At 36.6% G+C, this 57,671-nt stretch carries 48 protein-coding genes, 1 tRNA gene and 1 pseudogene (2 of these 50 cut by a window edge); 28 read left to right on the top strand and 22 right to left on the bottom strand.

The features are described from left to right. Window positions 1–253, bottom strand: the 5' end (the start) of a protein-coding gene (pdxA, locus tag AAC601_RS03025; RefSeq protein WP_303268131.1) for a 4-hydroxythreonine-4-phosphate dehydrogenase PdxA. The gene continues 758 nt to the left of window position 1, outside the view; only the first 253 of its 1,011 coding nucleotides appear in the window; the start codon lies at window positions 251–253; its stop codon lies beyond the left edge, outside the window. Between the two features lie 86 nt (window positions 254–339). Between pdxA and rsmA the strand changes: the two genes are divergently transcribed. The 6 genes from rsmA (at window position 340) to AAC601_RS02995 (ending at window position 5,419) form a co-directional block, all read left to right on the top strand. Then, on the top strand, window positions 340–1,122 hold the full coding sequence (gene rsmA / locus AAC601_RS03020; RefSeq protein ID WP_303268130.1) for a 16S rRNA (adenine(1518)-N(6)/adenine(1519)-N(6))-dimethyltransferase RsmA: 783 nt from the start codon (window positions 340–342) through the stop codon (window positions 1,120–1,122). Continuing rightward, window positions 1,109–2,485, top strand: coding sequence for a magnesium transporter (gene mgtE, locus AAC601_RS03015; RefSeq protein WP_340152443.1), 1,377 nt, complete (start codon window positions 1,109–1,111; stop codon window positions 2,483–2,485). Before rsmA ends, mgtE begins: the two co-directional genes overlap by 14 nt. A gap of 22 nt (window positions 2,486–2,507) precedes the next feature. Next, a complete protein-coding gene (locus tag AAC601_RS03010; RefSeq protein WP_303268128.1) occupies window positions 2,508–3,452 on the top strand; it encodes an NAD(P)-dependent oxidoreductase in 945 nt (314 codons plus the stop codon). 67 nt (window positions 3,453–3,519) lie between these two features. Continuing rightward, complete coding sequence (locus AAC601_RS03005; protein ID WP_303268127.1) at window positions 3,520–4,362, top strand: pentapeptide repeat-containing protein; 843 nt, start codon at window positions 3,520–3,522, stop codon at window positions 4,360–4,362. A gap of 131 nt (window positions 4,363–4,493) precedes the next feature. Continuing rightward, window positions 4,494–4,967 carry a transcription elongation factor GreA gene (gene greA, locus AAC601_RS03000; RefSeq protein WP_340152442.1) on the top strand — a complete coding sequence of 158 codons (474 nt, stop codon included), beginning with the start codon at window positions 4,494–4,496 and terminating at the stop codon, window positions 4,965–4,967. A 56-nt stretch (window positions 4,968–5,023) separates the two neighbouring features. Continuing rightward, window positions 5,024–5,419 carry an HIT family protein gene (locus tag AAC601_RS02995; RefSeq protein ID WP_340152441.1) on the top strand — a complete coding sequence of 132 codons (396 nt, stop codon included), beginning with the start codon at window positions 5,024–5,026 and terminating at the stop codon, window positions 5,417–5,419. Window positions 5,420–5,422: 3 nt separating this feature from the next. Here AAC601_RS02995 and AAC601_RS02990 read toward each other — a convergent pair whose 3' ends face one another. From AAC601_RS02990 to clpB, 3 genes are all read right to left on the bottom strand, one after another. Then, window positions 5,423–6,457, bottom strand: a complete 1,035-nt coding sequence (locus tag AAC601_RS02990; RefSeq protein ID WP_303268124.1) for a DUF4249 domain-containing protein — start codon at window positions 6,455–6,457, stop codon at window positions 5,423–5,425. Between the two features lies 1 nt (window position 6,458). Further along, window positions 6,459–8,816 carry a TonB-dependent receptor gene (locus AAC601_RS02985; protein WP_340152440.1) on the bottom strand — a complete coding sequence of 786 codons (2,358 nt, stop codon included), beginning with the start codon at window positions 8,814–8,816 and terminating at the stop codon, window positions 6,459–6,461. 264 nt (window positions 8,817–9,080) lie between these two features. Then, complete coding sequence (gene clpB, locus AAC601_RS02980) at window positions 9,081–11,705, bottom strand: ATP-dependent chaperone ClpB (protein WP_340152439.1); 2,625 nt, start codon at window positions 11,703–11,705, stop codon at window positions 9,081–9,083. Window positions 11,706–11,939: 234 nt separating this feature from the next. Between clpB and AAC601_RS02975 the strand changes: the two genes are divergently transcribed. Continuing rightward, complete coding sequence (locus AAC601_RS02975) at window positions 11,940–14,735, top strand: triple tyrosine motif-containing protein (protein ID WP_303268121.1); 2,796 nt, start codon at window positions 11,940–11,942, stop codon at window positions 14,733–14,735. Beyond that, window positions 14,722–15,144, top strand: coding sequence for a thioesterase family protein (locus AAC601_RS02970; protein ID WP_303268120.1), 423 nt, complete (start codon window positions 14,722–14,724; stop codon window positions 15,142–15,144). The genes AAC601_RS02975 and AAC601_RS02970 overlap by 14 nt, the downstream gene beginning before the upstream one ends. A gap of 12 nt (window positions 15,145–15,156) precedes the next feature. Here AAC601_RS02970 and AAC601_RS02965 read toward each other — a convergent pair whose 3' ends face one another. Beyond that, complete coding sequence (locus AAC601_RS02965) at window positions 15,157–20,304, bottom strand: PKD domain-containing protein (protein ID WP_340152438.1); 5,148 nt, start codon at window positions 20,302–20,304, stop codon at window positions 15,157–15,159. A 256-nt stretch (window positions 20,305–20,560) separates the two neighbouring features. On the opposite strand from AAC601_RS02965, the gene AAC601_RS02960 reads away from it, so the two are divergent. From AAC601_RS02960 to AAC601_RS02910, 11 genes and pseudogenes are all read left to right on the top strand, one after another. After that, window positions 20,561–21,604 (top strand): type IX secretion system membrane protein PorP/SprF, encoded by a 1,044-nt coding sequence (locus tag AAC601_RS02960; protein WP_303268118.1) that lies wholly within the window; start codon window positions 20,561–20,563, stop codon window positions 21,602–21,604. 8 nt (window positions 21,605–21,612) lie between these two features. Further along, the gene (locus AAC601_RS02955) at window positions 21,613–22,857 is read left to right on the top strand and encodes a M48 family metallopeptidase (RefSeq protein WP_303268117.1); all 1,245 of its coding nucleotides are present in this window, start codon (window positions 21,613–21,615) and stop codon (window positions 22,855–22,857) included. Between the two features lie 165 nt (window positions 22,858–23,022). Then, entirely contained in the window at window positions 23,023–25,335 is a 2,313-nt protein-coding gene (locus AAC601_RS02950; RefSeq protein WP_303268116.1) for an OmpA family protein, read from the top strand. Window positions 25,336–25,476: 141 nt separating this feature from the next. Then, window positions 25,477–27,066, top strand: a complete 1,590-nt coding sequence (locus AAC601_RS02945; RefSeq protein ID WP_303268115.1) for an acyl-CoA carboxylase subunit beta — start codon at window positions 25,477–25,479, stop codon at window positions 27,064–27,066. 119 nt (window positions 27,067–27,185) lie between these two features. Next, window positions 27,186–28,057, top strand: a pseudogene (locus tag AAC601_RS02940) (sterol desaturase family protein). A gap of 106 nt (window positions 28,058–28,163) precedes the next feature. Next, a tRNA-Ile gene (locus AAC601_RS02935) sits at window positions 28,164–28,237 on the top strand. Window positions 28,238–28,470: 233 nt separating this feature from the next. Next, window positions 28,471–29,724, top strand: a complete 1,254-nt coding sequence (locus AAC601_RS02930; protein ID WP_340152437.1) for a site-specific integrase — start codon at window positions 28,471–28,473, stop codon at window positions 29,722–29,724. Window positions 29,725–29,922: 198 nt separating this feature from the next. Then, window positions 29,923–31,134, top strand: coding sequence for a hypothetical protein (locus AAC601_RS02925; RefSeq protein ID WP_085517218.1), 1,212 nt, complete (start codon window positions 29,923–29,925; stop codon window positions 31,132–31,134). 138 nt (window positions 31,135–31,272) lie between these two features. Beyond that, window positions 31,273–31,542 carry a helix-turn-helix domain-containing protein gene (locus AAC601_RS02920; RefSeq protein WP_340152436.1) on the top strand — a complete coding sequence of 90 codons (270 nt, stop codon included), beginning with the start codon at window positions 31,273–31,275 and terminating at the stop codon, window positions 31,540–31,542. Beyond that, window positions 31,542–32,411, top strand: coding sequence for a hypothetical protein (locus tag AAC601_RS02915; RefSeq protein ID WP_340152435.1), 870 nt, complete (start codon window positions 31,542–31,544; stop codon window positions 32,409–32,411). The genes AAC601_RS02920 and AAC601_RS02915 overlap by 1 nt, the downstream gene beginning before the upstream one ends. A gap of 412 nt (window positions 32,412–32,823) precedes the next feature. Further along, complete coding sequence (locus AAC601_RS02910; RefSeq protein ID WP_340152434.1) at window positions 32,824–33,474, top strand: AAA family ATPase; 651 nt, start codon at window positions 32,824–32,826, stop codon at window positions 33,472–33,474. A 59-nt stretch (window positions 33,475–33,533) separates the two neighbouring features. Here the strand turns inward: AAC601_RS02910 and AAC601_RS02905 are convergent, their stop codons facing one another. From AAC601_RS02905 to AAC601_RS02875, 7 genes are all read right to left on the bottom strand, one after another. Further along, entirely contained in the window at window positions 33,534–33,917 is a 384-nt protein-coding gene (locus AAC601_RS02905) for a DUF3703 domain-containing protein (RefSeq protein ID WP_340152433.1), read from the bottom strand. A gap of 187 nt (window positions 33,918–34,104) precedes the next feature. Beyond that, complete coding sequence (locus AAC601_RS02900) at window positions 34,105–34,545, bottom strand: transcriptional repressor (RefSeq protein WP_013453354.1); 441 nt, start codon at window positions 34,543–34,545, stop codon at window positions 34,105–34,107. Then, the gene (locus AAC601_RS02895) at window positions 34,535–35,422 is read right to left on the bottom strand and encodes a cation diffusion facilitator family transporter (RefSeq protein WP_340152432.1); all 888 of its coding nucleotides are present in this window, start codon (window positions 35,420–35,422) and stop codon (window positions 34,535–34,537) included. The genes AAC601_RS02900 and AAC601_RS02895 overlap by 11 nt, the downstream gene beginning before the upstream one ends. Before the next feature lie 2 nt (window positions 35,423–35,424). Next, window positions 35,425–36,216: a cation transporter gene (locus AAC601_RS02890; protein ID WP_340152431.1), complete on the bottom strand. Its 792-nt coding sequence runs from the start codon at window positions 36,214–36,216 to the stop codon at window positions 35,425–35,427. A gap of 58 nt (window positions 36,217–36,274) precedes the next feature. After that, window positions 36,275–37,474 carry an efflux RND transporter periplasmic adaptor subunit gene (locus AAC601_RS02885; protein WP_340152430.1) on the bottom strand — a complete coding sequence of 400 codons (1,200 nt, stop codon included), beginning with the start codon at window positions 37,472–37,474 and terminating at the stop codon, window positions 36,275–36,277. Window positions 37,475–37,501: 27 nt separating this feature from the next. Next, window positions 37,502–41,908 carry a CusA/CzcA family heavy metal efflux RND transporter gene (locus AAC601_RS02880; RefSeq protein WP_340152429.1) on the bottom strand — a complete coding sequence of 1,469 codons (4,407 nt, stop codon included), beginning with the start codon at window positions 41,906–41,908 and terminating at the stop codon, window positions 37,502–37,504. Between the two features lie 296 nt (window positions 41,909–42,204). After that, window positions 42,205–42,552: a DUF6660 family protein gene (locus AAC601_RS02875; protein ID WP_340152428.1), complete on the bottom strand. Its 348-nt coding sequence runs from the start codon at window positions 42,550–42,552 to the stop codon at window positions 42,205–42,207. Window positions 42,553–43,041: 489 nt separating this feature from the next. On the opposite strand from AAC601_RS02875, the gene AAC601_RS02870 reads away from it, so the two are divergent. Beyond that, on the top strand, window positions 43,042–43,509 hold the full coding sequence (locus AAC601_RS02870) for a DUF1905 domain-containing protein (protein WP_340152427.1): 468 nt from the start codon (window positions 43,042–43,044) through the stop codon (window positions 43,507–43,509). Between the two features lie 62 nt (window positions 43,510–43,571). Here the strand turns inward: AAC601_RS02870 and AAC601_RS02865 are convergent, their stop codons facing one another. After that, window positions 43,572–44,255, bottom strand: a complete 684-nt coding sequence (locus tag AAC601_RS02865; protein ID WP_340152426.1) for a hypothetical protein — start codon at window positions 44,253–44,255, stop codon at window positions 43,572–43,574. Between the two features lie 258 nt (window positions 44,256–44,513). Between AAC601_RS02865 and AAC601_RS02860 the strand changes: the two genes are divergently transcribed. The 7 genes from AAC601_RS02860 to AAC601_RS02830 all read left to right on the top strand — a co-directional run bounded on the left by AAC601_RS02860 (window position 44,514) and on the right by AAC601_RS02830 (window position 49,792). Continuing rightward, window positions 44,514–44,675, top strand: coding sequence for a hypothetical protein (locus tag AAC601_RS02860; protein WP_176223776.1), 162 nt, complete (start codon window positions 44,514–44,516; stop codon window positions 44,673–44,675). Between the two features lie 2 nt (window positions 44,676–44,677). Beyond that, window positions 44,678–45,715 (top strand): virulence RhuM family protein, encoded by a 1,038-nt coding sequence (locus AAC601_RS02855; RefSeq protein ID WP_013453363.1) that lies wholly within the window; start codon window positions 44,678–44,680, stop codon window positions 45,713–45,715. 20 nt (window positions 45,716–45,735) lie between these two features. Continuing rightward, window positions 45,736–46,659 (top strand): hypothetical protein, encoded by a 924-nt coding sequence (locus AAC601_RS02850; RefSeq protein ID WP_340152425.1) that lies wholly within the window; start codon window positions 45,736–45,738, stop codon window positions 46,657–46,659. 542 nt (window positions 46,660–47,201) lie between these two features. Beyond that, window positions 47,202–47,579 (top strand): metalloregulator ArsR/SmtB family transcription factor, encoded by a 378-nt coding sequence (locus AAC601_RS02845; protein ID WP_041650451.1) that lies wholly within the window; start codon window positions 47,202–47,204, stop codon window positions 47,577–47,579. After that, a complete protein-coding gene (gene merTP / locus AAC601_RS02840; RefSeq protein WP_303270341.1) occupies window positions 47,576–48,208 on the top strand; it encodes a mercuric transport protein MerTP in 633 nt (210 codons plus the stop codon). Before AAC601_RS02845 ends, merTP begins: the two co-directional genes overlap by 4 nt. A gap of 2 nt (window positions 48,209–48,210) precedes the next feature. After that, the gene (locus AAC601_RS02835; protein WP_340152424.1) at window positions 48,211–49,557 is read left to right on the top strand and encodes an NAD(P)/FAD-dependent oxidoreductase; all 1,347 of its coding nucleotides are present in this window, start codon (window positions 48,211–48,213) and stop codon (window positions 49,555–49,557) included. 28 nt (window positions 49,558–49,585) lie between these two features. Then, complete coding sequence (locus AAC601_RS02830; RefSeq protein ID WP_340152423.1) at window positions 49,586–49,792, top strand: GDCCVxC domain-containing (seleno)protein; 207 nt, start codon at window positions 49,586–49,588, stop codon at window positions 49,790–49,792. A 215-nt stretch (window positions 49,793–50,007) separates the two neighbouring features. Here AAC601_RS02830 and AAC601_RS02825 read toward each other — a convergent pair whose 3' ends face one another. The 7 genes from AAC601_RS02825 to AAC601_RS02795 all read right to left on the bottom strand — a co-directional run bounded on the left by AAC601_RS02825 (window position 50,008) and on the right by AAC601_RS02795 (window position 55,687). Next, window positions 50,008–50,208: a hypothetical protein gene (locus AAC601_RS02825; RefSeq protein ID WP_085517249.1), complete on the bottom strand. Its 201-nt coding sequence runs from the start codon at window positions 50,206–50,208 to the stop codon at window positions 50,008–50,010. A 329-nt stretch (window positions 50,209–50,537) separates the two neighbouring features. Then, the gene (locus tag AAC601_RS02820) at window positions 50,538–50,756 is read right to left on the bottom strand and encodes a hypothetical protein (protein WP_340152422.1); all 219 of its coding nucleotides are present in this window, start codon (window positions 50,754–50,756) and stop codon (window positions 50,538–50,540) included. Between the two features lie 97 nt (window positions 50,757–50,853). Next, window positions 50,854–51,087, bottom strand: a complete 234-nt coding sequence (locus AAC601_RS02815; RefSeq protein ID WP_303270348.1) for a hypothetical protein — start codon at window positions 51,085–51,087, stop codon at window positions 50,854–50,856. Window positions 51,088–51,687: 600 nt separating this feature from the next. Next, window positions 51,688–52,947 (bottom strand): DUF418 domain-containing protein, encoded by a 1,260-nt coding sequence (locus tag AAC601_RS02810; RefSeq protein ID WP_340152421.1) that lies wholly within the window; start codon window positions 52,945–52,947, stop codon window positions 51,688–51,690. Between the two features lie 94 nt (window positions 52,948–53,041). After that, window positions 53,042–53,665 (bottom strand): flavodoxin, encoded by a 624-nt coding sequence (locus tag AAC601_RS02805; protein ID WP_340152420.1) that lies wholly within the window; start codon window positions 53,663–53,665, stop codon window positions 53,042–53,044. A 32-nt stretch (window positions 53,666–53,697) separates the two neighbouring features. Beyond that, window positions 53,698–54,549 (bottom strand): DUF4440 domain-containing protein, encoded by an 852-nt coding sequence (locus AAC601_RS02800; RefSeq protein WP_340152419.1) that lies wholly within the window; start codon window positions 54,547–54,549, stop codon window positions 53,698–53,700. Window positions 54,550–54,589: 40 nt separating this feature from the next. Continuing rightward, complete coding sequence (locus AAC601_RS02795) at window positions 54,590–55,687, bottom strand: alpha/beta fold hydrolase (RefSeq protein WP_340152418.1); 1,098 nt, start codon at window positions 55,685–55,687, stop codon at window positions 54,590–54,592. 236 nt (window positions 55,688–55,923) lie between these two features. Between AAC601_RS02795 and AAC601_RS02790 the strand changes: the two genes are divergently transcribed. After that, window positions 55,924–56,820: a helix-turn-helix domain-containing protein gene (locus tag AAC601_RS02790; protein ID WP_340152417.1), complete on the top strand. Its 897-nt coding sequence runs from the start codon at window positions 55,924–55,926 to the stop codon at window positions 56,818–56,820. Between the two features lie 31 nt (window positions 56,821–56,851). Here the strand turns inward: AAC601_RS02790 and AAC601_RS02785 are convergent, their stop codons facing one another. Further along, window positions 56,852–57,037 carry a hypothetical protein gene (locus AAC601_RS02785; protein WP_340152416.1) on the bottom strand — a complete coding sequence of 62 codons (186 nt, stop codon included), beginning with the start codon at window positions 57,035–57,037 and terminating at the stop codon, window positions 56,852–56,854. Beyond that, a protein-coding gene (locus AAC601_RS02780; protein WP_340152415.1) for a DUF5675 family protein crosses the window boundary here: on the bottom strand, window positions 57,021–57,671 show its 3' portion. 12 nt of this gene lie beyond the right edge of the window; the window shows 651 of its 663 coding nt (coding positions 13–663); its start codon lies beyond the right edge, outside the window — the gene reads right to left on this strand; its stop codon occupies window positions 57,021–57,023. The genes AAC601_RS02785 and AAC601_RS02780 overlap by 17 nt, the downstream gene beginning before the upstream one ends.

Genomic DNA, 57,671 nt, shown 5'->3' with positions numbered 1-57,671 from the left:
TTTCTTCCCACAAATTCAATACATTGAGCTTTTTATCGCTTAATTCCTCTAACTTCTTCAATTGAAAATAATTGAAATCGCGAATATTTAGTGCTTTTCTGTAGTACGATAAAATTTTCCCAGACCCATACACCACTGGTGTCAGCATTTTTATGATTCTATTGTCCTCCAAAGCTTTGATAATCACTTCAGGTGAAATGCTGTTTACATCTCCAATAGTAATGGCTATAGTTGGTTTATTGGTTTCTTCCATACCTTAAATACGAGCTTTACGCTGAATTGTAAAATAATTATGATTAAATTCTGTGCAATTTAGTTTTTTTTTATCTGCTTTGAAAAATGAAGGGAGTAAGAGCAAAAAAACATCTAGGACAACATTTCTTGAAGGACACTAATATTGCCAATAAAATTGTTGATAGCATGACCGGGCATAAACACTATAAACACCTTTTGGAAATTGGCCCGGGAACTGGCGTACTTAGTGATTTCTTAATTGAAAAAGCAAAGTATGAGCTGCTTTTTATGGATGTAGATCAAGAATCAATTGACTTTCTTCAAAACAAATATCCTGATCATAAAGAAAAAATCATTCAAGAAGACTTTTTGAGAATTGACCTAGGTCGATATTACAATGAACCCTTTGGGATCATTGGTAATTTCCCATATAACATTTCGTCTCAAATATTTTTTAAAGTATTGGAATACAGAAACCAAATACCTGAAGTGGTGGGGATGATTCAAAAAGAGGTGGCAGAAAGAATTGCTTCAAAAGAAGGAAATAAAACTTATGGGATTTTAAGTGTTTTACTTCAAGCTTATTATAAGGTAGAATATTTATTTTCTGTTCCACCCAATGTTTTCAATCCTCCTCCAAAAGTGACCTCTGCTGTTTTACGCCTTCGTAGGAATGAAACCAAAACATTGGCTTGCGATGAGAAGTTGTTTTTCAGGGTGGTTAAGCAAGGCTTTAACAACAGAAGAAAAACTTTGCGCAATGCTTTAAAAACTTTCGACTTATCAACTGAAATAAAGTCATTAGATTTGTTAGATAAACGAGCCGAGCAACTGACCGTTAATGATTTTGTAGAATTGACAAACCACATTGCCAATGGAAAATCTTGATCAACAAGAGCATATTGACCAATTTGAGTTATCTAAAGAATATTTGGAGAAATTGCAACTTGCCATTAATGAGCGAGATGAAAATTTCATCAAAAACACTTTAGAGGGAATAAATCCTGCAGATATCTCTACTATTTTACTCGAGTTCGATACTGAGGAATCTCGCTACATATTAGATGTATTGGAGAACGAAGTCAGTGCGGAAGTCATCAATGATTTGGACGAGGATGACCGTTCAAAATATTTGAAAGGATTTGATTCTGTTGAGATTGCCGCCATGCTAAACGAATTGGATTCGGATGATGCGGTGGATATCATCAATGAACTTCCTTTAAAAGATCGAGAAGAAGTTATTGCGTCCTTAGAAAATAAGGAAAAAGCAAAAAATATCCTGGATCTCTTGCGCTACGAAGAAGATGTAGCCGGAGGTTTGATGGCAAAGGAGCTGATTAAGGCCAACGTCAATTGGTCAATCAATCAGTGTATAGATGAAATCAGAAGGCAAGCAGAAAATGTAGAAAAAATCTACTCTGTTTATGTTGTCGATAACCAAAATGTATTGTTGGGTAGGGTATCACTGAAAAGGCTGATATTGGCAGATGCTGATCTTAAAGTAAAAGACCTTTATGACAGTGAAGTAATATCTGTAGAGACGTATATGGACGAGGTGGACGTAGCAGAAATCATGAGGAAATATGATTTGGATGCCGTTCCCGTTGTTAACGTGCAGGGAAAGTTGATGGGGAGAATCACAATTGATGATATTGTGGATGTAATCACAGAGTTAGCAGAAGAAGAAAGGCAGATGATGGCGGGTATTTCCGAAGATGTTGAGGAAGATGATAGTGTTTGGATGTTAACAAGAGCCCGACTACCGTGGCTTATAATAGGAATGTTTGGGGGTTTACTAGGTGCCCAATTCATTGGCGTTTTCGAAGACGACATATTGCTTGTTCCCGCAATGGCCTTTTTCATTCCCCTGATCACTGCTACTGGAGGAAATGTGGGCATACAATCCTCTTCAATTGTATTACAAAGTTTGGCAAGTAAATCAGTATTTGATGACTCCTTTCTGAAACGGATTGCCAAAGTGTTGGCTGTTGCAATTTTGAATGGAATCGTAATAGCGGGCATAGTAATGGGAATGAATTTGATTTTAGGACAGGATATTAAATTGGCAATAGTAGTTTCAATAGCTTTATTTACTGTGGTTCTACTAGCCTCTTTTATGGGTACCGTTACCCCCTTGGTTCTGGATAAATTAGGCATTAACCCTGCTTTGGCAGCAGGCCCCTTCATTACAACTGCCAATGATTTACTTGGCTTACTGGTTTATTTTTCAGTAGCTCATTTTCTGATCTAAATAAAGCTTAATAATATCATACATGAAAGTACTCATAATTGATGAAATGCATGAAAGCATAATCCCTTTGTTGAATGAAATCAAATTAGAGGTGGATTATATGCCAAAAATTGAAAGGCATGACATCATTTCAATCATAGGAAATTATGACGGCCTGATTGTGCGAAGTAAAACCCCGATTGATGAAGCCTTGCTAGGCAATGCCCAAAAGCTAAAATTTGTAGGTAGAGCAGGAGCAGGAGTGGATAATGTGGAAGTAGAAGCTTTAAAAAAAAGAAAAATTCAACTAATTAATGCTCCTGAGGGAAATAGAGATGCTTTAGCAGAACATGCCATAGGGATGATACTAACTCTATTCAATAAAATCAATATAGCAGATCAGGAGGTGCGTAACGGCATTTGGGATCGAGAAGGAAATCGTGGAGTAGAATTGATGGGTAAAACGATTGGGTTAATTGGATATGGAAATATGGGTGAAGCGTTTGCTAAGAGACTCAGTAGTTTTGGGTGTAAAATTTTAGCCTATGATTCTGAGAAAACAGGATTTTCAAATGAATATGTTAAGGAAGTAAATCTCGAAGAAATTTTTAAAGAAGCTCAGATCCTCAGTTTACACATTCCGATGAATCTCCAAAACAAGGGTTTAATAAATTATGAATTTCTTAACAAATTTAGCAATTTAGACTACCTCATTAATACATCAAGAGGGGAAGTTTTAGTCTTGAAAGACTTGTTAAAGCTATTAAAAGATGGGGAAATAAAAGGAGCGGCATTAGATGTACTAGAAAACGAAAAAATAAGATCACTAGCGTCCGAAGAACTATCCGTTTTTCAAGAAATTACACAACTAAAGCAAGTGCTATTTACTCCACATGTAGCTGGTTGGTCTTTTGAATCTTATGAAAAAATTAATAAAATTCTTTATCACAAAATTAAAAAACTAATCAGAAATATTGATAATTTATAGAAGAGGCTATTAAAAAATCACAAAATTGCTATAAATTGAAACAGATTTCACTTTAGGATTTCATCAAATGGGGAAAAGAGAGTTTAAGGAAAATATAGAAGAAAAAATCAAACAGATAACAGAGAAGCCACTTTTAACTTCTGTTATAGTTCTTGTAATTCTTACTATTTTAGTTTTAGGACTAAGCCTGCCTTATTATTTTGACAATTTTCGTGATTTTTTCAAGGAAGTGCTGGCTGAAGCACATGGTATGCTTTTCGATATTGCCATAATCGGTATCTTAATTTATTGGCTAAGAGAAAACGGAGAAAAGCAGCTGAGAATCAAAATGTATAAAGATGAAATCGATGATTTCCGTCAATGGGAATCAGAAGAAGCTGCCTTTAGAACAGTAGGAAATATCAAGAGACTTAATAGACATAAGATTACAGAGATTAACCTGGTGAACTGCCATTTGACAAAAACAAATATGAGTCATGTTGAATTAACTGGTTCAAATTTAAATTCCTCAAATTTCAGCCATGCTAATGCCATAGAATGTAACTTCTCTGCAACCCGAGCAAATCAAACAAATTTTGAAAATGCCAAAATGAACCAAGCTAATTTTGAAGGAGCTTTTGCAAGTGGAGCAAATTTTAAAGATGCCTTCTTAATCAAAGCAAACTTTAAAAACGCCTTCTTAATCAAATCTGATTTTTCAAATGCATATTTAATGGAAGCAGATTTAAGCAACTGCCATCTAACTGGTGCTGTTTTCGATGAAGCTAGCTTATATAAAGCAAATCTGAGAGGTGCTGAAGGCATTACAGTTGACCAACTGAAAAAAGTGAAGACCTTATATTTGGCTGAACTTGATGATGATATCAAAAGCGAAATACAAGAATCCTACCCAGAACTTTTAGGTAAATAGAACGTTAGGAAACAATCTTGTTTTCAATATTAAATTACATTATCTTTGTTTTAACATTTAGAAACAAGAAAGACGGCTCATGCAAAACTGTGCCGTTTTTTATTTTATAGAAAATTCAATTTTTAATAGCGATGAGTAAAGTATCATACTACACAGAAGAAGGTTTAAAAAAAATGAAGGAAGAGCTCCATCATTTAAAAACCGTGGAAAGGCCAAGAGCCTCTGCTGATATTGCAGAAGCTAGGGATAAAGGAGACTTAAGCGAGAATGCAGAATATGATGCAGCTAAGGAGGCCCAAGGATTACTAGAAATGAAAATTAATAAATTAGAAACCGTTGTGGCTAATGCTAGGGTCATAAAGGAATCTGATGTTGACACCTCCAAAGTTGGTTTATTGACAAAAGCCAAAATAAAGAATAAGAAAAATGGAATGGAAGTGACGTATACAATGGTTTCCGAAGAGGAAGCTAATCTAAAGGAAGGAAAAATTTCAATTAAATCTCCAATAGGAAAAGGGATAATGGGTAAAAAAGTGGGTGAAATCGCAGAAGTAGATGCCCCTGCTGGAAAAATGGAATTTGAAATTCTAGATATTAGTATGTAATTTTAAAAAGAGCCGATCAAAAACAATCGGTCGGCTCTTCTTATATTGATAGCATTATGGCAAGTATTTTTACAAAAATCATCAACAGGGAAATTCCTGGGCATATCGTTGCTGAAAATGATGATTTTATAGCATTTTTAGACATTAATCCATTAGTTGAGGGTCATGTACTAGTTGTTCCGAAACAAGAAACCGATTATATTTTCAATCTGGAAGATGACCTATATTCAGGTTTACATCTTTTTGCTAAAAAAGTAGCCAAATCTATTGAAAAATCTATTGACTGTATCCGGATTGGTGTAGCCGTTATAGGCTTAGAAGTGCCGCACGTACATATCCACTTAGTGCCACTCAATTCCATGGATGACATCAATTTTAGCAAAGGGAAATTAAATCCCTCGCAAGAAGCTTTAAGCAAAGTAGCCGATATAATAAAAAACAATTTTGATTAAATCCTACCAGTAATCGGGCTGCTCAGCTACACTATTAGGATATAAGGAACAATCGTAGCAATAATCTTGTATGGGATCATTTGGTCTGAAAGGTCTACAACCAGATATCACACTATTTGGTGAATCTATATCATACGGAGATACTCTAACCCTTTGACTCGAAACAGCAGAAGTCATAAAGTATCCTAAGACATTTTCGTCTTCATTTGAAACACATTTTATATTACTACCAATTTGAGCCGGTAAAGCGGAAAAAATAGATCCGTCATTATTATATTGTTGTTCAACTAATCTCCAGAAATTGTATGCTCCAGCATTAATAGATTTTAATTGGACTTGAAAACTGTAGTCCACAACAAATCTGAAGCCTTTTTCAAGAAAGGCAAGTTCAAAAGCTTCTTTGGTGCTATTATTTGTAAAGGAATCTTCATAAAGATTAATATCCATTGTAGAAGATTCCGTAATCCAGCAATATTCATGTAAACTATCTTGCGGTGCAGATCTAAATTGAAAAGTACCTTCCCAATCTAACTTGTAATAATCCTTATCTGGAGTATCACTAAAATCACAATAAAACTTTAACCCCTGAATTGGCCTTGAACGACCATCAACTAGTTCAAAAACTTCTTCTTTATTAAAATAAACAGACTCTACTTTACCAGTTGGTATTATTTTTTCAAAATCTGACTCATAGACCTTTTCATCTTGTGTACTTATTCTTAATTTATAAGAGCCATTAACTTCTCCAACAAAATCTGCCGGGCAAGATCTATAAGTCCCAGGTTTTTCTTCAACAAATTGATACTCATTTCCATCCAGGTCAATTACCTCAACAAACGCATTGGTTTCCTTCTCAGGTAGACCAGATTCGTAGTTTGAAGTTCTACTTAATTGCACTGTATATCTCTCTGCTTGATCAGTAACCTCAGCATATACAACTAAACTGGTTCCGTCATTTTTTATTTCAACTTCTAAAGGATCAATGCAAGCTGAAAAACAAGTAAAAACAATAGCAGTTATAAATAATTTTTTCAGCATATTAGAAATTAAAATTATAGGTTAAAGAAGGAAAAGGAATACCTAAAATAGCTAATTGATAACCTTGCGGTGGGGCTCCGTTTCTATCCCTGAAGAATACAGAAAAGGGATTTTTTCGACCATAGACGTTATACAATCCGACAGTCCAGCTACTGTCAATTTTCTGTCCGGTATTATCAGGATCCCAATTTAGTGAAAGATCAAGCCTGTGGTAATCAGGTATTCTATATTGGTTCCGCTCAGAAAATTCAGCGACTGAAACATCTCCTAAATCGTATTTACTTATTGGAACACTTACAGGTCGCCCAGTGCTATAGGTAAAGTTAGCGCTTACACTCCATTCCTTATCCATTTTATAAGTGAATATAGTGGTCAAATCATGAGGCTTATCAAAATAAGCAGGATAAAGCTTTCCGTCATTTATTCTTTCTTCTTCAAAACTTCCCGTAGCTTGAAATAAGGAACGAGAATAAGTATAGCTTAGTCTTCCGGAAAAATCTCCTTTTGTTTTATTAATAGAAAATTCCGCTCCATAAGAATAGCCATTTCCATTAACCAACTGTGTTTCTACAAATTCATTTAATAAGAGATTAGCTCCCTCTTTATAATCAATTGAGTTTTTAGTGTTTTTATAATACACTTCAGTTGAAGTTTCAAACAAACCATTTTCAAAGTTTTGGAAATATCCTAAGGAAACTTGATCCCCTACTTGAGGTTTAATATTTGAATTACTTAATTTATAGATATCAGTTGGTACCACTGCTGCATTATTTGCAATTAAATGTAAGTATTGCCTCGTACGTTGGTAGCCAAATTTCAAGGACTGCGTTTCAGATAACTCGTAATTAACAGAAAGCCTAGGTTCGATTCCCCCATAGGTTTGTATGATCTCATTCCTTTCAAATCGCGTGGTTTCAACTATCGTCTGAGGCGATTTTGTCATGTTATCATCATATGTGTAGGAAGTATAGTCCCCTATTTTATTAAATAGACTATATCTGGCACCAAGAATAAATTTAAAATCTCCAAAGGAAAAATTATCTTCAATAAAAAACCCCCATTCTCGCCCTCTATCAAGCTCAAGTTTATTGGCTGTAATAATAGACTCGGTTCCACTCGGCTTCAAATCACCAGGATTCAATTGATATTCATTAAATTCTGCGCCCCATTCTATGTAATGGAGAGATAGATCAGCTCCTAAATAAACTTTGGCTGCACGATTCTCACTTCCAATATCTAAAGTAAAATTTTGTTTACTAAAATCTCCATTAACTCTCGAAAAGTTATTAGAATAAGTCGCTAGGCCAGTGAGATTCAAAATTTCATTAATTTCTTGCTGATATTTTAAGGTTGATGATATGTTTCCATAACGGTAAGTAGTATCTGCTGAAAATGCAAACTCATCAGCACCATGATATATAGAATAACTAATTCTACTTTTATCTGATATTTTCCAACTTAGTTTTGAATTTAAATCGTAAAAGGAAGCTGAGCTATTCTGAATTTGAGGATTATTTACAGCATTAATTATCCAATCAGAGTAGGTGGTTCTTCCCGACAACATAAAGCCAAGCTTGTCTTTAATAAGAGGTGTTTGCAGAGTTAATCTACTAGAAATAATTCCCACACCACCGCTTAAATTTAAGGAGTCTTTAATTGGGTCTTGAGTTTCAACGGAAAGTACAGATGAAATTCTACCGCCATATCGAGCTGGAATACTGCCTTTGTAAAGCACTACATCTTCTATAACATCCTGATTAAAAACAGAGAAAAAACCAAAAAGATGAGAGGTAAAAAATATAGGCGCTCCATCTAAAAGGACTAAATTTTGCCCTACTGAACCCCCTCTTACATTTATCCCTCCTGAGCCCTCACCTATCGAACTAATTCCTGGTAATGTGATAACACTTTTTATCACATCAACCTCTCCCATCATTGGTGGCATCTGCTTTATAGCTTTAATAGATAATCTCTCAATACCCATGGAAGCAGATTTCAGTGTAGATACATCTCCTTTTGATCTAACTGTCACTTCAGACAATTGCTGAACATCTGGGTCCAACTGAAAATCAAGGTTTAGATTTTTGTTGATCTTTAAATCTCGCTTAATAGTTTTCTTGCCTACAGCAGAGATCGTTAAAGTGTAAAAGCCAGGTTCAATTTTAAATGAAAAACGTCCATTTACATCGGCTACAACGCCTTCCATTCCATCATTCCAAGAAATAGATGCCCCAACGATGGCTTCCTTGGTTTTTTTATCAAGTATAGTTCCTGATACTCTGACCTTTTGGTTTTGAAAAGCTTCAACAAAGGAAATGTTAAACGAAAAAATAAAAAATACTATAAAAAAGCTACGCATGTTGATGTTTTCACAAAACAAGTAATAGCTTATTAAATATGCTAATTGATTTTAATTATTTTGATAGTCGGTAATTCCTTATTTTAAAACTCAACTGATCATAGGGTTTTCTGGTCGCTCTTATAAAATAAAAAATTGCAGGAACACTGTTCCATTTCCCCAACCGACTGATTACGGAATTTAATAAGTATAAAAAAAATAATTGCTAAAACAGAATAGACCATGTTGAATTTCTATAACATGGTCTATTCTATTTTTAGATCTTTATTCTATCTCTACATCTTGGACATTTCTAAAAACGATTTCATCATCTTCCATTTCAATAAGCACCGTGCTATCATTGCTGACTTCGCCACTTAAAATCTGTTTGGATAGCTCATTCAAAATAGTTCTCTGCATCACTCTTTTGAGCGGTCTTGCTCCAAATTGTGGGTCATAGCCTATCTTTCCTAAGTAATCAAGAACATCCTGTGTAGCATCAATTTGAATTCCGTTTTCTTTTAGTCTTTTCTGAACTTCCTTCCATTGAATATTTACAATCTGTCTCAAAATTTGCTCATTCAATGGCTCAAACATGATAGTTTCATCTATCCTATTCAAAAATTCTGGCTTCACAGATTTCTTTAGTAGTTCAAAAACCTCATTTCGCGTATCAGCCAACACTTGTTCTTTCTGCCATTCGTCCCCACTGTAATTTTCGGGACTCAATCTTTCCTGTATCAAGCCAGACCCAATATTAGTTGTCATGATGATGATAGTATTTTTGAAATTGGCTAATCTCCCTTTATTATCTGTCAATCTACCATCGTCTAATACCTGTAATAATATATTAAAAGTATCAGGGTGAGCTTTTTCAATTTCATCCAATAGAATCACCGAATATGGCTTTCTTCTAACTGCTTCTGTAAGCTGCCCTCCTTCATCATATCCTACATAACCCGGAGGCGCTCCTACTAACCTACTAACCGAATGTCTTTCTTGATATTCAGACATATCAATTCTAATCATAGCGTTCTCATCACTGAAGAGATATCCTGCTAAGGCCTTGGCTAATTCGGTTTTACCAACACCTGTGGTACCCATGAAAATAAAAGATCCAATTGGTTTTCGCGGATCTTGTAAGCCAGCTCTACTTCGTCTAACGGCATCTGATAGCGCAGTTATTGCTTCCTTTTGCCCTGCCACTCTCTTTCCTAATTCTTCTTCCAGATGCAATAATTTTTCCCTGTCGCTTTGTAACATTTTGGTGACCGGAATTCCAGTCCATCTAGCGACCACATCAGCAATTTCCTCAGAACCCACTTCTTCTTTTAATAATGTGTGGCTGGAATTTTGCATTTCTTGCATCTTGGACTGAAACTCATTCAATTTTGCTTCCGCTTCAGTCAATTTCCCGTATCTGATTTCCGCTACCCTTCCAAAATCACCTGAACGCTCAGCTTGTTCTGCTTCAAGTTTTAATTTATCAATATGTTCTTTTTGCTTCTGAATTCCTTGAATCACTGCTTTTTCGCTTTCCCATTTCGCACGGAGATCTTTTCGTTTTTCTTCAAAATCAGCCAAGTCTCTATTGACCACGGCTTCTTTATCCTTGTTCTTCTCCCTGCGCATTGCCTCTCTTTCGATCTCTAATTGCATGATTTTACGGTTCAACTCATCTAGTTCTTCAGGCAAGGAATCAATTTCTATTCTCATTTTTGAAGCTGCCTCATCCATTAAATCAATAGCCTTGTCTGGCAAGAATCTATCAGAAATATATCTACTTGAAAGCTCTACTGCAGCAATTACGGCATCATCTTTTATTCTAACGCCATGATGCACCTCGTATTTATCTTTTATTCCGCGCAAAATGGAAATTGCATCTTCTTGAGACGGTTCATCAACATTAACGGACTGAAATCTTCTTTCTAGTGCTTTATCTTTTTCGACATATTTCTGGTACTCCTTAAGCGTTGTAGCACCAATTGCATGCAATTCACCACGAGCCAAAGCAGGCTTTAATAAATTGGCAGCATCCATTGCCCCTTCACCTCCACCGGCACCAATCAAAGTATGAATCTCATCAATAAATAAGATAATCTGTCCATCTGAATCAGTCACTTCTTTAATTACAGCCTTCAATCGTTCTTCAAATTCACCTTTGTATTTCGCACCTGCAACTAAGAGCCCCATATCAAGGGATATTAATATTTTTTCTTTAAGGTTTTCGGGAACATCTCCGTCAACGATTCTTTGAGCCATTCCTTCTACTATCGCTGTCTTACCAACTCCAGGCTCACCTAATAAGATAGGATTGTTTTTAGTCCTTCTCGACAAAATCTGTAAGACTCTGCGGATTTCTTCATCTCGACCAATAACAGGATCAATTTTCCCTGCCTTTGCTTGCTCATTCAAATTGATGGAGTATCGCTCTAAAGAACGATATTTTGATTCCGCATTTTGATCTTTCACAGAATCTCCTCCCCGTAACTCTTTAATGGCTTTAATTAAATCCTTTTCGGCAAAACCTGCATCTTTTAGCAAAGTCGATGTTTTATCACCTGTCTTTAATATTCCTAAAATTAAATGCTCTATGGCTACGTACTCATCCTTAAATTCTTTTAAGAACTTCTTGGATTCAGATAGTGCCTTATGTGCATCATTTGACAAGTAGGGTTGAGCACCACTGACTTTTGGATATCCCGAAACTAACTCATCTAATTTACTATCGAGTTGGGCCTTGTTTACATTTAATTTTTTATTAACAAAAGAAAGAACATTTTCATCTGTCTGCTGAATTGCTTTTAATAAATGTCCGGTTTCTATAGCTTGCTGACCATTTCCTAAAGCGATTTCGGCCGCTTTCTGAATAGCCTCTTGCGATTTTATTGTATATTCGTTTAAGTTCATTTTCGTAAGTTTTGATTTACTATTCTTTCAAACCAGAGCAATTTATTGACCATAGACAAAATCCTGCCTTTATGACTTATTTCAAGTTAGTATTTAATCATTCTAAGACAGAATGACATAATTATAGTACATGATTAATAAAAGTGTGTTAAAAATGTCCTGATATAAATCATAAAAAACATTCCTCAAATAAAACAATATCTTTACATTTAATATTGGAAACCAAAATAATTAATGCAAAAGCTATATCTCTTCCTATTTATTACCTTTAATAGCTTATTATTAATCGCTCAAGACGGAGACGTACCTTTAAATCATTTTAACGTCCCCATCCCTCCCCAAGACTTTCAATTCAACGACCTTAAAATTGATGAACAGGGTAGATTACTGGTTGCCTATAAGAAAGGAATATTGCAGTTTGACGGAAATTCTTGGTTAAAAATCGATATAACTAGTAGTCCGTTAAAATTTCTACAGATTGCTAATAGGACATTTTTATTAGCTAAAGATGGGATATATGAAAAGCAGGACGATTATTTCCATCAGACAAAATTTATTCAAGTATTTTCTATTCCCATTACCTCCAACGTAGTTGATTTAATACAACAAAATAGTAAATACTATCTTCTTGTAAATGAAGAAATTATTTCATTTGATCAAGACTTCAAGAAATTAAAAATTTACGAATCTCAGTTGGGATACAAAGATATTTTTACGTTTGAAAATAAATTATATGCATTTGAAGGTAACTATCTTCTTGAAAATGTAGACGGGACTTGGATCGATTTAAATCTATTTGCCCCTGAAAGTACAGATTTCTTGTTTTCTCTAAAGGGTCTAAAGAAATTATACTTTGCATATGATAATGGTGACTTTTACTCTTTTGATGGAAAAGAATTTGATCCCTATTCGTCCGAACTGAATGAATACCTAAAAGAAAACTATCCACTCGCTGGTAAATTCTTAGATGAAAAATTAATTATTTCTACATTAAGTGGAGGAGTAGTTTTGGTCAATGAAAAATCGGGAAAAATCATTTCTACCATTCAAAGTTATAATGGACTACCTACAAATGAGGTGAATGCCATCACAATGGATTTCCAAAACGGATTGTGGTTAGCACATCCATACGGATTAACAAGGGCCTCTCTGGACATACCCTTTTCAGACTTCCAGTTTTATCCTGGGCTCGGAGGTTTACCGGAAGTAACCTTATTTCGAAATGACACTTTATGGGTTGGGACTACGGAAGGGCTATTCTACCTAAAAGAAGTTAAAGATTATGAAACTCTTCAAAAAAAGCTAGTTGAAAAAGTAAGAATATCGGTACCTAATCAACCCCGTGCGGAGGAAGAAGATGCTGACGGATTTTTAGAAGGACTATTCAGTTTTGATGATGATTCTAAGGAGGAAGAATTTTTAAAAGAGGAGCTCAAAAAATTCAGGTCAAAATATCGAGATGAGGGTATTAGATTTAAAGCCTTGAGGGAAAAGCTGGATGAAAAGGAACAACAACTTAAAGACTCTATTCAATACGCTAATAAAAACACAAAAAAAATAAGCAACAAAGGAGAGAAGATTGCTAGAAGTCAATATCGATCTGTAGTTAAAACTATAGATGTAAGTAGATTGAAATCAATAAAATTTGAATACCAAAAAATAAATAACGTTAAGGAACATGTAGAATCCTTAGTAGATACCGAATTTGGGTTAATAGCTAGAAGTAATACTGGTATTTCCCTAATTAGATCTGAAACATCAGAACAAATCTCAAACCTAAAAATGGTCAAAAAACTTCTTTATGAACCAGAGAAGAGTAGATTATGGCTATCCAATGGACTTGGATTGTTTAGTATTGATTTATCTACAAATGAATTTAAAGTAACACAGCATTCTGACAACAGATTCAATGATATTATTATTCAAGGCGATCAATTATTTGCTTTAGGAAATAATTTTTTAGAAATTTTTACAATTGAAAACGACAAAATAACAACCTCTAAACAGTTAGATATTACCAATAACTTTTCTGAAGAAATGCTGATATATCAGCAGGAAAGTGAAATTAAGTTATTAAAATCAGACGGTATCTTCACGCTAAATTCAAACGAATTAGAAATTGACTCTTCTTTCTCTAAGCCGGTAAAATATTTTTTAAAAGATCAAGAAAATAATATATGGGTTCTGTCTGCTAAGGATGAATGGGGTATACTAAATAAAAAGCTATCAGACCAACTTAAAAAATGGTTGCATATTATTCCACCACTCAAAAGCATCAATAAAATAAGTGATTCCACTATTTTTTTCACCAGTAATAAACGAGTGGTCCGTTGGAATCCTAGCTCAATTACAGAGTATCCATTTCCAAACACCTTCATAGATGGGGTGATGATTGAAAATAAATGGGTCGAATCAGATGATTTTGTCAAATTAAATCACAAGGAGAACAATTTAAAGGTCATTCTAAGCACCCCGGAATACTTATTTATTGAAGACGTAGAGTACCAATATTTTGTAAAGGGACTAATGGATGAATGGTCATCTTGGTCAAAAAGCAGAGAAATTGACTTTCCATACATTCCAACAGGTGATTACAAATTAGAAATTAAAGCCAGAACTATACTTAATAATGAAGTAAGTCAATTTAATTTTGAGTTTGAAGTATTGCCCCCATATTGGCAAACTTGGTGGTTTTATTCCTTAGAAATTGCATTTTTCAGTATATTGATATTGATATCTATACGATTAAATACCACCAATCAAAGTTCATATTTAACCAAAACTTTTACTTTTCTCACCTTAATACTCTTCTTAGAGTTTTTAGCCACGATTCTTGAAAATAATCTAGAAGGATACATTGAAGATTCGCCTGTATATACTTTTGTTATCAATGTCGTTTTAGCTTTATCTATCACACCAATTGAAAGAGGTATTTCAAAATTACTAGTTGTTTTTAATTCTTCACGCAGTAAACAATTAATAATCGAAATGAGAAAAAATCAAAAGAACAAAAAGAATGAGCAGAATTAAAATAGACGAACCAAGCAGGTACCTTTTTACAGCAAAAATTACAACTAGAATAACTGATTTAAATTATGGTGGTCATGTGGGAAATGATAGAATTTTTGCATTTATGCACGATGCAAGGGTTCAATTCCTGAAGTCTTTAGGATATGAAAGCGAACTAAATATTGAGGGACTAGGAAATATTCAAACTGATGCTGCCATAAGCTATAAAGCAGAAATATTTGCTCATGAGGATATATTAATAAAGGTAGGCCTGACAGATTTAAATAAATATGGTGGTGATTTTATTTATAAATTTACAAAATCTGACGGTAAATTAGCAGCAATAGGTAAGACAGGAATTGTTTTTTTTGATTATCAAAAAAGAAAAATAGCAAATATGCCTGAGTCTTTCATAAATAAATTAGAGTAGTCAGGCTATGTATTACCTGACTACATTCACTCCACCCCTTTGTTCATAAGTTCTACTATCACCTTCAACACTTCTGAAATTGATAATATAGGCATATAATCCTTGTGGTACTTCCGCACCATTTAAGTCAGTAGCGTCCCATTCAAAATTCTTATCATTTGATTCATAAACTATAGTCCCCCATCTGTTGAAAATAATAATTTGAAATTCCCCAACATAATCATTAGCGAAGACGCGGAATGCCCTATTTTGAGCAACAGAACTAGCAGGTCTAATAGCATCTGGCGCAAAAACTTTTGGTTGGCAATCCTCCAATACTGTTGCGGTCACATCATATTCGCAACCCGCTGCAGTTAATAGCACTCTATATTCGCCTGGCTCATTTGCAATAATTGTACTGCTGCTAGAAGTACTTCCATCGGGAAGTGTCCAACTATAAGTTCCAAATGAACCTGGGTCTAAGGTTACTGTTCTTTCCGATTCCAAGCCCGTTGGGCAAATAAAATAAGTACTTTGAATTTCCGGTTGAAAAACTTCTTGCACTGTTAATTCTCTAGTGATGACTACTGGATCACATCCTCCAGGGCCATTATCATTTGCTGTGAACGTATAGATACCTGATTCAGTTATATTCCATTCCAGTTCATTTTGAGAATTATCTATTGTCGGAATGTTCACCCCCTGAGCATTAGTTAAGCTTACATTGTAGCTTCCACTTGCTCCACTGACACTTCCAATTAAGAGAATTGTACCGTCATCACAATTCAATTCAGATACTAAGTCGGCCTGCAAAGGCTCATAATTTTCATTAACATCAATTGACATTTCTTCCGCACATGAAATGTTTCCGCGAGGATTTACAGTGACTGAATAAGTCCCTGTTTGATTTACCACTATACTTTGGCCTTGAGCCCCATTGCTCCAATTAAAAGTAAAGTCATTAGGATCTTGCCCATCTAAAATAACGGTTAACTCCCTACCGCCTTCACAATTAATAATGTTTTCTATATCTAAAATATTAGCTTGCGGACTTAATTCAACATTGATTGTTGCAGTAGATGGACAGAGCGAGGTTTCAGTAGCAGTTACTTCATAAGTACCTGCTGAAACATTTGATGAATCAGCTGGATTAGGAGAAATGCTAAAAGTCGCATTGCTGTTCAAGCCTTCCAAATATCCATATAAATCATATCCCGAACCACATCCAAATACGTTGTCATCAGGATTAAAAACAACAGAATCAGGTAAAACTATATTAAAATCAGCAACTCCCAAGCATCCAGTTCCACTTTGATCTACTACTTCAATACTGAAGCTTCCTTCACTTAGACCACCAACCGTAAAAGGCGTTATCGCTAATGATCCATTTTGAATAACACTTCCAGATTGATCAACAATCTCCCATACGTAATCGGGGTTAAGTGTACCTGTACCTGTAGAAAGCATTACTTCAATAGATTGATTGCTTGGCTCGCAATCAGTTGTTTGACTTACATTTACATTAAAATCGTCATTGGTCAAAGCCACCGTTTCAGTGGCGCTACAATTGGTTAAATTATCAGTAACTGTAAGATTATAAGTTCCAGCCTCTAAATTAGTCGGATTTGTTTCATTATCTGGCACTGCTGTTGCACCTGACCATGAAATAGTAAAGTCTCCCGATCCACCAGATGTATTGGTAATTTCAATTGAACCATCTGCATTTCCGCAACTAGGATTGATTATATTTCCTAATGTTATAATAGGATTTTCATTGACCACCACCTCAATTTCATCTACTGCGAAACAGCTAGGATCTAAGGGGTCTGGGATTTCAACTCTAATTAAAAATGTTCCTGCAAGACTTGTATTCACATTAAAATTTTGTCCAGAAGCTGACTGCTGCACATTGTCAACAAACCAGCGGTACGTATTTGCATTACCCCCAGCATTTAATCTAAGATTCTCATCTTGACAAATCGTTCTGTCACCCCCTAAATCAACATCGTAAGGCGGCCCTACAAAAATTTCAGCTGTAGAGGTACAACCATTTGCACTTATGATAGTGACTGTATAATTACCTGTTGCAGTCACGTCAATAGTCTGAGTAGTTGCGCCAGTACTCCATAAGTAGGTATGGCCAGGCTCATCTACGATATCCTCTCCTAAAGTAAGACTGTTCCCACAAAAGGTTCTGGGCGTTATTACATTGCTTACATCAGGACTAGCAAACAATTCAAAATTTTCAACTAAAAGTTCGTCATAACCACACTGATTGGTAATTCTCAATGACGCTTCATACACTCCAGGGTCCAAATTAATATCTAAAGTGTCATTCTGATTGCTGGACGTATAAACACTATTTGAACTTCCTTCAGGAGTAATTGTCCAGCTAAACTGATCAAAACTTGTTTTTCCAACTCCTTGTAAAATTATAGGGTCAGAGGTACAACCAGCTAGTACATTAATTGAAGGTTCTTGGTCTGGGGTGGATAAGTTTTGAACAAAGTTAGGGAGCCCCAGTCTACTGTTTCTTCCTGCCAAATTAAAGGGCTGTAAAGCAGATGCCAAATTCGCTCCATTGTCAGGATCAAATCTCTGGTCAGGAGATCCTAAAGTGAATACATCAGGGCTATTATTTGCTGCGATGTATATTTGCCCATTTGGTCCTGTTTGTATAGCCCCAGCTTCAAAATTCAAATCTGCCACTGTTACACTATCAGGATTCTCTATTTGGTCAATTGTGTAGTCATCATTTACAGGAATTTGCAGTAACAATGAATTTTGACCATTGCTTATGGTAGCGTACAATAAATTGGCGCTTGGAGAAAATTCAATTCCATATACCGTCCCTCCAAAGTTAACATCAAGTAAAGCTTCCTCCCAATTACCTGTGCTATCCCTTCTTAGGTAATCAATAAAAGCACCTCCCGAGTTATAGGCCTGTGCCACTTTATCTCCACCTGCAGCATATTTCAAATAACCATTAGCTGATGAAGATGAGAAATAATCGCTTCCCTGAGAAATGAATTCAGCTGCATTTATCCCTTGATCATTTACTGGATAAAGCCTGTAGCTATTACTTCCAATTTCATGGGTCAAAACATTGGTATTTTCAATACCCTGTGCAGCCACTTTCTCAGTACTTCTACTGTAAATCTTTCTGCCTTTTAAAACAACATCTCCAGAGCCTTCATTCAATTTCAGATCGACCAAAGCATAAGAAAAAATATTGGTGCCTGAACTGACATCTTCATTAAGGAATAAGTAAAATAGAGAAGGATCAGCTCCATGAGCAACAGCAATGACGCCCTGCGAAGCATCAGGGTCACCACCTAAATCCGTTCCATTCGCCATTATTTGATGATTAGCATCCCAAATCACATCACCATTGGTATAAAACAATAAATCGCCATTATCATCAGAAACGGTCGTACAACCCTCAGATGCCTCAATATTCCCGTCTGTGACCGCCAGTGGCCCTGCATCATTATTAAAATCAATTCCTGCGCCATCACCAAAGTACCAAAAATTAGCTAGTTGTTTCTGCTCTTCAAAAAGAGTGAGCTCAAAACTGGCTGTAATGGTGCAATTTCCGACTGTAACCGCTGCAGAATAAACCCCAGACTGTTGGAAAGTAGCTGTTCCATCCCCATTATCAGTAAATTTCTCTGGGTCAGGATTGATCCAAACCACTTCATCAGGTTGGGAACCATCGGAAAGAGTTGGGCCATAATTTTCTAATGGCAGTTCACAAACAGTGGTATCCTGGAGCTGGACCTCTGAATCAAATTGATTAACTGTAACAGCTGCAGAATCTATGAAAAAATTGCCACCTGCATTTATTGTCAAGATCACATTATACTGCCCAGGATCTTCATAAATAACATTCGGGCTTATGGCATCGGAGGTTTGTCCATTTCCAAAATCCCAAGAAAGGGAGGTGATATCATCCAAATTTCCGTAATCTGCAAAGAAAGAAACCGGATTGTTTTGACAAACCGTTTGATTAAGTGCTGACGCATACCAGTCAAAGCCAACATTACCATCCAAAAGTGCTGGAGGTGCAATATTTGGTAGATTTCGTGCTTGACCAAAGGTATTGCCATTAAGTAAATTCCATTCAATTGATAGAGAGTCAGGAATTGAATCAGCATTTATTATTCTACTTAAAAACTCTTCTGCTCCATTATTATACAAAAAGTACAAATTTCCATCTGGTCCATTTTTCAATGCGTCAAGCGAAGAAACAGGTCTATTCAAAATGTTTTCAGCGCTTGCACTATCCAGGTTTAACTGAATTAATCGACCTTCGCCTGTATTTAGATTATTGCGGCTGTAGTATAAATTTCTACCTCCTATAGACCATTCCAAATCAGTAATTAATTGACCTACAGCTCCTGTATTTGGCAGAATATTTTCATTTTGAAATGTCGGATTTGAAATATCGGATACATCTAAATCAAGCAATACAATATTTTTCGGGCTTCCGTTTACATTATTTGATGATAGAGCAAATTGTATAGTATCACTCCCTTGAGCTCTTAAGCTCGCATTAGTTAAACTAAATTCTACTGAGATTTGATGATCAGCAATACTTAATAAGCTCCCGTCATTTTGTACTTGTGCCATTTCCAATCTATTATCGGATTGAAAAACAAGAAAATAACTATCCCCAAGTCTATAAGAACTAACAAATTCAGCCAAATTAGAGAAGCCCGTACCTTGAGGAGAAGCAGTTGCTTCTCCAAATTCTCCAAGAGCCATATCAACGCTTAATACTTGTAAATCACCAGATGAGTTAATTAGATAGACAAAGAAAATGTCATCATTTGGATTATTAGAAGGTACAATTGTCACCGGATGTCTTAATGAATTATCAGCACCGATGGCATTTCCTCCTGGCAAAACCAAATGGTTTTTCCCATAAATTACAGCGCCATCCGTATAAAACAACAATTGGCCATCTACAGCATTTGTCGCCACAGCAGTACCATTGTTTCCAAAAGGAGTGGCTTGGTTTTCAATAAGTAAGGCTTGTCTGCCACTGTTTTTATCAAATTGTACAGCATCACTTGTATTGCCAAAAAACCAAAAAGACTCTGAAAAATCTTGAGAAAACACTGTTTGGGTACTACACAGCAAGAAAACAAACACAAACTTAAGCAAACTACTTTTCATACAATCGGACGTTGATAACCTTAACCTGAATAACGTAAAACAAATCAGATAAATTTTCTTTTTTTATAAATATATGATTTTAAAAAAAAGATCGTTTTAAGTATTAAATCGAAATTTAAAAATAAATAGATAAAGAAGGGAACAATTTACTGTTTTTCAATTTTATAACAGAATTTAATAAAATTTTTATCTTGAATATCTGTCTTTCTATCTAATTTCCTATCTTTCGATAAAATTTTGAATTTAAATTTGTGTTGTGCAAAATAAATTAAAAAGAAGAAGTTTATTTATAATATTGCTATTGAGTTTTTATTTTATTGGTTCAAATGAAATAAAAGCACAGGACCCGCAGTTTTCTCAATTCTATGCGGCACCCTTATATCTAAACCCTGCCTTTGCCGGAAATACTCAAATGAGCCGTGCAGGAATCAACTACAGAAACCAATGGCCAAGTATTAATGCTAATTTTGTCACCTACTCTGCCTATTTTGATCACTATTTTGACAGATTAAGAAGTGGTGTGGGACTAATAATCTCCAGAGATGAGGAAGGCATTGTTGGACTTAGATCTACATCAGTGGGTGCACAATATGCATATCAACTTAGACTAACCGAAACTCTAACTTTTAGGCCGGGAGTTCAAGTTGGAGTCTATAATAGAAATTTAAATTTTGGAAATTTAACCTTTGGTGATCAATGGGATCCTGACACTCAAAGTTTTCAAAATCCAACCGGAGAGACTTCTGCCGGACCTAGCAAAACATTTTTTGACCTATCTTTTGGTGGAGTGCTCTACTCCGAAAATTTTTGGTTGGGCTATTCAGTATTTCATTTAAATCAACCGAATCAATCCATTCTAGGAGATGCGAGCCGACTGCCCATGAAGCATTCATTTCATCTAGGTTACAGAATCCCATTACCAACAGGTTACAGAAAAGGATTTACTAAAAATGGAGATGAAAGAAGTATTAGTCCTACAGCTCAGTTTAAGATGCAAGGCAGTTTTCAACAATTAGACCTAGGCCTTTACAGCACGCTTGAGCCTATGGTTGTTGGCCTTTGGTATAGAGGAATACCGTTCAATACTCCAACTGGATTTTCGGCATCGGAATCTTTAGTAGCATTAGTGGGTTACTCTTATGAAAAGTTGGCTATTGGTTATAGTTTTGATTACACTTTATCTGATTTGGGAATTAGGAGTGGCGGTGCTCATGAAATCTCTATCACTTATGTGCTCTCACTTACTGATCCCAGGAGACCACCAGCTGACAAATTGGTAATACCTTGTCCGAAATTTTAATCTAACTCATGATTTTTAACTCAGATCAATTCTTTACGATCATTCTTTTGGTGGTAGTTTTAGACTATGCGCTAAATACTATAGTTGATTTACTAAATTACAAAAAAGCAAATTCTAAATTACCTGCTGATTTACAGGATATTTTTGATGAAGAGAAGTATCAAAAAGCAATACAATATCAGCGAGCGAACACGAAATTTGGATTGTGGAGCGGCTTTTCAAGTTTAGTAATAATGCTGTTAGTACTAGCTTTAGGCATATTTGGGGATTTAGATTCTTATGTAAGACAATATTTTGGCTCGGTCATAACTCAAACCTTGGCTTTTTTCGGTATCATATATGTTTTAAACGACATATGGAATATTCCATGGCAGTGGTATTCCACTTTCAAGATAGAAGAGAAGTTCGGTTTTAATAAAATGACCCCTTCCCTATTCTGGAAAGACAAATTAAAGAGTTACTTATTAACCATTATAGTAGGTGGTATACTATTAAGTGTACTGGTTTTTCTTATCACATGGATCGGCCAATCATTTTGGTGGATATTTTGGATCGTGATTACTGTATTCATGATCGGGGCAAATTTTTTCTATACCAGCTGGATTTTACCACTATTCAATAAATTAATTCCACTTGAAGAGGGCTCGTTAAGAGAAAAAATTATGGCATATGGGAAATCCGTTGAATTCCCAATTGACAATATCTACATTATGGATGGTTCCAAAAGATCGTCAAAGGCCAATGCCTTTTTTTCAGGATTTGGAAAAAGAAAGAAAATCGTCTTGTTTGACACACTGCTTGAAAAGCATACTGAAGAGGAATTAGTTGCTATTTTAGCACATGAAGTTGGACATAATAAAAAGAAACACACAATTTCAGGAATGATAAGCGGGGTATTACAGACTGGAGCAATGCTGTTAATTATGTCATTTATGATTTTTAATCCAGAATTAAGCCAGGCCTTGGGAGCTGAACACTTGAGCTTTCCTGTAAATTTTATAGCGTTCGGGATCATCTACACCCCTGTCAGTTTGGTTTTGTCTTTATTCTCCAATTTCATTAGTCGAAAACATGAATATCAGGCAGATGAATTTGCTGCAATTACTTACAATGGGGATGCCTTGCAAGATGCGCTTAAAAAGCTGTCAGTTGATAGTTTAAGCAATTTAAAACCACATAAACTGTACGTATTCTTTCATTACTCACATCCTCCTTTGTTGCAAAGGCTAAGGGCCATCGATAAGCACAAATAAGGATTGTATTATTTTTAAAGAAAAAAATTATCTTTATGGCACAATAATACTAATGCCACTTTAAATGGTTATATTTCTTGAAATAACAGTAAATAATTAAATTACGTTGAGAAAGAGTATTATCGAAGCTAAATCAAGCCAAAAATAATTATAAAGTATATTATTATGAAAAAATCACTTATTGTATTATTCTTCATAAGCATTTCTACAATGGTTTTTGCCCAACAGAATAAAATAGATGACCTAATCTATAGAGGTGAAAATCTTTTTAAAATTCAAAATTACGAAGGCGCCATTAAATCTTTATCCGAAGCAGTTGAATTAGGAGCCAATGAGCCTTACGTAAATTATATGTTGGGTGTATCATACTTAAAAATGCCCAATGCATCTGATCAATTAAAAGCTTCTGCAATATTCAATAATTTAGAAAAGCAAGTGGACTTTTCTAATTTACCAAAAGATGCTTCTTATTATATGGCTCAAGCTTTTCACAAAAATTTGATGCTAGAAAAAGCAAGTAAGTATTACAATCAGTATCTGAAAAGCCTTGGAGAAAGTGATGCAAAAATCCGATCAGAAGTCCTTTTGGAACTCACTCAAGTAGAGAATGCTAAACGGTTAATGGGGCAGAAAAAAGATATTAATATACAAAGAATGGCTCCTCCTATCAATTCTGAGTTCACCGAATACAATCCTGTAGTCTCAGCAGACCAGTCAGTAATGGCTTTTACCTCTTTACGACCAAACGCAAGAACCGGTAGGTCAGCAGAAGAAGTTTATATCACTTATAAATCCTCAGGAGATTGGGGCGAACCAAACAAGATAGAAATCCGAACTGATGAAAATGTTGGCACGGCTGGTATATCTCCCGATGGACAACAAATGTTGGTTTTCATCGGGTCTGGAAACAAAGGTAATCTATACATCATGCGAAAAGAAGGAAATGGTTGGAGCCAACCATCAGCAATCGATGGCCTGAATTCACGAGATTTGGAAAGTACTGGTTCAATTACGCCCGATGGTAAGAAAATATATTTTGCCAGTAACCGACCTGGTGGATATGGTGGAATGGATATTTGGGTTGCTGAAAATACTGGAAACGGAAAATGGGGAAATATTGCAAACCTTGGACCGGAAGTAAATACCAAGTATGACGAAGATGCTCCATTTATCCACCCAGATATGAAAACTTTGTACTTTACATCAAATGGTTCAAATTCCATGGGAGGTCGAGATATTTTCAAAACAAATGTGCTTGGGGGAAAATGGACAAATCCAGAAAATATGGGCTACCCAATCAATACGCCACTAAACGATAATTATTTCACCTTATCAGCTGATGGAAGCAAAGGATACTTCTCTTCTGACAGAGAAGGTGGTTATGGAGGTCAAGATATTTATATCTTTGACATGCCTGAGAAATATGCCAACATTCCTTTAACTATGTTGAAAGGTAAAATTACAGCTGGCGAAGACGAACAACCAGTACCAACCAAGATAAAGTTGGTGGATAATGAAAATAACACAAAAGTGGATTATGTGTACGATCCTGACCCAAAAACAGGCAACTATTTGATTATCTTGCCTCCTGGGAAAAACTATGACTTAATCATAGAATCAGAAGGATATTTGCCATACACATTGAATATCAACGTTCCCAATCAAACCTACTTTTACGAGCTGTATCAAAAAATCAATCTAAAATTGATCAAGCAGTTTGATGTGGTGGTGGGACAGGAAGTGTCAGTGAATAACGCCTTTTATGACACCAAACAAGAAGGCACCTATTCACCAAGGCAAGCCAATGAAGCCATGCTGGTTCAGAGTGATAGTTTGGATGTATATGACATGATGGACGCCATAATTGCAGCAGAGGACACAGCAGCCTTTAACTATATGATGGATTTGATGTATTCAGTAAATCCGATCGAAAATGTGAATTTCGAGGCCAATGAAGATGAAATGGAAATAGCTAGCAGAACATACTACTATGATGAAAGCGATACTACTACTTTAAAAAGTAGAGTAGTTGAAGGCGAAACTATCTATTCACTTCCTACCATGTACGTAACAGAAGAAGCTAAAAAGCAGAAAAGAGATAAAACTCAAAAACCTGAAGCAAAATATGATAAGTCATTGCTGGAGCCAATATATAAAATATATTTTGATGTAGGAGCTGCTAATTTTGACGATAAGTATAAACAAAGCCTACAGGAGATTTATGAGCATCTTCAAGAGAATGAAGCTCTTGGTATTCAGATATCAGGCTATGCCTCTGCAGAAGGCGATCCGGAATTTAACCGCAAATTATCTAATAAAAGAGCAATTGAAGTGGTTAATTTCTTCAACTATAAAGGAGTGGTGAGAAGAAGAATTATTGCTAAAGGTTACGGATCTACTAAAGCTGACACCAAAAACCCAGCTGAAAATAGAAGAGTAGAGGTTCAAATAGTAGATTTAAACAAAGTAGATAGATAATAAAGCTTAAAACCGAGTCATAAAGGCTATCCTGAATAGGATGGCCTTTTTTGTGCCATAAATTTACAGTTTGGCCTCAAAAAATTCGTTTTTCAGCTTCCCTATCCTATCTTTGAAAGATTATAATTCTAGGATACTACTATGGGAAAAAACGATATGGAAAAACCTGTTTATACTAAACCGACAAACAAAGGGAAAAACGAACTGCTTGCAGAAAAAAATAAACAAGCCTTAAAAGGTGGTGGTGAAGCAAGAATAGAAGCCCAGCACGAAAAAGGAAAATTGACAGCCAGAGAAAGAATAGATCTACTAATGGATGAAGGTTCTTTTGAAGAAATTGGCAAATTCGTTATGCACCGATGCAAGGATTTCGGATTAGAAAAACAACACTACCCGGGAGATGGTGTGGTAACAGGATACGGAACTATTTCAGGTAGATTAACTTACGTTTTTAGTCAGGATTTCACCGTTTTTGGAGGCTCGCTATCCGAGACCCATGCAGAAAAAATAGTGAAGATAATGGAGATGGCTACGAAAAATGGGGCTCCGGTAATTGGTTTAAATGACTCAGGTGGAGCTAGAATTCAAGAAGGAGTTGTTTCTTTAGGTGGTTATGCCGATATATTCTATCGAAATGTAAGAGCTTCAGGAGTAGTTCCGCAAATCTCCGCAATCATGGGACCTTGTGCTGGTGGAGCAGTTTATTCACCTGCTATGACTGACTTTATCATGATGGTTGAGAATACCAGCTATATGTTCGTCACAGGTCCAAATGTTGTAAAAACAGTAACCCAAGAAAACGTAACTTCCGAAGAATTAGGAGGGGCTAGTACCCATAGTACTAAAAGTGGTGTAACTCATTTTTCTTGCGCCAATGAATTGGAATGCATCAATAACATCAAAAAATTACTTAGTTACGTTCCACAAAATTGTGAAGACCCAGCACCTTCAGTTCCTTATGATCTTAAGGATGATGAAGCCAGAGCACCGTTAAATGACATAATCCCCGACAATCCTAACCAACCATATGACATGAGAGAGGTGATTGAAGGAACAGTTGATGATAATAGTTTTTTTGAAGTTCATAAAAACTATGCTGAAAATATAGTGGTGGGTTTTGCTCATTTAGCTGGAAGAAGCATAGGAATCGTAGGAAATCAACCTGCCTCTTTAGCTGGGGTTTTAGATAATGATGCTAGTAAAAAAGCCGCTCGGTTTGTACGCTTCTGCGATAGTTTCAATATTCCACTCTTAGTATTTGAAGATGTGCCTGGTTTCCTTCCAGGAACTGATCAGGAATGGAACGGGATTATCACGAATGGTGCCAAGTTATTGTATGCTTTCAGTGAAGCCACTGTTCCTAGAGTCACAGTAATTACCAGAAAGGCGTATGGTGGAGCTTATGATGTGATGAATTCCAAACACATAGGAGCAGATATGAATTATGCATGGCCAACTGCTGAAATTGCTGTAATGGGTGCTAAAGGTGCCGCTGAAATCATCTTCCGTAAAGAAATTGCAGCTGCAGATGATAAAGAAGCCAAACTAGCAGAAAAAGTAGAAGAGTATACTGAGAAATTTGCCAATCCATATAGAGCAGCTCATAGAGGTTATATTGACGAAGTGATCCTTCCTTCGAATACGAGGAAAAAATTAATTAAAGCTTTTTCAATGTTGGAAAACAAAGTGGACAAACTTCCAAAGAAAAAACATGGAAACATTCCATTATAAATTTGAAGGCCTCCAATTGGAGGCTTTTTTATTTCTGAAGAGGTAGTTGAATGTAATATCGGTTACAGAGTTGTGAACAGCTCATAGTCTATCTTCGTTGTAGAAGCCAAATAAGATAAATGGAATACATTGATATATTTATCAACTCGTTTAAAGACTATGCCCGCTATGTGGGCAATGAAGTTTTCAATTTACATTGGGGTAATTATCTATATTGGTTACTAGGTATATCGCTATTCTTTTATACCCTGTAATTAATCATGCCCTGGAGAAAGGATCAACCCAAAATCAGAAAAGATTTCTGGCTTGATGCGTTCTATATGTTTTTCAATTTTTTTCTATTCTCTCTGGTAGGCTACTATGCCATATCCAATGTCTTCGTACATTTATTTAATGATTTTCTAAGCCTATTTGGAATCGAAAATCTTGTTGCCATAGAAATCAATACATGGCCTGTTTGGGCACAATTACTGACTCTATTCATCTTAAGAGATTTTATTCATTGGAATGTCCACAGATTACTCCATAGAGTGCCCGCTTTATGGGAATTTCATAAAGTGCACCATTCTGTTGAACAAATGGGTTTTGCTGCTCACTTGCGTTTCCACTGGATGGAAACCATCGTATATAGAACGATAGAGTATATCCACTTGCCATGATCGACTTTGGTATTCAAGAGTTTTTGCTAGTACATTTATTTGCTGTGGCAATAGGTCACTTTAATCACTCCAATATTAGCGTTCCGCTTGGCCCCTTTAAATATCTCTTCAATAATCCACAGATGCATATTTGGCACCATGCCAAGCATATACCTTCCAAAACGGGAGTCAATTTTGGAATATCATTGAGTATTTGGGATTATATTTTCGGAACCAATTATATCCCAAAAGATGGAAAAGACGAAAAATTAGGTTTTGATGATATGGATAAGTTCCCTAGTGATTTAAAAGACCAGTTGGTCTATGGGTTTAAGCGTGGAAAGGAAAAATAAAAATAAAAATAATTTATTAATTCATTCATTTTCTATTGCGCAATTACGGACATTTCCGTAACATTGCAATCCGAAAAACAGACAGCTAGTCGGTTGTCGATTTTCAGGGCCTATAGCTCAGCTGGTTAGAGCACTTGACTCATAATCAAGTGGTCCCTGGTTCGAGTCCAGGTGGGCCCACTTTCAGAATTTATCTGAACACAAAAAGCCTTAAATCTTATGATTTAGGGCTTTTTTGTTTTATTTCATTCAGATAAAACCAATTCATATCAAATAAAAAGTGTCCATTTGGTGTCCATTTTAAAATTATATATTTTTGGACACTTGGCCTTTTAAAGTACACAGAGGCCTATTTGTTGTCTGTTGTAATTATTTCTGCTCATGCTGTAGTGTCCATTTTAACAGTATGTAATATGAGCAATTCAAAAAACAATTCATTAAGCACTTTACTGTACGTAAAGAAACACCGAATCAAAGACGGCTTAGCGCCATTGTATTTAAGAATTTCAACTGGCAATTCGAAAGTAGAATGCTCCTTGAGCAGAAAAGTGGAATTCAAAAAATGGAATGTCCAGAAACAAAGGCTAAATGGTTCAGTTACAGAAGTAAATAAATTCAATCGCTTTCTTGACCAGTTAATTGATAAAATGCACAAGATTTTTGAAGAACTAATTCTTGAGAAAGAATTCATAACTGCAGAAGTAATCCGAAACAAACTGTTCAATGTGGAGGAGGAAAAGGAAATAACACTGCTGTATTTATCAAAATATCACTTCGAAAGCGCCAATCACAAACTCAAGTGGGGTACTTTAAAGCATTACCGGGTAACAGAAAGATATTTTGAACGCTTCCTAAAAGCAAAATTCAAGCTTTCAGATATCCCATTGAAGAAGATAGATTATAAATTCCTTATCGATTTTGAGGATTTTCTACGTAACTGGGAGCCAAAAGACCATCAAAAGCCAATGAATAATAATGGTGTTATGAAGCACATGATTCGGTTTCGTAAATTACTAAAACTGGCTCAAAGGCTCGATTGGATTGAAAAGAACCCATTCGTCAGTTACCAAACTCACTTCGAAAAAGTTGAAAGAGACTTCCTGGATGCCAATGAATTGAAGGCCATAGAAGAGAAAGAATTTTCGCTAAGTCGTTTAGATATGGTACGAGATATTTTCATTTTCAGCTGCTACACAGGCTTATCTTATGTTGATCTGTATCACTTGTCTGCAGATGATATTACTATAGGCATGGATGGCGAAAGATGGATTCATTTAAAGCGTATCAAAACGAATACTTCATTCTCAGTGATGCTATTGCCTAAGGCAGAACAGATAATCGAGAAATATGAAAATCACCCGAGAGTGTTTGAGAATCAGCTTTTGCCAGTGTTCTCCAATCAAAAAACAAACGCCTATTTAAAGGAGATTGCCGACATCTGCGAAATCAAGAAAAAGCTAACCTTTCATATAGCGCGTCATACCTTCGCTACAACGGTGACTTTAACCAATGGCGTTCCTATTGAAACGGTGAGCAAGATGCTTGGCCATACAAAACTGGCCACTACTCAAATTTATGCCAAGGTAGTAGAGAATAAAATCGGTACTGATATGGCGGCACTTAAGAAAAGGCTGAGCAACAACGAATTAGTAAAAAAGGCAGATTGATCTGCCTTTTTTTGCTTTAAGGGCACAATAAATATAATATTAATTAGTTTGTTTTATTGTTGTTTAACTACTGTAGTATATTTATGAATATTGATATAGTAATAAACAATTATAAACGAACCAATATTTCAGTCAAAATAGAACCAATGCTCCCCACTTTTGAACCAAAATTATTACAAACTCAAACCTTAGTGAAAAGTGAAGTATGAATTACAGTTATTTGACTATATCGTAAATGAATATTTTAATTCAAAAAACAATAGACCGCCTCTAAAAGAAGAAGAATTTAGAATATGGGCCGAAGACCTTGAGAGAGAAGAAGAGAGGATTAAACAATCCTTTATGATGTTAGCCTTCAGTGAAATTGAAGATAAGATCATCGAGCGTCAAATACAGCTTTATCAACAAAAGCTAATCCTAATTTCCAATCATATCTCACAGCAAGTCGGTTACCTATCGATCGAATATGAGCTTCAGTTAAAAGATGGAGATTACCTTTCTCAACTGGGTTTAATACTTATTGATTGTATCACAGCATTATTGACTTTCATTGAAAAACACTTTACCAAATACTTTAGCCAGGATAGTCAAATTCCTACATCCTATTTTATCAATTCGCAGAATCAATTGAGGAATCAACTAGTAAGAGTTAAAGAATTAGGTAAGCTAAAGAAAATTGATTCCTCGCTCCTTAAGATTATCAATCATCATATCAATACATTTATTGACAATCCAAAAAATGCTTCCTACAGAAAACTCATTTATTGCAAAACCTTCCTCGAGGAAATTGAAACGATTCTTTCAAGAGATTTAAAAGGCATTCGGCTTGAGAAGCAATTTATTTCAAACTTACTCTACTTGAATTTTAATGTATTTGCAATTTACAACTATATCAGCCTCAGGATAAAGAAAAACTATCAATCTAAATCTACTTATAGAGAGCAATTATTGCTTCTGCAGCTGTTCAAAAAGCTCATCAATCAATCACAAGTGAAACCTGATTTCGAATTCAACCAGGGTGTAGAAAGTCTAAAAGCAAGCCTAATAAATTGGGTCAATGAAGAGATATTCTTTTTCAAAGAAAGGAAGCAATTGGCAATTAAATTTAACCATCACCACACATTGATCAACAGGCCAGTATCAAACACCAAGATTTATAGCAAATTATCCGTAGGTCAATTAGCTTATTTAATGAAATTATTAGCAAACTCAAACATTATTGCTCCTGAAAATACCTCGAAGTTAGTAGAGTTCATTTCTAATAATTTCTCTACTAGTAGTCAAAAAGATATCTCACTCAAAAGCTTAAGAAACAAAATCTATTCTCCTGAAAATACCACCATTGAAAATGTTCAGGAAATTATGGAAACGCTGGTAGAAAAAGCCGAAAAAGATAAATCTTTAAATTAATTTCAATTTTTTTTCAATAAAAATCGCTGTTTCAAGCAAATTGAAGGGGGTTGCAGGGGGTTGCACAACCCCTTTGCAACTGTTTTCGCATTCCTCCTTTTTGCAGCTTTGCCATGACAACAAAAACAACTAAAATTTATGGCAGCAGAAGTTATTACAACAGACGACTTACGTGAATTCAAACTCGAACTCGTGGATGAATTCAGAAAGCTCCTTTCGGAGCAAAAAGGAGTTTCAACCAAAAAATGGTTAAAATCCGATGAGGTCAGAAAACTCCTGGGCATTAGTCCAGGAACACTTCAAAATCTCAGAGTAAACGGCACCTTGCCCTTTACCAAAATGGGCGGGGTTTTGTACTACGATTCTCAGGACATTCACAGCATTTTGGAACAAAACAAAATAAACTGATGGATACTCATGAAAACTCAACACAGGAATCGGTGAATTTCATTCACCAGTTCCTATCAGCAATGGATAAAATTTCTGAAACTCCTGAAATGAATCCTTCTCATGTTAGTCTCTACATTGGCTTGTTTACGATATGGAATTATAGCCATTTTAAAAACCCTATTTCCATCAGTAGAAAAGAGGTTATGACGGTTTCAAAAATAGGCTCAAAACACACCTATCATAAGTGCTTGAAAGACCTCCACAAAATGGGCTTTCTGAAATATTTTCCATCTCACAATCCCATGAAAGGTAGCCTAATAGAGATGTTCATTTTCGGTACAAGTACTGAACAAGTATTGAACAACCTTAGGGGCAATATCGGGACAAGTACTGCACTAGCTGGGGGCAAAAGTGGTACAAGTAGTGAACAAGTAGTGCACCCTTACATAAACAATACAAACTATATAAACAATAAACAATATATATATGAAAAAAATAAAAATTCAGAAAAAGGAAAAAAAGGAAAAACTAAAAGCAGCACAAATTCAAGAGCTTCAGCTCCAGTCTCGGATCTTGGCAAAAACGCATCACCAAAAGATTCGCGTTTCACACCACCATCAAAAAAAGAGTTGAGAGTGTTCTTTGAGCAGCAAACCGAAGAGTATTCAATACCGGTTCGCTTCGCTCCCGTGGAGGCTGAAAAGTTTTTCAATTACTATTCCGCCAAAGGCTGGAAAGTGGGCTCAAAATCACCCATGAAAGATTGGAAAGCAGCTGTCCGTAACTGGCTCTTGAATTTCAAAAAATTCAACAACATCCAAGAAGAAAAAAACGCAGCCGGCAAACTCCACAACAATGAACAAAAAAGCTATGACATACCACTTTAACCACCGTAGCCTTGGCGAAGGAGGTCTATATCACATTCAAAATCAAGGATAAAATGGAAAACTATAGTACTCAATTAGCTTTTAGCACAATCCCAAAGCGGGAAGGAAGGGCAAAATGGCGGGCCAGCGCTGGCTTCGCGTATGGCAGCATCATTTTGCCTTGATTTTTGCCATACTTTTTATCAAGAAAAAGTATGAGGTCAATAACTCAAGTAGATAAAGTAAAAGCTTATGAAATCAAGCAATATGCAAATAGGCACAATCCCTAGGCGGGGTGGTCTGGTGAAAAGGCGGGCTGGAGTAGGCCTAAAGCGTAGTAGCATCTTTTCACCATGCCTTTTGAATACTTTTTGGCTAGAAAAAGTATTAAGCAACGGAATTCAACTAATAGCAAATCTAGAAGTTAATTGCAATGAATGACATTAAACAACCTCAGAACTACTCCTCCAAAAAATTCCAATTCGAAAAATGCCTTGAATTCCTCCACAAAGCAGGTCAATCAGAATTTGGAGATCATTTTAAAGTTTACCCTGCAGACTATGAAATCATTTTCAAAATACTGGCGTATTTTTTCGAGGATGAAAAACTCTGTGAACAATACAAACTTTCCATAAGAAAAGGTCTTCTTTTAACCGGACCGGTAGGCTGCGGCAAAACAACACTCATGATGCTCTTCCGCCACTTCCTCCACACAGTCCATAAATACCCGGTCAAATCAACCAGAGAAATTTCTTACGAATTTCTCGACCATGGCTTTTCCCTAATCAATAAATACTCAAAAGCCCACTTCCAACGCTACCAAGACCAAATGGTGCCTCGCACCCTTTGCCTTGATGATCTAGGCCTAGAATCCACCATCAAACATTTTGGAAATGAAACCAACACAATAGCCGAAATCCTGCTCAACCGCTACAGTCTTTTCACCACCAGAGGAATGATTACACATGCTACAACCAACTTAAATCCTGATGAATTGGAGAATCTCTATGGAAACAGAGTAAGGTCACGAATGAGAGAAATGTTTAATCTCATCTCGTTTAATTCAAAAGACAAAAGAATATAGCATTGAACAATGTACATATCTCTACTCCCTTAAAGCATCAATTTAATCCAATGACATTATTAGGAAGCCTTACTTTCTATTTTTGATTTTTCAATAATATCAAGAATATCTTTTTCAATTGGCATGGATTGCAACGGAGGAACATTAGCTCCCCCTGTATTCCCCACAGGAATCCTTCCCACAAAAGATTTCACACCCCCTACAAGTAATCTAGGTATCTGCCCAATAATTTCTTTAGTGCTTTTTATTCTTATGCCAAATTTTAACATCAACCAATGAACTTCGGAATGTTGAAAAGGATAGGGCTGGCCTAAGACATGAGCCCGTTCTAACTGTTGCCAGGCTTTTGGCAATTCTTTTTTATTTAAGTATTCCCTATATAATTCCAATTCTTTGCAGTAATAAATTTTGAGTCTTTCAGGCATTAATGTATTGAAATTCATATCAAAATATTTTTTGAACGAAAATACAGGATAATTCAATGCAGTAGAATTGCAATTATTAGAAAGTAAAAATGCTTTATATTATTTCTTCAAATTGCTCTATGAACAAGTCTAGGCATACGGCCAAAAGTATAATTAAAGTTTGAAATTTTTCAAGCTTACCCACTATTAACAATCCATTTACAACTCAACTAGCGCATTTCCCGCAAATACCCTTTACTACCAAATTCGCCTCTTCTGATATGAATTTTTGTGGTAAACTAATCTCTGGGATTTTATATTTAGGTAGGCAAATGGTCTCATTACATTCCTTGCAATGAAAATGGACATGCAAGTCTCGCTCTAATTCACATTTGCAACCATCTTCACATAATGCATATTTGGGTGCACCTGTACCATCATCAATGCTATGGACTAGCCCATTTTCCTGAAATGTTTTAAGCGTGCGAAATAAGGTCACTCTATCAGATTTTTCAACCTCCTTTTCCAAATCAGTCAAACTAATGGCAATTTCTTGATCTAGCAAGGCTTCTAATACCAACAGACGCATAGCCGTTGGTCTAATATTCTTTTCTTGTAAATTCTTTTCAAGTTCCCTTATTTTCATTTCTTGATCTTTAACAATCATCTAACTCACAATTTTCCTCCATGCTTTCAGTTTCAATCGTAATATGATTAACAGATTCATCCTTTAATTCATTACGAGCTTTTTTCTTGATCTCTGAAAGCTCCGATAATCTAAAATCTTCTTTCAATCTTATGTGAATACTCATAATATGATAATTTCCGTCCAAAGACCACACATGGCAATCGTGCACATCTTTAATCTCATCAATCACTTCCAATTTCTTCCGTATTTTATCAATTGATACATCAGAAGGAATTCCTTGCATTACAACGAGCAAACTCTTTTTTAGATTCTTATAGACATTGTATAGCACGAATAAGGATATTAATACAGAAAGTAATGGGTCAATAAATGGAGCATCAAAATACATCATGATAATACTTCCTATAAACACGGCAACCCATCCTAATACATCCTCCAGTAGGTGCAATGAGACTACTTTTTCATTCAGAGATTCACCCTTTCTCAGTTTAAAGACAGCTGCTCCATTCACGATAATGCCCAGTATAGAAAGGTACAGCATTCCTTCTACATTGGTTTCTTCAGGATTGAAAAGACCGGGAATTGCCTTAGTTAAGATAAACATAGAGCCTGCCACTAATACTATGGAATTTATGATAGCACCTAATAGGGAAAATCGTTTATATCCAAACGAAAAGGTCTTTGTTCTGCCTTTTTTGGACAATTTTTGAAAATACCAGGATAGGCCCAAGCTCAAGCTATCTCCCAAATCATGTAAGGCATCAGATAAAATAGCCAAACTATTGGTGTACAGCCCACCAATAATTTCAATTATCGTAAATGCGAGGTTGAGGAAGAAGGCTACTTTTACATTGCCTTCAGAATGATCATGTGAATGTTCGTTATTATTTCCCATAATTATTTTGAAAGATTTAAGATTCTTATTGCGCCTCGAATCACAAAGGTGAAAACTATTCCACCAATTACTAAATCTGGCCATTTACTCTCTAATAAATACACCAGTACACCCGCCAAAATCACACCGCCATTCACAATTATATCATTAGAGGTAAAAATGCTACTCGCTTGCATGTGAGCCTCATTACTTTTTGCTTTATTGATTAGCCAAAGTGTCACTAAATTTCCTGCTAGGGCTAGGATTGAAATTATAATCATCCAGTGAAACAAAGGTGTTCCACTTTCAGTAAAAAATCTTCTCAATACCTCCAAAAAACCTAAAAGAGCCAAGCCCATTTGAAAATAGCCACTTATTTTTGCCACTTTCTTTTTCCTAGCAACAGCAGCACCAACTGCCAATAAACTAAGCCCATAAACAATAGAGTCTGCTAGCATGTCCAAGGAATCAGCAACTAAGCCCATAGAGCTTGAAATCCAGCCTGTAGTCATCTCAATTACAAAAAAGACTACATTTATTCCTAACACCCACCAAAGTACTTTTCTCTGCTGCCGATGATCAACAATTTCTGGCAAGTCTGCTTCTTGGGTGTTTACTAATTTTTCATTCAGTTGAAGTTCGGCTAGGGCGTTTTGAATGCCATCAATTTCAGCACTATGATATACCTGCAATTGTCGATGGGGAATATCAAATTCAAGCTGCTTAACCTCTTCTAAACTTTCTAGTTTCATTCGAATCATCTGTTCCTCAGAGGCGCAATCCATTTTATGTATTTTAAAAGTGCTCTTATTCATATTTTGTTAAATATTAACTGATACAAAACCGCATGTTCTGAAAATTTTGAAATTCAATCTAATGTCCATGAGAAGCCTTACTTTTATTCATCTCTGAAATCAAATAGTAAGCATCACTCCATGCGACTAACGCCCCTGCTGGAAGTGACTCAAGAAGTTTTATCTCAACCCATCCATCAGCCTTCATACCAGTTCGTATTTCCACTGCTTGAAAGGCCCATTCTGTTTCACCATCTTTTTGAAGTTTTTCAGCAAGGAAAATATAGGGCTTTCCTTCTTCTTCTATAATGGCCTCCTCTGGTAATGCCATTACCTTTTCTTTACTAGTCTCAATTTTTGCATTAATATACATTCCAGGAATTAAGAAATTCTTTTTCTGCTCTATTTCTGCATGAACATGTACCGCTTTAGGATTCTGCTCAAACTTCTTACCCACAGAATATATTTTAGCCGATAAATTCGAGCCCGGCACTGTAGCCACTGAGAATTTAATTTCTTGACCGACTTCTACCTTATGAACATCTTTTTCAAACACCATCAAATCCGCATGAACATGTTCTGTATTTACAATCATGAACATTTCAGTTTGAGGCTCAACATATTGCCCTATCTGAACTTTTACTTTTTCTATGTATCCATTTATTGGACTTATAACGGGTACATATTGATAAATCTCACCCTCCTTTATGCTTTCTATATTTAAACTCAATTGCTTTAATTGAGCTTCATAGCCCTTTATTTCTCCTTTCACAGCTTGATAATTAGCCAAGGTCTGCTGATAATCCTTTCCTGAGCCTACTTCCTCCTCATAAAGGCGCTTTTGTCTTTGCATCTCTTTTTCAAGATACTGGAATTGACTATAAGCTTGGATGTAATTACTTTGAAGATTGGCAAGATTAGGGTGCGACAAGAAAGCCAATACTTCACCCTTTCTCACCTTATCTCCTTCAATTACCTTTATACTAGTCACATTGGCTCCTAAAATACCAGTAACGGTAGCTTCATGCTGTGGGGGCACTTCTAGTTGACCATTAGCCTCCACAATTCCAGATAGGCTACGACTCGGCAAGGAATCTACCTTTATGCCTAGGCTTTCAAACTTAAGATGGGAGAGGTGTAAAACTCCCATTCCTTCTTCTTTATGCTCCGATTCTTCTTCTGTTTTTTCCGTTAGCTTATTTTCGGCTGATTTATTGTCACAACCTGAAATTATTGTTCCAAAAAAGAATACCAGAATATATATAATTTGATTTTTCATTGCTTTATGTTTTATAAATCCGATGACTTATTTTGATGTTTTTAAATAATATTCTAATTGATAGCGACTCTCCAGGTATTTACCGAAAGCATTCCATGAATCCACTTCTATACTTATCGCGTCTTTTATATTTTGTAGAAAAGAAACATAGTCAATAGCTCCCTCTCTGTAGGCTGCAATAGCACCTTTTCGCTGTTCAGTAGCAAGAGGCAATGCTTCCTCATTATAATAATTCCATGAATTATACCACTTCAGGTATTGCGATCGAACACGATTATATTCATTATTCAATTCCAACTCAGCCTGCCGGTAATTTTGCTTTGCAATATCCTTTTGAATTTTAGCAGACTGCGACCTACCTAGTTCAGGTGCAAAAAATAAAGGAATTTTTATACCTATCTGATAGGTATAAAACCCAGACTGGCCTGCAATTTCCTGTCTGCCATATTGCCCTTGCAACTTCGGCAGAAACTGTGACCGCCTCTCCCTTATGATGGCATCTGCCACTTCAACTTCTTGTGCCGAAATATCCAATAATGGATGACTTCTTAGAGAATCTGCCACAAAATTTAGCGGATCATCTAATTGTTCTGATGGAATATCTGCTACGGTGAATAAGCTATCATTAGCAAACCACAGATTCAGTCGTTGCAGGGCACTTAGGTAGTCTCTGTAGGCTTGCTCTCTTTCAATATGTACTTTGTTGGCTTGATTGGCTGTTGCTAAAAATTCTAACTTAGAAGTAGCTTCTGTTTCCAATCTGATTTTAGCTGCTCTCTCTATATCCCTAAAAACAGAATCAAGTTTATCGTAAACTTCAAACTTATTTTTTGCTACATAAAGCATTCCCCAGGCAGTACTTACTTCGCGCTCCAGCTCAATAATGGATAGCCCAAGTGCTTTTTCTGCTAATACCACCTGTTCCTTTTGAAGGTTTCGCTTAGAGGCGACACCAAAAACATCAATATTTTGCTGTTGAAAGCCAATGCTTGTGTACACTCCATTAGAACCATTGCCCGCTTCTTCTCTTCCTGTGAAAATCTGAGTATTCCCCAAATCCCAAGCTGTTTTCTTTAGTACTAGTTGCTTTTCAATTTCCAGTTTTGCCGATTTGATTTTAGGATAATTCTCGACCGCCTTTTTCTTAGCCTCATCTAAAGTGATTTCATTAAACGAATCTTGCTGAACACCTTGTGCATGGCCTGAGCTTGACAAACCAAATAATCCTCCACAAATGATAAGTATAATAATAACATTGACACTTGGTGATCTTAGTCCTTTTCTCCTGTCAATTCTTCCTTCAACAAAAGTGTAAAGCACTGGCAATACTACCAGCGTAAGCATCGTGGCAGTAAGCATCCCTCCAATGACTACTGTGGCCAAAGGCCGCTGTACTTCAGCTCCTGCGGAGGCAGAAAATGCCATCGGTAAAAATCCAAAAATATCGGTTGTTGCAGTAAGCATAATTGGTCTGATTCGTTCTTTGGTTCCTGTTAAAATTCGTTCTCTAATACTTGTAACACCTTCTTCTTTCAATGAATTGAACCGATTGATTAATACCAACCCATTCAAAACGGCTACCCCAAATAGTACGATAAAGCCTACCCCTGCTGAAATACTGAAGGGCATATCTCGCAGCCAAAGAGCAAAAACACCCCCAATTGCAGCTAGTGGAATAGCGATATAAATCATAATGGATTGCGAGAAGGATTTTAAGGCAAAGTATAACAGTACAAATATTAAGAAGAGTGCTATGGGTACAACAATCATCAAACGACTTTTTGCCCGCTCCAGATTTTCAAATTCACCGCCATAGCTTATATAATACCCGGGAGGTAAGTCAAGCTCGGCATCCAGCTTAGCTTGAATGTCTTTCACTACAGATTCAACATCTCTGCCTCTTGTATTGACGCCCACATAAGTTCTCCTATAAGTGTCATCGCGTGAAATCTGCATGGGTCCTGGCACATAACTAATGTCTGCTACCTCTTTAATGGGTACTTGCGTACCGTCTGGCAAATCTATATACAGGGTCTGTAAATCCTCTATACTTTGCCTGTAGGCTTCATCAAATCGAATGACCAAATCGAAACGCTTTTCTCCTTCAAAAATCACCCCCGCTACTCCTCCAGCAAAGGCTGAGCTTACATATTCATTCAGCTTTTGAATGTCCAATCCATATTGCGCAATCTTATCGCGATTATAGCGCACTGTCATTTGAGGTAAGCCTGATGTCCGTTCAGGATTAACATCTCCAGCACCCGGCACAGTCTCAATAATTTCAGCCATTTCCTGTACCTTCTTAGCAAGAATATCTAAATCATCACCATATAATTTAACGGCAATATCTTCCCGTACCCCCTCTAGTAATTCGTTGAATCGCAGCTCTACCGGCTGTGTAAAAACAAAATTCACACCCGTAAGATGCGTTTCGAGCTTTTCCTTGATTTTCGCTATCAATTCATTTTTTGTCTTAGCGGAAACCCATTGATCTTTATCTTTTTCCAATATTAAATACATATCGGCTATGTCCATTGGCATGGGGTCTGTTGGTATATCTGCCACACCAATGCGAGCAGTAACAGTTTTAATCTCAGGGAAATTTTCGAGCAATAGTTGCTCTATTTTAATCGAAACCTTCTTCGATTCACTAAGCGAACTCCCAGGGCGAACTAATGCTTGCATGGCAATATCCCCTTCATCCAACTGAGGTACAAATTCGCCTCCCATTTTGGAAAATGTATAACCTGCCACCCCCAGTAAAGCAATGGCAAAGATGATAACCAGCATTTTGAAGCGTAAAGCTCCATTCAATAAAGGGAGGTAAGCATTATGAATGGCGCTTATGATTTTATCGCTCACCTTTTCTAAGCCTCGCTCAAATCTGCCAAACCAATTCTTTTTATTTTGAATGGGCTTCATCAGTAAGGCCGACATCATCGGAACGTAAGTCAAGCATAGGAGAATAGCCCCTATCATGGCGAAGCCAAAGGTGTAAGCCATGGGCTGAAACATTTTACCTTCTACTCCTGTGAGAAATAAAATAGGAGCAAAAACAATCAATATAATGATTTGACCAAAAAATGCGGAACCCATCATAGTGCTACCTGCATCATAAGCCAAATCATCCATCACGCCCTGATTAAATTTTACTTTACCAGACCTAATCCGCTTTTGTACTTCATAAACAGTTCCTTCAATAATGATGACAGCTCCATCTATGATAATCCCAAAATCGATGGCTCCTAAACTCATAAGATTAGCCCAAACACCAAATTGCTTCATTAGTATAAAAGCAAATAGAAGCGAAAGCGGAATAGTAGTAGCGGTGATAATACCACCTCGTAAACTACCTAAAAGCAATACCAAGGCAAAAATCACAATTAAAGCTCCCTCAATCAAATTGGTTTTAACCGTATCAGTGGTTCTTGAAATCAAATCACTTCTGTCAATTATCGTATTGATGCTTAAACCTTCAGGAAGCGATTTTTCCACTTCTGCCATACGGTCTTTCACATCCTGTATGACCTTATTTGGGTTAGCTCCTTTGAGCATCATGATAATGCCACCAACTGCTTCTTTTCCATCCTGGGTAAAAGCTCCATAGCGCACTTGATTTCCGAAATGCACTTTTTCCGCTATATCCGCAATAGTGATAGGAATACCGTTTTCTGTCTTCACCGATATCTTACGGATATCATCTAATGATCTAATTAAACCTTCCCCTCGTATGAAGTTAGACATGTGGTTTTTCTCTATGTAGGCGCCTCCCGTATTAACATTATTTCTAGCCAGTGCCTCATAAACTTGAGAAATACTTACGTTCATGGCATTAAGCTTTTCAGGATTAATGGCTACTTCATATTGCTTGATATACCCGCCAAAAGAGTTAATATCAACTACTCCCTTCAGTAAGGTCAATTGCCGTTTTACGATCCAATCTTGTATACTTCGAAGCTCCATTGGGGAATATACCGAGTCATAGCCCTCCTCAGGCTGAATAGTATATTCGTAAATTTGACCCAAGCCTGTTGTTATCGGCCCCATACTTGGGCTTCCAAATTTATCAGGGATGGTTTCCTGTAAGTCGTTAAGCTTTTCTTGTACTAATTGCCTCGGCAAATAAGTACCCATATCATCCTCAAATACGATGGTTACAACCGAGAGGCCAAACCGTGAAACTGACCTAATTTCATTGACTCCCGGCAAGTTACCCATAGCCAATTCCACAGGGTAAGTCACAAACTGTTCTATATCCTCCGTGGCTAGATTAGGCGAAACGGTCATCACTTGCACCTGATTATTGGTAATATCGGGTACAGAACCCAAATTGACCGTGTACATAGAGTATGTTCCAACTCCTATGAGTGCCATAGTGAGCAGACCCACAATAAATTTATTCTTTATAGAAAAAGAAATGATTTTATTAATCATAAGACTTTTAATTAGTTATTTAAAAAGAGGAAAATGGACACAATCTAATTTGAATGGTCATCTTAGAGACCAACTCAATAGACATCACCAATACCTATTTAAAGCTTGATGAGGTGTTTATTTCCTTCAATTTTTAATGAATCATTTAGATTTTCCTCAGGCTGAAAGAATAAAAGAATCTTCCAGCTGTTAAGGCTTCTTGGAATTGCTCATTCAATCAGTATAGTAGTACTCCTTAGCAATTTCTAAATGCCAATCATTATCAAAAGGGCGCACCTGTCCTGTTGAATAAAGCTTTATAGACGAGGAGGTTTTAGGAAGTCGAAGATTTCAATAGTTCTGAAATCCTGATAATAGAGAGAATAAGAACCTGATAATAGATCAGGATGTGAAAATGGAATTTCTGTTATAGGAAAGAAATGGAGATGGCAGCAATGACATACACAGAGCGGTGAACAAGCATCTTCTTCCTGATTATGCTCGTGGCTTTGATTTTCATTTGCCAAATCACGATAAGAAGTTATTTCTTGATCATTATTTATTGATTTAGCATCAGAGCAGGGTATCCCGCAAAGCGCAATCAAATAAAAACTCAATATGTAGCATAAAACTTTCACGAAAGCAAAGGTAGAGATTAAATCCATGCAAGGCTATTGCATTTATGCAACTAGGCAAATCAACTATATTGGTAAACCAGAAATCAAAGCTGTTTTTGATAAATCACTCTTAACATATTAAAAATTTAACTTCTCCTAATCGAGCTTCCTGCGAAACAAAACGCATTGGTAAATTTTAAACTGAACTTTTAATCTCCTCTGGAACAAGCTCTCTAACTTCTTTATAATCAATTCTCAAAATATCCCTTAAAGTGGGGGATAAACTCACACCCCTTACTCAGTCTCCTCCTCGGGAGAAAGATTAAGTATAGATTTCCAGCCATTAGATGCGAGCTAGTCCAATAGCCGAAATCCATCTCAATCGGTACCATTAACTTGAACATTCTTCAATTCTAACGAATAAATGGCGTGCAAAAACAATGATGTCTGATTTAATGTTGATTACCTGTAATTTTCAGATAACATCTTAAATTACCTAGCTTTTGCTTAGTAGCCTACAAAATAAATCGCAATAAAATGGAGCAATTAGTTAAAGACGAAAAACTTGAATTAAAATATCAACCAGGAAAAGGCGCCTGGACTTACCATATTCAAATTCCAAACACAAAACACATAGTGGGGAGGTGGGGCTCTATGAAGGTTTCAGGAACAATTGACGACTATAAAATAGAGAGTCATAACTTAGCAAAAATAGGAGATCAGGATAAACTAATTTCTGTAAATAGCACAATTAGAAAAGCAATCAATAAAAGCGGTGGCGACACGGTAACAGTAACTCTCTATTTACAAACTTCCAATGAGCAAATTACAGAAAAGGAAGTTTTAGAAACTTTCAAAGATTCAGGCGTATTGACAGCATTTAAAAAATTGGCAGAAGAAGAGAGAAATCAAATTATCGGTAAAATAATTTCATTGAAATCAGAAGAAAAGCAAGTAAAAATAATTTTGAAATACATTGACCAACTAAGCAAAAATAATGATTAAGCAAACTTCACTTGATTTCCTTTAATAGGATATTTAAGTACCTAAATCAAATTCATAATCCCTCATTTTACAACCTCCACTTCCTCCAAAACATCCAACCCCTCCAATAACCCGTTAATCTTCCGAACATGATTCCTTACAACCCCTTTATAAAACGCTAATTGCTCTTTATCATCACCAATATTTTCATACTGTTTTTTGAGCCTTTCTAACTCCTCAAACGCTTTTAAAACAGCAGGATCACTAGTCAAATCCTCCACATGCAATTGTCCATATTTAGAAACCAAAAATGTAGGGTAAAACATATTCACAGCGAGATAATCCTTTGGATCAGTGGTAAATAATTCATGAGCACTTTTAGCTCCATAAGATTTTAAGATTTCAATTGCCTCAAGTGAAGATTCGTCCTTATCTCCAAAAACTTCATAAGCCGAATAATGAAGTGATTCAATATCATCTAAAACAGTCTCGAAAGTCTCTGGTGTAATGGTATTAGGATTGGCACCCAATTCTAGAAATAATTTCAATCGCTCAGGATCTTCACTTAATGCCAGGGAATACAAACTGATAACATACTCATCATCATGGGTATTAATATCCGCTCCCGCTTCATTCACTAAATAGCGTATTACATCATGATCCAATTTACTATAGTAGCTCGCAGTAGCCTGAAAAATAGTTTCCTTATCTGCATTCCGGGCATTAATATCAGCTCCTTGGGCAATCAAAGGTTTTATCCTTTCCATAAAGCCTGGACCTCTCTTTAAATTCTCATAGAGTTTATCATTCAGTGCTGAACCAAAGTCATATTGTGCTGATTTGCTCTCTTGATTTTCGAAAATGAATCGAGTTAGTTTTAATACTTTATTGAATCATACAAACTTATACAATTATCAACATTAAGACTAAACCTAAAGGTCTACCCTTCATATAAAATTCATATATTTGAAATCAGTAATTACAGGATTTAGACATATTAATTAATTTTAAATACCAACACTCAATTGAAAATAAGAGATAAAATCAATGAAAGCTTCAAACTCAAAAAGCAATTCGAACACCTTTTAGAAGTAGCTAAAAAAGCAGTAGAAATGGCAATAGAACAAGATGAAAATGCAGCCTCAGCTTGGATTAACGACCAAACGAAAGACCTTGAATTAAATTAAAAATGAGCAACAACCTTAACCCAAACCAAAGTGAATTCCTCCTCTACGTTTCTCAGGCGGGAGAAGTAAAGGTAGATGTCTTATTACAAGATGAAACCGTTTGGCTTACCCAAAAAGGTATGCAAGAGCTATTCGAAAAAGCCAAATCTACAATATCGGAGCATATTAGTAATGTATTTGAAGAAGGTGAACTGGATGAGAAAGTGGTAGTTCGGGATTTCCGAACTACCAGTCCGCATGGCGCTATCAAAGGGAAAACACAAGAAAACACCGTAAGGTACTATAACTTGGATGTCATCATTTCTGTGGGTTACCGAGTAAAGTCACAGCGTGGTACACAATTCCGTATTTGGGCAACCAAAGTTTTACGTGAATTCATTATCAAAGGCTTTGCTATGGATGACGAACGTTTAAAACAAGGTTCTGCCCAATTTGGTAAAGATTACTTCGATGAGCTGCTAGAACGGATTCGGGAGATTCGAGCAAGTGAAAGAAGATTCTACCAAAAAATCACCGATATCTATGCTCAATGTAGCATTGATTACGATCCTAAAGCAGAAATCTCGCAGACATTCTTCAAAACAGTGCAAAACAAACTCCATTGGGCTATTACGGGTCATACCGCAGCTGAAATCATTAAAGAAAGAGCGGATGCTAAAAAACCGCATATGGGCTTAACCACCTGGAAAAGCGCACCAAAAGGAAAAGTACTTAAAACCGATATAGTAGTAGCCAAGAATTACTTAGAAGAAAAAGAACTCAAAGACCTCAACCGTATAGTCACCATGTATTTAGATTTTGCTGAGCTTCAGGCAGAAAGACAAAACCCTATGAAAATGAGCGATTGGATAAGCAAACTGGATGGCTTTTTACAATTTAATGATTACAAAGTTTTAAAGGATGCCGGTAAAATCTCAGCACAGATAGCCAAACAACTAGCAGAAAAAGAATACCAGAAATTCAGAGTAGACCAAGATAAAAATTTCGAATCTGACTTCGATAAAGAGGTAAAACGCATCACCAAAAAACGGAATAAATAGCATGTAAAACACCTGAGGAAATGCAAAATATTCGAATCAAATCATCCCTTCAAGATTTCAATGAATCAATAGCACCTGTGATTGACCATTTAAAGGAGTTATACAAAAAGGAAATTAGAAGTGACCGGGGATTAAGAAATGCTATCGAGAAAAGAAATACTTTAGATGAACAATTGCAGACTATTTTTACCAAATCATTTTCTGATCCGGATAGTTGGTTATGGAATAATTATGAATCTTATGGCATTGACAAATTTATAGGGTGGCACTATATAGGCAAAGAAGATACTTTTCAAGATAAATGTAATAACATCAATAGAACCTTAAATAACAGGATAGAATTTTTAGATCAATTCTCATCGATACTTCCTCACTTAGATGTCATTCTGAAAAGAGAGCCTTTAATTGACATTGAAAACCCTAATATTGAAGATATTCTTTATCTGATACTTTTCAAATTAAATAATCTAAAAGGAAATAATCTAAATTCTGTCCAGTGGATTTTAGCAGGAAATGGAATTACTCTCCCTAGAGGTGATGATGAATTAAAAGAAATTATTCAAGAGCTTTTAAAGTCTTCTTTCATAACAAACGATTATAAATCATACCAAATTACCATTAAAGGAGAATTGCAACTAGGTAGATGGCAACGATCCAGAGAAAGAAAAACAGTTAAGCAAAGTAAAAATTCCATTGATGAAGTAATAAAAGAACTCAAAATACTGGGCCTTGGTCAAGAAATACTATTTAATGAATTAGAAGAACTCAATGCACTAAGTAAGACCTTAAACCAGAAAAATTGGAAGCAATTGGTGAAAGGAAAAATATTTGATCTCACCTTATCAGAAATCATCAATAAGGAAACAGCTTCTTTCATAGTTTCTAAAATCTTACCAAATAAAGATTTTAAATACTTATTATCAAAAGGCAGTGAGAACTTATGATTTATCAAGTTCAAAGTAAAAAACAAACTGAAGCTCCCAACTAGTACCGGTTACCTATTCAAAATAGTATAATCTAAATTCCACGTTTACCGTTAAGCACAGTTTAGTCAAGAAGGCAACCTTGTCCGCTTGTGCCCATCATTTCAAAAACCTGTAAATTACCCAGGGTGGTAAAAAATTAAATCAAACGCACCAGCCTTTCAATCTCCTTACCTTTTGGGGAAGGATTAAGGAAGGGGCTTTTTGAGATAGAACTAACAATGGAACACCATCAATTTTAAATAGTATTTTTATGCATTCATTATCACTTTTCAATACTTTTTGCATAAAATCACTAAAGCGTTCTATCATTAAATTGATGCAGAAATCAACTCAATTCCCTCCCTTGGCAAGCGTGGTGATTGTGCCCAAACTACCTTAATTCGGTCAATAATATTGAATAGCTACAATATGCCTTATATCAAAATACTGTATTTAAGTATTTGCTTAAATAATGAACTTCATTAACTTGCATGCGTTATGGAAGTACAAATAAAGTAACCATGGATAAAAATCAATCATGTATAAGGGTATTGGCTGATGAAGTACAAATTCAGCAATGCAAAGAAAATCTCGAAGAAAACAAAGAATCATTCGGTAAGCTGAGTAGCATCCTGAATTTAGCCGGTAATGAGGTCAGACTGAAAATACTTTACCTTTTAGAACAAGAAGGCCAATTATGCCCCTGTGATCTTTCCGATATTTTGGGAATGAGTATTCCTGCAATATCTCAGCACATCCGAAAAATGAAAGACCGGAATATCATCACAGGAAAACGAAGCGGTCAAACCATTTTTTATGCAATTAATGAAGAACATTTAGAGCTTCTAAAACCCTTGTTTCAGGAAATCACAGTTGGTGACAAAAAAGAAATGATATGACTACGCAGGAAAACTCAAATATTGAATCCAATAATAACAAAAAACTTTTAGGGGCAGGATTAGTATCTGCAATTGCAGCATCAATATGCTGTATCACCCCGGTTTTAGCCCTGGTTTCAGGTGCATCTGGGATTGCTTCCACATTTTCGTGGTTAGATCCTTTGAGACCATATCTAATAGCAGTGACCATACTGGTTTTAGCTTTTGCCTGGTATCAAAAATTGAAACCCAGAACGGAAGAGGAAATAGCTTGTGCTTGTGAAGAGGACGAAAAACCCAATTTTTGGCAAAGCAAGAAGTTTCTGGGAATTGTAACGGTTTTTGCGGTGGTGATGATGGCTTTTCCTCTGTATGCTGATATGTTTTATCCTTCACAAGATCAAAAACAGACTATTGTGGTAGAAACTGATAATCTGCAAACTACCACTTTCGAAATCAAGGGGATGACCTGTAATGGCTGTGCTTCGCATGTAGAGAATGATGTTAATAAACTAAACGGTATAGTGGAAGTAGATGCGAGTTACGAAGATGCTGATGCTATGGTAAAATATGATCAATCAAAAGTAACTAGTGAAGAAATTAAGGCAGCCATAAACGGCACAGGCTATAAAGTAATCAGTCAGAAATAATTATGAAGAAATACGATTTATTTGTAATTGGCTCTGGCATGGCAGGGATGAATATCGCCAATCGCTGTGCGTCAAAAGGATTGAAAGTAGGCATAACAGATGAACTGCCTTATGGAGGTACTTGCGCTTTGAGGGGTTGCGATCCCAAGAAAATTATGCTGGCAGCTACGGAATTAAAGCATCTCGCCTCTAATCTGGCGGATAAGGATATCTCTGATATTCCTCAAATTTCTTGGAAAGACGCCATGAAAAGCAAACAGGGATTTGTGGAAATTATGCCTACTAAATTAGAAAAAGGCTATGAGAAAAATGGGATTGATACCTTTCATACTTCTGCCCGCTTCATAATAGAAAATCAACTAAAGGTAGGTGATGAGATGATAGAAGCAACTAAGATTGTGATTGCCACAGGAGCGAAAGCCCGCAAGCTTGATTTTCCCGGTGGAGACCTGGCACTCACAAGTACCGACTTTTTAAATTTCGAAAACCTCCCCAAATCCCTCATATTTATAGGTGGCGGCTATATAGCTTTTGAATTCGCCCACATGGCTGCTCGCTATGGCAGTAAAGTGACTATTATTCACCGAGGAGAAAGACCTCTGGAGAATTTTGATCCTTTTATTGTGGACCAAATTACTAAAGCCACGGAAGAATTAGATATAGAGTTAATACTGAACACAGAGGTCAGCAAAATCGAAAAATCGGAAGCTGGATATAAAGTCATTGCTAATCCTGATGGTAATGAAAAGAACTGGGAAGCTGAAGTGGTAATAAATTCAGCAGGAAGGCTGCCTGCTATTTTTGACCTTGATTTAGATAAGGGCAATGTGAAGTCCACTCAAAAAGGAATAGTCGCAAACGAATATCTGCAAAGTACATCAAACCCAAATGTATATGTTGCCGGAGATGCAGCTGCTACAGATGGCAAGCCTCTTACTCCTGTGGCCGTAATGGAGGGTCATATTGTGGCGTCCAACATTTTAAAAGAAAACAGCAAAAAGCCTGATTACAGTGCTATACCAACTGTGGTTTTTACCTCACCAGCAATTGCATCAGTAGGACTATCTGAAGAGGAGGCCAACCAAATGGGATTGAATATCATTGTTAAAAAGAATAGTGTTCCTAATTGGTTTACAGCCAAAAGGCTCAATGAAAAGACCTATGCTTATAAAACACTTATAGAAAAAGACAGCGGTAAAATTTTAGGTGCACATCTTATCGGGCCACATGCAGAAGAAGTTATTAATCTTTTTGCCATGGCCATTAAAGGAGGCCTGACTTCAAAAGACATAAAAACCATGATCCTTACCTATCCCTCAGCAAGTTCAGATATAGTGTACATGGTCTAAATATTAAAATCATAAAAATAGAATTCGAATGGAAGTAATACTAAAATCAACAATAAAATGTCCCAACTGCGGGCACGAAAAAACAGAAGAAATGCCAACAGATGCTTGTCAATTCTTCTATGACTGTGATAATTGTAACACAGTTTTGAAACCACAAGCTGGCGATTGCTGTGTCTATTGTAGTTACGGAACAGTAGCATGTCCACCGATCCAACAAAACAAAAGCTGCTGTTAAAAAAGCTCCAAAAAACGAACGTATCAATAAACATAATACGTTCGCTTTTCCTTATTCCCATTTAAAGCTCTCTCTAAATGAATTATTAGGCAAAGACCATGCGCCTTGCCCAATTTCCCTACATCCCTTTCACAATCCAAAAATTTAGCCAAAGCCCATGGCTCCCCCAGCCGAAAGCCTTTAATTTCCCTAAAGGGTAAATCAAAGACCCTCGGCTAACCTGCCGCACTTACCCGCCCAATCCTTCCCTCATAGCTTTTGCTTTTTTTTCTGTTAAGCAGATAAAGAAGTAAAAAAGCAAAAGGAAACGGTCTTTTTGGCTCCCAAGCCAAAAAGTTGTTATTTGATATACCAGCCGCACGGCCAGGCACTATGGTGTGCTGCACTTGGGCTGCGGCAAAGGGTCTCGCCAGCATTGGCTTCAGGCTTTAAATAAGTATTGATTTATAAGGTATTTAAAGCCAAAAGCCAACCCCTTCGGGGCAAGTGCTGTCATGCCCCTTGCAGCTTAGCCCAAGTGCATCACGGCAACCTACCTGGTCTGTTCCTTTAAACCTCCGCTTCGCTACTGTTAAAAGCAACAGCCCCCGGTTGCCAGAGTTAGGCTCGCCTGCGGGCGCCCCCGGGCTGCGGCTTGTCATGGTTTTTAAAAAAAGCTGTTAGTGTTTATGATTAAAACGGCTACAGCTTTTTTTAACTAAAAACCACGCCAAGCCTTGCTCGCTCCGTTACTCTCCGCTCGTGGCTAGCCCCCGTTTCCTGCGGTCACTCTCGGTCTACCACCCGGGGTCGCACTCGCAGACGGCTCGACACACAGCGGATTGCAAACCATTCCGTAAACTCCATTATTTGCAACCGCTCTTCCTGCGTTCACCTTCCCACGTCTACCCGCATTAGTGCCTTGATCAAACTGTTGTGGTAATACGATAGGATAGTATTCCACATCCCTTCCCAAATTCCCCACCACCCGTTTAAGGTGCGGCTTTAGGCCGCCTTGAGTTTGCCCCAGGAATTTGGATAAACTTCGATTGGAATTTTGCAGGTAAATATTTCTTCAAAAATTAAATAAAAGAGGAAAGCAAATTAGGGATGAATTGCTTTTTCGGCCGCAAGTCCAAGCCCTTCGGTTTTTTTGAAAAATCTCCTCCGCTCACCAACGGAAGTATTTTCCAAAAAAGACTTGCCCCCGAAGCAATTCCCCCTGAAAGAAAAGCTTTCTCTTTTCTTTTTTTTTCTTTTCTCTTTTGAAAATATTTCCCTGTCGTGTGTAGGTTATTTGATAGGTATTTTTTCATAGCTCACTTTACAATAAACAATTTAATAGCTTTATAGATATGTTGAAAGTAACTAGGACTTTAAAATATTTTCTCCAGCCTTTTATGAGGAGGAGGTAGCTTTCCAAAGCTAAGTTCCTGCCATAATTCCTACTTTCCAAAAAAGCTCTTTAATGGCTTTCTTGCTTCTGGAAAGTGAAAAAATCAATCCAAACATAGTGAAATTTACAGGCATGCGGATGAGAAAGATGCAAGAGTTCGCTTTGCCGGCTACAAAAAAAATCTCCTCCGCCAGATGGCGGAAGTATTTTTTATGTGCTGCTCTTGCATCTATCTCACCGGTCCTGTGTGGATGCGCACTATGTTTAAATTAATTTTTAGAGTGCGCATCGCCAGCCGGTGGTTGGTGACGTACGTTCGTCTTCGTCCAGCGTTTAGTTTTACGCGGTTCAGTGTTCAGTCTGAAGGTTATTATTTCCTTCGGTTTTTGTGGTTTGAGATTAATTTCTCGCCATTGCCGTTTTAGTTTTATTGCCTGGTGGGTTTTGCCTGCCAGGTTTTTATTTTTTTGTTAATTCAGCTTCGTTATTCCTTTAGCAACTATTACCAACGCTGACCGATTTATGACTTTCTTTTCTTAAGAGCTTGCCATTTTAAGTAAGTTCCCGAACGCCACAACCACTCTAGTGGACCGTATAAAAAATACTTGAGCCATATTCTGCTCAATAGAATCTGGAGAACAAAAATGATGATACCGAATACAAATAATTCTGTGGCACCCCAACTACTGAAAACTGATCCAAAAGCCCATGCAGAAAACAAAATGGCACCAATGACCCCTTGCATTTCATAATTGGTTAGCGCCATTCGACCATAAGGAGATAATACGTCAAGGTATTTGCTAAAACTGCTGGTATTATACAGAATAATAAATCCCATCCCCAAAGCAGCTGAGAAAAATACTAAATTGAGATCTCCCAAAGTTTTAACCACCAACATCATCGCAGGTATATATTCATCACCCGGTCTCATTAATGATCGCACTTCTACAGCAGGAAAGAGGCTTTCAATCCAATTCACGAATAGGGCAGCTACTGCAAAACCGACAAACAGGAAAAGATTCCGTCTTTTTCTTTCACCCAGAGTCTCAAAAAAGCGGATTCTACCCACTACCAATCCTAAAATAAACAAAGCAAAAGTAAGATAGCCTCGCCCATACATACCAAACTGATAGTTCAGCTTCCCTTCAAATCTTTCAGCATAATTGTGCTTTACAGAATTAATAAAAGAGGGGTTTTGGATATGCGCTGGAATTTCCCTTGCTTCAGGAGAACCGCTTTCAGTTTGTTTTTCTGCCGTTTGCGCTTTCAAATTACTATTATGAATGCTAGACTGAATAGCTCGAGGTGTTCCAATTAACAGAAGAGAAGCCAACAGTAGTAAACTCCAATTTCTCAAAGAATAAAGTGGGATGAGTAAAAGTCCAAAAACGGCATATATAGAAATGATTTCAATACTGTAAAATGAATGGCCAACTACTCCAATCAGTAACAAAATGAACATCCTCCAGATAAATCGCTTTCTAAAATCTATCCCTTTCTTGGCTGCCCTGTCCATCTGAATAAAAAAACTGAGTCCGAAAAGAAAAGCAAAAATATTGATAAACCTGCCCATAATCAGATTACTGCCAATCCATTGAATAGTTTTATCAATTTCCGGAAAGCGAGTTTGAGCTTGCTCAACTGAAACTTCAAATATCCCGAAATTTTGCAACATATGCATCAGAATTACACCCAGAAGGGCAAAACCCCTTAAAGCATCTAGGACTGTAATTCGTTTTAAAGGTTGGGTTAATGTGGTGGGTTGACTTACATTTTTCATTTTGATACACTATTTTTATATAACAAATGTAGTGTCCTCAATTCATCTCATTCTTATACAGAATACAGCTTAACCTACCAATTTTACTGTTATACTACTTCATGATCTGAAGGCTTTCTAGCCAATCCTTCACTTCACCTTTTACTTCCTTGCGTTTTTCACCCTCCATCACAAAATAGATTCCGTCTCTTTCTACTCCACCTTTAGTCGAATAGCCTTCCAGAATAGTACTCTCAGGACAAAGCTCCTTTACAGTATTAAAACTACTTCCAACTCCATACCCAGCATTGGTATTAAATGGGATGACTGTTTTACCACTAAGATCATATTTGGTCAAAAAGCTTTTCATTGGTGGAGGTAATTGCATATCCCAGGTCGGGAATCCTATGAAAATGATATCATACTTTTGGATATTTTTAATTTCAGTTTTGAGAGGAGGTAAATATCCAGTTTCATTTTCTTGGTCCACTTGAGAAACTATAGCATCATAATCTTCCGGATAAGGGGTTTTCAACTCCAATTCAACAATTTCCCCACCTACTTCCTCATAAATCATCTTGGCAACAGCCTGAGTATTATTCGTTCTGCTTAGGTAAACTATTAGCACATCATCAGACTTATTTGCTTCATTCACGCTCTTATTATCTTTAGCCTGGCTGCAAGCACTAATAGGTATAATGAATAAAATACCGACCAAGAGATAATTAAGAAATTGCATTACACTATAGTTATTTATCCCAGCCACTTCAATTATTTACCACTATCACCACCAAAGAGCTTCGTAAAGGAAAGAGCGCTAAGCTTCCAGTTTCCATTTTCTTTCACATATACCTCAGTCACTTCGAAAGGGTTGGTGACTTCATTTCCACCGACTACAGCTAAAAGTGTGATGTTATTCAATAGAATGGCGGTGTTGCCCATTACATTAACCGATACTTCTTTGACATCTGCTTTCTTATACCAAATACCCCCACTTTCAATCACACTAAGTTCCTTCTCCTTGCCCCAGCTTCCTCCCATGTGGACGAAGACTGATTGCTCATGAAATAAATCATCCAGTTGACCTACATTTTTATCCGCCATCCAATCCCATTTCTTTTTGGATAAATCCATGATTTCCTTTTCTACATTTTTTGTATTGGATATAGTCAATTCAATACTACTAAATTCTTCCTCCTTTACCGGTTCAAGCCATTCTGTAGGTTCATTACCTGTAATGGCAAGGTAAGTAACACCTGTGTTAGGGGTGGCCGCATGCCAATGCGCTACTCCAGGTGCACAATGCACTACATCTCCTTTTTTTACAGTTTGCACTTGCTTTCCTCTTTCCTGATAAAAACCGATGCCTTCAGTGATAATTAATTGCTGTCCATCAGGATGCTTGTGCCAATCGAGTTTTGCTCCTTTAGCAAATACAGCTTGTACGATACTATAATCAAAAGTTTTATCAGCATCACTTACATGATAGAGCCAAACATCCCCAGTGTGGTGTACATTAGGTGCTTTTTCTCCTTTGGGAAATGTTGAATCATCTTGCGCATTCAATTGCCTGCAAAGCAATAAACTGAATAGAATAGCGGAATAACTTATATACTTTTTCATCATAACAATATTTATATTTCAATTCGTAATGTATTAATACTTAATCAAGTCCTTTTTCTTGTAGCCAATTGAACATAAGCTCGGCAATCTTTTCATTGTTTAAATCTGACATAGGGAAGTGGCTATTCCCTTTAATTCCAATATCTGGCAAATATATCAGGGTCACATCACCGCCATGTTTATTGACTGCATTGCTCCATGTCTTAGCCATAGCCAATGCTGCCCTCCATTGCTCTTGTCCTGGATATTTCACAGGCTCAGTTGGAATATAATCACCGTAATAAATAATAATCGGGATTTGTGTTAATTTCTTGAAATCCGACATGGGAACCCCTCTGGCACTTAACTTTCCACCAACATATGAAATGGGGTCTGGTATTTCATTTTCAGGAAAAACAAAATTACTGCCCGGCTCATAGGAGACAATGCCTTTTATATTATCATTTTGAAGTGCGGTTAACCATCCCTGACCTCCACTATGCGAATGAGTTACCAATATGCCAGCACCAATTTTATCAAATAATGCGGATACTGCATTGATGTTAACTTCTATATCGAGAGGGCCAGTATCTGGTGTAATCTGTCTGTAAAAATGGTTTAAAGCCAGTGAATCTTGAGGAAACTGGCTTCCTTTGAAAAACTCATTATCAATTCCCAACCGGAAAATCCCAAACCAGAGCTGATCATCAGGTTTGGCTGTAATAGTAGTGGGTTCTGTACTTCTCCCTGCTTTTCCTCTCCTCGGTTGATCAATTAAATAAACAGGAAACTGCTTTCTTAGAAAAATATTCTGAAAACCTTCTCTGCCATCTGGGGTAGTCTCCCAGGTTTTAGCTGATTGCCCGTAACCATGCCAAAATATCAGTGGCAGCTTACGTTTATCCTGTGGGATTTGATAGAATACATAAGCGTGATCACCGTGCAAAGTCTGTCCTTCTGAAGCTTGATTGGAAGGATTAAAATAACCATGATTTATTGGGTCAAAGGTGCCTGAAGCTTTTACAATTTCGCCACCGACCATAAAGCTACCTTGTTCCTCAATAATTAAGGGTTGCTTTTGTGCATGACTTGGGAAAACGGTCATCATCAGAACAACAGCAAGAAAAGCAAAGAATGAAATGTTATTTTGATAGTGCATAGTATTCTTTTTGGTCAACAAGCTTAATTTACATAATTATTTGAGAAAATTTTGATGGTCAATCGATAGCCAAGTCCTTAACTTCAATTATCAATGACAGCTACTACAAATTTGAACCTCTTCTTAATGAGATTACTTATACATTCTACTGCTATTCTTACCAATTTTACGGATTCAACAATTGAGGCGCAGGAATTAAAAAAGTATTGTATTAGTTTTGATAAAAAGTAGTTGTTATGGACGAGATACAAAAATTTGAAACTGTTAGCCAATACAATGCATACAACAATCATGAAACACTACACCCTCTGGTTACAGTAGTGGATTTTTCAAAGGCTGATCCAAGGTATCTTAAAAAAACATATTTCGGTCTGTATCTTGTACTCTTGAAAGAGATAAACTGTGGGGATCTAAGATATGGAAAACAAACTTACGATTATCAGGAAGGCACTTTGATATTCGTTGCACCGGGGCAGGTCATTTCAATTGATAATAACAACCAACTCTATCATCCCAAAGGACATGGAATTGCCTTCCATCCAGATCTTATCAAGGGCACTTCACTGGGTAAACACATTGATCACTATTCGTTTTTTAGCTATAAGGTAAATGAAGCACTGCATGTTTCTGAACGCGAGCGAAAAATGGTAATGGACTGTTTTTCCAAAATCAGCTATGAACTAGAGATGAATGTTGACAATCACAGCAAAAAATTAATTACCTCTAATATTGAATTGCTCTTAAATTATTGCGATAGGTTTTATGACCGCCAGTTCATTACCCGTGACAATGTGCATAAAGGAATTTTGGAAAGGTTTGAAACTTTACTGAATGCTTACTTTTCTTCTGACAAACCCGAAACTATCGGTTTGCCTTCTGTGGCTTATTGCGCAGATGAACTCAACCTATCATCCAACTACTTTGGTGATATGATTAAAAAGGAAACTGGTAAAACTGCACTTGAATTCATTCAGCTTAAGTTAATTGAAGAGGCGAAAGAAAGAATCTTTGACCCAAGTAAGTCACTAAGCCAAATTGCTTTCGACCTGGGCTTTAAATACCCACAACATTTTACTCGCGTTTTTAAACAGCATGTAGGCGTATCTCCAAAAGAATATCGGAATATGAATTAACCCTAATTCGATTAAAAACAAAAGACCGTAGCTATGAACTACGGTCTTTCTTCCTGATTTTCTTGACCACCCATTTCATGGCCAAGGACATACAAAAACTAACTAATGCTCCAACAGCTGCCAGAATGCAAGTCTTGATAATATCAGCACTTTGCAAATTGACCAGCACCGTAAGGATTGTTCCCCCAGCTGTACCTGCCTTACCGTGGACTTGCATCTCCCTTGTTTTTCACCTCAGGCATTGGAGGTATTTTCTCCTCATCATCCACCGTCACCTGACTGACTGCAGTCAGGACACTGGCACCAACGGTCAAATATCCTGCAACGGTAATCAATCCAGCTGGCAAAGTGATTGGAGCACCTAGAATGGCACCGCCTGCAGCAGCCAATACCAAACCGACTGTTCGTAACTTTCTAAACAATTTTGGAGTGGGCTTTTTCACCCTTTCTAAAATATTCATAGTTGATTTCTCTTTAATAGTGATGTAAATATGATTCTGCTTTTCCTGAGCCTCTTCAAAGGCTTCTAAAAGCCTGTCCATGGCTTCACTCGATCGGATTCCTTTTCCAATTCCTGTCAACTCCGATACTGGTGCAATGCAGCCTTCCAGTTCTGTTCGGGCATCATTCGCAGGATGGATTAAAATCCAACTCCTTCCTGGAACACTTTTCAGTATCAAATGAAATCCCCTCTCATGGGTAATCCTTTTTTCAAGTAGGTATTTACCTTCTGGGATACAACTAATAAAAGGCTGATTCTCCTTCCACGGAAGTTCAATAGTATGGCAGATTTTTTCACTGCCATACCTCAAGCTCCCATTGGTTCCGCTGGACCTATAATTTCGAATAAG

It is taken from the genome of uncultured Marivirga sp., from assembly GCF_963974845.1.
GTDB lineage: Bacteria > Bacteroidota > Bacteroidia > Cytophagales > Cyclobacteriaceae > Marivirga > Marivirga harenae.
This window is presented reverse-complemented; position numbering and strand designations above follow the sequence as displayed.

Coding starts and splice junctions, on each gene's coding strand:
- rsmA (WP_303268130.1), top strand. CDS start 340: ATGAAGGGAGTAAGAGCAAAAAAACATCTAGGACAACATTTCTTGAAG.
- mgtE (WP_340152443.1), top strand. CDS start 1,109: ATGGAAAATCTTGATCAACAAGAGCATATTGACCAATTTGAGTTATCT.
- AAC601_RS03010 (WP_303268128.1), top strand. CDS start 2,508: ATGAAAGTACTCATAATTGATGAAATGCATGAAAGCATAATCCCTTTG.
- AAC601_RS03005 (WP_303268127.1), top strand. CDS start 3,520: ATGGGGAAAAGAGAGTTTAAGGAAAATATAGAAGAAAAAATCAAACAG.
- greA (WP_340152442.1), top strand. CDS start 4,494: ATGAGTAAAGTATCATACTACACAGAAGAAGGTTTAAAAAAAATGAAG.
- AAC601_RS02995 (WP_340152441.1), top strand. CDS start 5,024: ATGGCAAGTATTTTTACAAAAATCATCAACAGGGAAATTCCTGGGCAT.
- AAC601_RS02990 (WP_303268124.1), bottom strand. CDS start 6,457: ATGCTGAAAAAATTATTTATAACTGCTATTGTTTTTACTTGTTTTTCA.
- AAC601_RS02985 (WP_340152440.1), bottom strand. CDS start 8,816: ATGCGTAGCTTTTTTATAGTATTTTTTATTTTTTCGTTTAACATTTCC.
- clpB (WP_340152439.1), bottom strand. CDS start 11,705: ATGAACTTAAACGAATATACAATAAAATCGCAAGAGGCTATTCAGAAA.
- AAC601_RS02975 (WP_303268121.1), top strand. CDS start 11,940: ATGCAAAAGCTATATCTCTTCCTATTTATTACCTTTAATAGCTTATTA.
- AAC601_RS02970 (WP_303268120.1), top strand. CDS start 14,722: ATGAGCAGAATTAAAATAGACGAACCAAGCAGGTACCTTTTTACAGCA.
- AAC601_RS02965 (WP_340152438.1), bottom strand. CDS start 20,304: ATGAAAAGTAGTTTGCTTAAGTTTGTGTTTGTTTTCTTGCTGTGTAGT.
- AAC601_RS02955 (WP_303268117.1), top strand. CDS start 21,613: ATGATTTTTAACTCAGATCAATTCTTTACGATCATTCTTTTGGTGGTA.
- AAC601_RS02950 (WP_303268116.1), top strand. CDS start 23,023: ATGAAAAAATCACTTATTGTATTATTCTTCATAAGCATTTCTACAATG.
- AAC601_RS02945 (WP_303268115.1), top strand. CDS start 25,477: ATGGGAAAAAACGATATGGAAAAACCTGTTTATACTAAACCGACAAAC.
- AAC601_RS02930 (WP_340152437.1), top strand. CDS start 28,471: ATGAGCAATTCAAAAAACAATTCATTAAGCACTTTACTGTACGTAAAG.
- AAC601_RS02920 (WP_340152436.1), top strand. CDS start 31,273: ATGGCAGCAGAAGTTATTACAACAGACGACTTACGTGAATTCAAACTC.
- AAC601_RS02915 (WP_340152435.1), top strand. CDS start 31,542: ATGGATACTCATGAAAACTCAACACAGGAATCGGTGAATTTCATTCAC.
- AAC601_RS02910 (WP_340152434.1), top strand. CDS start 32,824: ATGAATGACATTAAACAACCTCAGAACTACTCCTCCAAAAAATTCCAA.
- AAC601_RS02905 (WP_340152433.1), bottom strand. CDS start 33,917: ATGAATTTCAATACATTAATGCCTGAAAGACTCAAAATTTATTACTGC.
- AAC601_RS02900 (WP_013453354.1), bottom strand. CDS start 34,545: ATGATTGTTAAAGATCAAGAAATGAAAATAAGGGAACTTGAAAAGAAT.
- AAC601_RS02895 (WP_340152432.1), bottom strand. CDS start 35,422: ATGGGAAATAATAACGAACATTCACATGATCATTCTGAAGGCAATGTA.
- AAC601_RS02890 (WP_340152431.1), bottom strand. CDS start 36,216: ATGAATAAGAGCACTTTTAAAATACATAAAATGGATTGCGCCTCTGAG.
- AAC601_RS02885 (WP_340152430.1), bottom strand. CDS start 37,474: ATGAAAAATCAAATTATATATATTCTGGTATTCTTTTTTGGAACAATA.
- AAC601_RS02880 (WP_340152429.1), bottom strand. CDS start 41,908: ATGATTAATAAAATCATTTCTTTTTCTATAAAGAATAAATTTATTGTG.
- AAC601_RS02875 (WP_340152428.1), bottom strand. CDS start 42,552: ATGGATTTAATCTCTACCTTTGCTTTCGTGAAAGTTTTATGCTACATA.
- AAC601_RS02870 (WP_340152427.1), top strand. CDS start 43,042: ATGGAGCAATTAGTTAAAGACGAAAAACTTGAATTAAAATATCAACCA.
- AAC601_RS02865 (WP_340152426.1), bottom strand. CDS start 44,255: ATGGAAAGGATAAAACCTTTGATTGCCCAAGGAGCTGATATTAATGCC.
- AAC601_RS02855 (WP_013453363.1), top strand. CDS start 44,678: ATGAGCAACAACCTTAACCCAAACCAAAGTGAATTCCTCCTCTACGTT.
- AAC601_RS02850 (WP_340152425.1), top strand. CDS start 45,736: ATGCAAAATATTCGAATCAAATCATCCCTTCAAGATTTCAATGAATCA.
- AAC601_RS02845 (WP_041650451.1), top strand. CDS start 47,202: ATGGATAAAAATCAATCATGTATAAGGGTATTGGCTGATGAAGTACAA.
- merTP (WP_303270341.1), top strand. CDS start 47,576: ATGACTACGCAGGAAAACTCAAATATTGAATCCAATAATAACAAAAAA.
- AAC601_RS02835 (WP_340152424.1), top strand. CDS start 48,211: ATGAAGAAATACGATTTATTTGTAATTGGCTCTGGCATGGCAGGGATG.
- AAC601_RS02830 (WP_340152423.1), top strand. CDS start 49,586: ATGGAAGTAATACTAAAATCAACAATAAAATGTCCCAACTGCGGGCAC.
- AAC601_RS02825 (WP_085517249.1), bottom strand. CDS start 50,208: ATGCTGGCGAGACCCTTTGCCGCAGCCCAAGTGCAGCACACCATAGTG.
- AAC601_RS02815 (WP_303270348.1), bottom strand. CDS start 51,087: ATGAAAAAATACCTATCAAATAACCTACACACGACAGGGAAATATTTT.
- AAC601_RS02810 (WP_340152421.1), bottom strand. CDS start 52,947: ATGAAAAATGTAAGTCAACCCACCACATTAACCCAACCTTTAAAACGA.
- AAC601_RS02805 (WP_340152420.1), bottom strand. CDS start 53,665: ATGCAATTTCTTAATTATCTCTTGGTCGGTATTTTATTCATTATACCT.
- AAC601_RS02800 (WP_340152419.1), bottom strand. CDS start 54,549: ATGAAAAAGTATATAAGTTATTCCGCTATTCTATTCAGTTTATTGCTT.
- AAC601_RS02795 (WP_340152418.1), bottom strand. CDS start 55,687: ATGCACTATCAAAATAACATTTCATTCTTTGCTTTTCTTGCTGTTGTT.
- AAC601_RS02790 (WP_340152417.1), top strand. CDS start 55,924: ATGGACGAGATACAAAAATTTGAAACTGTTAGCCAATACAATGCATAC.
- AAC601_RS02785 (WP_340152416.1), bottom strand. CDS start 57,037: ATGCAAGTCCACGGTAAGGCAGGTACAGCTGGGGGAACAATCCTTACG.